Annotated in this window: 38 protein-coding genes; 26 read left to right on the top strand and 12 right to left on the bottom strand. The window is 66.6% G+C overall.

What is annotated here, in order from left to right:
- Positions 1 to 22: 22 nt before the first annotated feature.
- A complete protein-coding gene (locus tag CKO31_RS15270) occupies positions 23 to 1,135 on the bottom strand; it encodes an ISAs1 family transposase (protein ID WP_322789154.1) in 1,113 nt (370 codons plus the stop codon).
- Between the two features lie 229 nt (positions 1,136 to 1,364).
- On the opposite strand from CKO31_RS15270, the gene CKO31_RS15265 reads away from it, so the two are divergent.
- Positions 1,365 to 5,360, top strand: a complete 3,996-nt coding sequence (locus CKO31_RS15265; protein WP_200239165.1) for an efflux RND transporter permease subunit — start codon at positions 1,365 to 1,367, stop codon at positions 5,358 to 5,360.
- A 195-nt stretch (positions 5,361 to 5,555) separates the two neighbouring features.
- Here CKO31_RS15265 and CKO31_RS15260 read toward each other — a convergent pair whose 3' ends face one another.
- From CKO31_RS15260 to CKO31_RS15240, 5 genes are all read right to left on the bottom strand, one after another.
- On the bottom strand, positions 5,556 to 7,004 hold the full coding sequence (locus tag CKO31_RS15260; protein WP_200239162.1) for a hypothetical protein: 1,449 nt from the start codon (positions 7,002 to 7,004) through the stop codon (positions 5,556 to 5,558).
- Complete coding sequence (locus CKO31_RS15255; RefSeq protein ID WP_200239160.1) at positions 6,994 to 7,680, bottom strand: PspA/IM30 family protein; 687 nt, start codon at positions 7,678 to 7,680, stop codon at positions 6,994 to 6,996. Before CKO31_RS15255 ends, CKO31_RS15260 begins: the two co-directional genes overlap by 11 nt.
- A gap of 367 nt (positions 7,681 to 8,047) precedes the next feature.
- The gene (locus CKO31_RS15250) at positions 8,048 to 9,865 is read right to left on the bottom strand and encodes an ABC transporter transmembrane domain-containing protein (protein WP_200239157.1); all 1,818 of its coding nucleotides are present in this window, start codon (positions 9,863 to 9,865) and stop codon (positions 8,048 to 8,050) included.
- Between the two features lie 477 nt (positions 9,866 to 10,342).
- Positions 10,343 to 10,579 carry an HP1242/YdcH family protein gene (locus tag CKO31_RS15245; protein WP_200239155.1) on the bottom strand — a complete coding sequence of 79 codons (237 nt, stop codon included), beginning with the start codon at positions 10,577 to 10,579 and terminating at the stop codon, positions 10,343 to 10,345.
- A 331-nt stretch (positions 10,580 to 10,910) separates the two neighbouring features.
- A complete protein-coding gene (locus CKO31_RS15240) occupies positions 10,911 to 11,453 on the bottom strand; it encodes an OmpH/Skp family outer membrane protein (RefSeq protein ID WP_200239153.1) in 543 nt (180 codons plus the stop codon).
- A gap of 251 nt (positions 11,454 to 11,704) precedes the next feature.
- Here CKO31_RS15240 and CKO31_RS15235 point away from each other — a divergent pair, with 251 nt between their 5' ends.
- Positions 11,705 to 12,238: a DUF2058 domain-containing protein gene (locus CKO31_RS15235; RefSeq protein ID WP_200239151.1), complete on the top strand. Its 534-nt coding sequence runs from the start codon at positions 11,705 to 11,707 to the stop codon at positions 12,236 to 12,238.
- 62 nt (positions 12,239 to 12,300) lie between these two features.
- Positions 12,301 to 14,538: a response regulator gene (locus tag CKO31_RS15230; protein WP_322789153.1), complete on the top strand. Its 2,238-nt coding sequence runs from the start codon at positions 12,301 to 12,303 to the stop codon at positions 14,536 to 14,538.
- Between the two features lie 31 nt (positions 14,539 to 14,569).
- Here the strand turns inward: CKO31_RS15230 and CKO31_RS15225 are convergent, their stop codons facing one another.
- Positions 14,570 to 15,988 carry a dihydrolipoyl dehydrogenase gene (locus tag CKO31_RS15225; RefSeq protein ID WP_200239150.1) on the bottom strand — a complete coding sequence of 473 codons (1,419 nt, stop codon included), beginning with the start codon at positions 15,986 to 15,988 and terminating at the stop codon, positions 14,570 to 14,572.
- A 456-nt stretch (positions 15,989 to 16,444) separates the two neighbouring features.
- Between CKO31_RS15225 and aroA the strand changes: the two genes are divergently transcribed.
- The 4 genes from aroA to ihfB all read left to right on the top strand — a co-directional run bounded on the left by aroA (position 16,445) and on the right by ihfB (position 20,953).
- On the top strand, positions 16,445 to 17,761 hold the full coding sequence (gene aroA / locus CKO31_RS15220; RefSeq protein ID WP_200239172.1) for a 3-phosphoshikimate 1-carboxyvinyltransferase: 1,317 nt from the start codon (positions 16,445 to 16,447) through the stop codon (positions 17,759 to 17,761).
- Entirely contained in the window at positions 17,758 to 18,465 is a 708-nt protein-coding gene (cmk, locus tag CKO31_RS15215) for a (d)CMP kinase (protein ID WP_242475398.1), read from the top strand. The genes aroA and cmk overlap by 4 nt, the downstream gene beginning before the upstream one ends.
- Before the next feature lie 329 nt (positions 18,466 to 18,794).
- The gene (rpsA, locus tag CKO31_RS15210; protein WP_200239148.1) at positions 18,795 to 20,480 is read left to right on the top strand and encodes a 30S ribosomal protein S1; all 1,686 of its coding nucleotides are present in this window, start codon (positions 18,795 to 18,797) and stop codon (positions 20,478 to 20,480) included.
- Positions 20,481 to 20,605: 125 nt separating this feature from the next.
- On the top strand, positions 20,606 to 20,953 hold the full coding sequence (ihfB, locus tag CKO31_RS15205) for an integration host factor subunit beta (RefSeq protein WP_200239146.1): 348 nt from the start codon (positions 20,606 to 20,608) through the stop codon (positions 20,951 to 20,953).
- A gap of 273 nt (positions 20,954 to 21,226) precedes the next feature.
- On the opposite strand, the gene CKO31_RS15200 is transcribed toward ihfB, so the two are convergent.
- Together CKO31_RS15200 and CKO31_RS15195 are read right to left on the bottom strand one after the other, a co-directional pair.
- On the bottom strand, positions 21,227 to 22,039 hold the full coding sequence (locus tag CKO31_RS15200) for a lysophospholipid acyltransferase family protein (protein WP_200239144.1): 813 nt from the start codon (positions 22,037 to 22,039) through the stop codon (positions 21,227 to 21,229).
- A 314-nt stretch (positions 22,040 to 22,353) separates the two neighbouring features.
- Positions 22,354 to 23,520 (bottom strand): succinylglutamate desuccinylase/aspartoacylase family protein, encoded by a 1,167-nt coding sequence (locus CKO31_RS15195; protein WP_200239142.1) that lies wholly within the window; start codon positions 23,518 to 23,520, stop codon positions 22,354 to 22,356.
- A gap of 435 nt (positions 23,521 to 23,955) precedes the next feature.
- Between CKO31_RS15195 and CKO31_RS15190 the strand changes: the two genes are divergently transcribed.
- Positions 23,956 to 24,849, top strand: a complete 894-nt coding sequence (locus CKO31_RS15190; protein ID WP_200239139.1) for a Uma2 family endonuclease — start codon at positions 23,956 to 23,958, stop codon at positions 24,847 to 24,849.
- Positions 24,850 to 24,967: 118 nt separating this feature from the next.
- On the opposite strand, the gene CKO31_RS15185 is transcribed toward CKO31_RS15190, so the two are convergent.
- Positions 24,968 to 25,621: a cytochrome b/b6 domain-containing protein gene (locus CKO31_RS15185; protein ID WP_200239137.1), complete on the bottom strand. Its 654-nt coding sequence runs from the start codon at positions 25,619 to 25,621 to the stop codon at positions 24,968 to 24,970.
- On the bottom strand, positions 25,621 to 27,213 hold the full coding sequence (locus CKO31_RS15180) for a tetrathionate reductase family octaheme c-type cytochrome (protein ID WP_200239169.1): 1,593 nt from the start codon (positions 27,211 to 27,213) through the stop codon (positions 25,621 to 25,623). Before CKO31_RS15180 ends, CKO31_RS15185 begins: the two co-directional genes overlap by 1 nt.
- A gap of 500 nt (positions 27,214 to 27,713) precedes the next feature.
- Between CKO31_RS15180 and CKO31_RS15175 the strand changes: the two genes are divergently transcribed.
- From CKO31_RS15175 to brxL, 18 genes are all read left to right on the top strand, one after another.
- The gene (locus CKO31_RS15175) at positions 27,714 to 28,085 is read left to right on the top strand and encodes a CU044_2847 family protein (protein WP_200239135.1); all 372 of its coding nucleotides are present in this window, start codon (positions 27,714 to 27,716) and stop codon (positions 28,083 to 28,085) included.
- 170 nt (positions 28,086 to 28,255) lie between these two features.
- Complete coding sequence (locus CKO31_RS15170) at positions 28,256 to 30,313, top strand: thioredoxin domain-containing protein (protein WP_200239133.1); 2,058 nt, start codon at positions 28,256 to 28,258, stop codon at positions 30,311 to 30,313.
- 377 nt (positions 30,314 to 30,690) lie between these two features.
- Positions 30,691 to 31,668 carry a prolyl aminopeptidase gene (pip, locus tag CKO31_RS15165; RefSeq protein ID WP_200239131.1) on the top strand — a complete coding sequence of 326 codons (978 nt, stop codon included), beginning with the start codon at positions 30,691 to 30,693 and terminating at the stop codon, positions 31,666 to 31,668.
- On the top strand, positions 31,665 to 32,102 hold the full coding sequence (gene dtd, locus CKO31_RS15160) for a D-aminoacyl-tRNA deacylase (protein ID WP_200239128.1): 438 nt from the start codon (positions 31,665 to 31,667) through the stop codon (positions 32,100 to 32,102). The genes pip and dtd overlap by 4 nt, the downstream gene beginning before the upstream one ends.
- A gap of 751 nt (positions 32,103 to 32,853) precedes the next feature.
- Entirely contained in the window at positions 32,854 to 33,471 is a 618-nt protein-coding gene (locus CKO31_RS15155; protein WP_200239126.1) for a DUF1819 family protein, read from the top strand.
- Positions 33,468 to 34,049, top strand: coding sequence for a DUF1788 domain-containing protein (locus tag CKO31_RS15150; protein WP_200239124.1), 582 nt, complete (start codon positions 33,468 to 33,470; stop codon positions 34,047 to 34,049). The genes CKO31_RS15155 and CKO31_RS15150 overlap by 4 nt, the downstream gene beginning before the upstream one ends.
- 143 nt (positions 34,050 to 34,192) lie before the next feature.
- Positions 34,193 to 37,786, top strand: a complete 3,594-nt coding sequence (gene brxC, locus CKO31_RS15145) for a BREX system P-loop protein BrxC (protein ID WP_200239121.1) — start codon at positions 34,193 to 34,195, stop codon at positions 37,784 to 37,786.
- Positions 37,787 to 37,864: 78 nt separating this feature from the next.
- Positions 37,865 to 38,095 carry an AbrB/MazE/SpoVT family DNA-binding domain-containing protein gene (locus tag CKO31_RS15140; protein WP_200239119.1) on the top strand — a complete coding sequence of 77 codons (231 nt, stop codon included), beginning with the start codon at positions 37,865 to 37,867 and terminating at the stop codon, positions 38,093 to 38,095.
- The gene (locus CKO31_RS15135; protein WP_200239116.1) at positions 38,092 to 38,493 is read left to right on the top strand and encodes a type II toxin-antitoxin system VapC family toxin; all 402 of its coding nucleotides are present in this window, start codon (positions 38,092 to 38,094) and stop codon (positions 38,491 to 38,493) included. The genes CKO31_RS15140 and CKO31_RS15135 overlap by 4 nt, the downstream gene beginning before the upstream one ends.
- A gap of 124 nt (positions 38,494 to 38,617) precedes the next feature.
- Positions 38,618 to 38,839 (top strand): AbrB/MazE/SpoVT family DNA-binding domain-containing protein, encoded by a 222-nt coding sequence (locus CKO31_RS15130; RefSeq protein ID WP_200239113.1) that lies wholly within the window; start codon positions 38,618 to 38,620, stop codon positions 38,837 to 38,839.
- Between the two features lie 74 nt (positions 38,840 to 38,913).
- On the top strand, positions 38,914 to 39,123 hold the full coding sequence (locus CKO31_RS15125; RefSeq protein WP_200239111.1) for a type II toxin-antitoxin system HicB family antitoxin: 210 nt from the start codon (positions 38,914 to 38,916) through the stop codon (positions 39,121 to 39,123).
- Positions 39,124 to 39,125: 2 nt separating this feature from the next.
- Positions 39,126 to 39,347 (top strand): type II toxin-antitoxin system HicA family toxin, encoded by a 222-nt coding sequence (locus CKO31_RS15120; protein WP_200239108.1) that lies wholly within the window; start codon positions 39,126 to 39,128, stop codon positions 39,345 to 39,347.
- 61 nt (positions 39,348 to 39,408) lie between these two features.
- Positions 39,409 to 43,203 carry a BREX-1 system adenine-specific DNA-methyltransferase PglX gene (gene pglX, locus CKO31_RS15115; RefSeq protein ID WP_200239105.1) on the top strand — a complete coding sequence of 1,265 codons (3,795 nt, stop codon included), beginning with the start codon at positions 39,409 to 39,411 and terminating at the stop codon, positions 43,201 to 43,203.
- A 20-nt stretch (positions 43,204 to 43,223) separates the two neighbouring features.
- Positions 43,224 to 43,463, top strand: a complete 240-nt coding sequence (locus CKO31_RS15110; RefSeq protein WP_200239103.1) for a type II toxin-antitoxin system Phd/YefM family antitoxin — start codon at positions 43,224 to 43,226, stop codon at positions 43,461 to 43,463.
- Positions 43,460 to 43,846, top strand: a complete 387-nt coding sequence (locus CKO31_RS15105) for a type II toxin-antitoxin system VapC family toxin (RefSeq protein WP_200239100.1) — start codon at positions 43,460 to 43,462, stop codon at positions 43,844 to 43,846. Before CKO31_RS15110 ends, CKO31_RS15105 begins: the two co-directional genes overlap by 4 nt.
- Positions 43,847 to 43,854: 8 nt before the next feature.
- Positions 43,855 to 46,461 (top strand): BREX-1 system phosphatase PglZ type A, encoded by a 2,607-nt coding sequence (pglZ, locus tag CKO31_RS15100; RefSeq protein WP_200239097.1) that lies wholly within the window; start codon positions 43,855 to 43,857, stop codon positions 46,459 to 46,461.
- A 56-nt stretch (positions 46,462 to 46,517) separates the two neighbouring features.
- Positions 46,518 to 46,874: a four helix bundle protein gene (locus tag CKO31_RS15095; RefSeq protein ID WP_322789152.1), complete on the top strand. Its 357-nt coding sequence runs from the start codon at positions 46,518 to 46,520 to the stop codon at positions 46,872 to 46,874.
- A 49-nt stretch (positions 46,875 to 46,923) separates the two neighbouring features.
- The gene (brxL, locus tag CKO31_RS15090) at positions 46,924 to 48,942 is read left to right on the top strand and encodes a protease Lon-related BREX system protein BrxL (protein WP_200239094.1); all 2,019 of its coding nucleotides are present in this window, start codon (positions 46,924 to 46,926) and stop codon (positions 48,940 to 48,942) included.
- 706 nt (positions 48,943 to 49,648) lie between these two features.
- On the opposite strand, the gene CKO31_RS15085 is transcribed toward brxL, so the two are convergent.
- The coding region (locus CKO31_RS15085) for a hypothetical protein (RefSeq protein WP_200239092.1) at positions 49,649 to 51,228 on the bottom strand (1,580 nt) is incomplete at its 5' end.

Raw genomic sequence — 51,228 nt, 5'->3', positions numbered from 1 at the left:
CAGGGTCAGCGCATAAAAACCATCAGCCGAAGAGCACCTTGGCGCGGTAGCCGTCGTTCCAAGCGGCCTCGCGGCGTTTCTGCGAGAGCCGCCGCTTCGAGGGCTCCTGCTCGAACAGGTTCATGCACAGATGGCGGATTGCGGTCATGATCGCCGGTGCGTTGCCTCTGCGGATGCGGCTCGCATCTTCGTTGAAGATGACGTCCAGGCGCCAGTGCAGCCGGTTCTCGACGCCCCAGTGGCCGCGCACGGCGTGGGCGAAGCGCTTGGCGTCGGCGCGGATGGAGTTGATGAACAGGCGCTGCTCGATTGAATACTCATCGCCGCTCCAACACTCGCGCTCGACGAGGCCGATGCTGCGCAGTGCACGCCAACGCGACGCTTCGGACAACGTGCCGAGTTCCTCGGTGATCCAGTACCGGCGCACTTCCAAACGCCCGTGATCTTTGTCGGTTTCCTCGATGTAATCATGGGCGACACCAGCGAAGTCGCCGGCCCGCGCCGTGGCGAAGAAGTCCTCCACCTCGTCATGCAGGGTGCCCTGGTTGCCTTTGAGCCCGAGCACGTAGTCGGCACCTTGGTCGTCGATTTGTTCGGCAATTTTGGTCTGGCAGCCCATGGCGTCGATGCTCACGATGCAGCCTTTGAGTTCCAGCAACTCCAGCAGTTTGGGAATGGCCGTGATCTCGTTGGACTTCTCCGCCGTCGCCTCTTGCCCCAGCACCAACCGGTTGTGGCAGCCCCAAGCACTGACCATGTGCAGCGCGGACTTGCCGCGGCGCCGATCGCGCGAGCCACGCGCCGTCTTGCCGTCGACCGCGATCAGCTCGCCGCCGGTCGCCTCCGACACAGCCCGCGTCCAGCTCACGAAGCACTCCTGAAACGCCTTCGGGGACAGGCCCGAGATCACGTAGGCAATGCAATCATGCGATGGAATCCCAGCGCTGAAGGGCGCGAACCTGCGCAACCAGTCGAGCTTGGACTGGCCGAACTGCTCAATCGCCTCCCAGCCGTCGGCGCCGCTGAGCACCCCGCTGACGACCAATAGGAGGATTTCCGGCAGCGGATAGAGCTTGTTGCGCTCAATGCGGAAGTCCGGAACCGGCGCGAAATGCTCAAGGATGCTGGCAGACACGAGAAACTCCTAACACAGTTTCTCGAAGGATGCCTCAGATACATGTTTCAGCGCTAGTTTATATGCGCTCGCCCTGCACCCGGGTGCCGCAGCGGAGCATTGGTCTCCCTGCCCTTTGTAATACTCAGGTTTAATGGTCTAAATTGACGGCTGGCGTCCAACGCGCGAGGCAGCATCAGGGCGTTGGCTTCTGGCAGAACCCTTTGCGCAGAGAGTCATAAACCAGCCCATGGCCGGCGACAGTACTAGACCCCCGATCGACGACGACACCGATCTCCCGGAACAAGGATCGCGAGCCAAGCCGCTAGGGCTCTCCGGGCGTATTGCCCGGGCCTTCATCAACACCCCGGTCACGCCCATGCTGCTGCTGGGGTGTCTGTGCATTGGTCTGATCGGCCTGTTCTTCACGCCGCGGCAGGAAGATCCACAGATCTCCGTGCCGATGATCGACCTCTTCGTGCAGTATCCGGGGGCCTCCGCCCAGCAGGTGGAGAGCATGGTCACCGAGCCCCTGGAGCGGATCATGATGGAGATCCCCGGGGTGCGGCACGTCTACTCCGCCAGCCAGCGGGGCTCCGCCGTGGTCACCGTGCGCTTCTACGTCGGCGAGGACATGGGCGAGTCCATCGTCAAGGTCCACGACAAGCTCCAGTCCAACCTGGACAAGATGCCGCCGGACGTGCAGATGCCGCTGGTGAAGCCGGTGAGCGTCGACGACGTGCCGGTGGTGACGGCCACCCTGTGGTCGGAAGACGTGGGCGACGCCCAGCTGCGCACCCTGGCGCTGGACGTGCTGCAGGAGCTCGGCGCCGTCAAGGACACCGGCAAGGGCTTCGTGGTCGGCGGGCGCGAAGAGCAGATCCGCGTCGAGGTGCTGATGGAGCGCCTCGCCGGCTACGGCGTCACGCTCGATCAGATCGCCGGCACCATCCAGAGCGCCAATGCCGAGCGGGCGACGGGACAGAGCGAGTCCAGGGGCTCCGCCTTCAAGGTCTACTCCGGCGCCTTCCTGCGCACGGCAGACGATGTCTCCCGCCTGGTGGTGGGCACCCGCGGCGGGCGGCCCATCTATGTGCGCGACGTCGCCATGGTCGGGCACATGCCGGAGGATGCCGAAGAGATCGTCACCCACTCCACCGGGCCCGCTTATCAGGGCGACGCACCCGCCGACGGCGCCCAGGCGGTGACCCTGGCCATCGCCAAGAAGGAGAAGACCAACGGTGTCGTCGTCGCCGATGCGGTGCTCGACAAGCTGGAGAGCCTGAAGGGGACGCTGATCCCCACCAATGTCCAGGTCGAGATCACCCGCAACTACGGCAAGACCGCCAACGACAAGGTCAACGAGCTGCTGAAGGCCATGTTCGAGGCGGCGGTGATCGTCTCCATCCTGTGCCTCATCGGCCTCGGCGCGCGGGCGGCCTTCGTGGTCATCACCGTGATCCCGGTGGTCATCCTGCTCACCATCTGGTGGGCCATGGTGGTGGACTACACCATCGACCGGGTGAGCCTGTTCGCACTGATCTTCGCCATCGGCATCCTGGTGGACGACGCCACCGTGGTGGTGGAGAACATCTTCCGGCACTGGCTGGAGGTGGGCAAGACGTCCATCGCCGAGGCCGTGCATGCGGTGGACGAGGTGGGCAATCCAACCATCCTCGCCACCTTCACCATCATCGCCGCATTGCTGCCCATGGGCTGGGTCAGCGGCCTGATGGGCCCCTACATGCGCCCGATTCCGGTGCTGGGCTCCTCGGCGATGTTCTTCTCGTTGATCGCGGCCTTCGTGTTCACGCCCTGGTTTGCGCTGCGGGTACGCCCGCGGATGGCGGCGCTGCGCAAGGCGGAGCGGCGCGAGGAGGTCACCCGCCGGGTCATCGGGCGCTTCTACCGCCCGCTGGTGATGCCGCTCATCGAGAGCCGCAGTCTGGGCCGGATCTTTCTGGTCGGCATCATCGCCATCACCGCCGGCGTCTGTCTGCTCTTCTACACCAAGACGGTGCCGGTGAAGATGCTGCCCTTCGACAACAAGCCGGAGTTCAGTGTCGTCGTCAACATGCCGGAGGGCACCGCGCTGCCGGAGACCGCCAATGCCGTCCAGGAGCTGGCCAAGAAGGTCCGCGAGATCCCGGAGGTGGAGGCGGTGCAGACCTACGCCGGCACGGCCCAGCCGTTCAACTTCAACGGCATGGTCCGCCACTACTACCTGCGCGCCAACCCTTGGGAGGGGGACCTGCTGGTCATGCTCAAGGACAAGCAGGCGCGCAAGCGCGGCAGCCACGAGATCGCCGTCGCCGCGCGCGAGCTGCTGACGCCCTTGGCGGAGCATCTGGGCGCGCGCATCGCGGTGGTGGAGATGCCCCCCGGCCCGCCGGTGCTGCAGACCGTGGTGGCCGAGATCTACGGCCCGAGCGCCGAGGTGCGCCGCCAAGTCGCGCAGGACATGACGCAGATGTTCGAGGAGGTCGACAGCATCGTCGACGTGGACAATTACCTCGCCGAGCCCTACGACTACTGGCGCTTCGAGGTGGACACCGAGAAGGCGGTGCGCCGGGGCATCTCCGTGGATGCCATCAATCAGGCCCTGGCCATGGCCATGGGCGGCTACACCATCGGCGACGTCAAGCGCGGCACCGTGCAGGAGCCAACCTACATCGTGCTCCAGGTGCCCCTCGCCAATCGCGCGGAGCTGAACACCCTGGGGAGCCTGCCCATCAGCGCGCCGGGCGGGGAGACGGTGCCCCTGTCGGAGCTCGGGCGCTTCGTCAAGCGCAGCGAAGACCCGATCATCTACCACAAGGATCTGCGGCCCATGGAATACGTGGTGGGCGAGATGGAGGGGCGCCTGGGCGCGCCCATCTACGGCATGCTCGGCGTCGAAGACCTGCTCGCGGACTACACCACGCCGGACGGCATCACAATGACCGGCATGCCCGGGGGCCTGATCGGGCCGCCCGCCGACGACTCGGAGTCGGGCTTCGAGTGGAGCGGCGAGTGGACGGTCACCTACGAGACCTTCCGCGACATGGGGCTCGCCTTCATCGCCGCGCTGCTGCTGATCTACGGGCTCATCGTCTGGGAGTTCCGCGATTTCGCCCTGGCGGGGCTCATCATGTCGCCCATCCCGCTGACGCTCATCGGCATCGTGCCCGGGCACCTCGTCATGGGGGCCGAGTTCACCGCCACCTCCATGATCGGGCTCATCGCCCTGGGCGGCATCATCGTGCGTCAGTCCATCCTCATCGTGGAGTTCGTGAAGATGGAGGTGGCCAAGGGCAAGAGCGTGCGCGAGGCGGCGGTGGACGGCGCGGAGATCCGCATGCGCCCCATCCTGATCACGTCGCTGACGCTCATGGCCGGCGCCTGGGCCATCATCCAGGACCCGATCTTCCAGGGCATGGCGGTGAGCCTCTTCTTCGGCGCGGGCGTGGCGACGCTGATGGCGGTGATCGTCATCCCCCTCGGCTGCATCAGCCTGCGCAAGCACTTCTACCTCCAAGAGGCGGAGAGCGGCGAGATCGAGCTCTCCGGGCGCTATGCCGAGATCGAGGGTACCCCCGGCGGCGCGTCCCGGCCGCGGCGCACCGGCACCCCGCTATGGCTGCACCTGTGGAGCGCGCTGATCACCGCCGTCATCTGGCTGGCTGGCGCGCTGGGCAGTTTGATGTCAGCCCTCGCGCGGCTGATACGAGGCCGCTTGCGCGGCGGGCAGCGTTCCGGCCCGTCCAGTCCCGAGTCCGGGCCGCCACGCGGCGGTGGGACGCCCTCCAGTGGCGGACCCGGCTCAGCCGGCGGCCTCGACGGTGCTGCACAGGCCGCGCCCGGTTCGGCCGGACCGGTTGCAGCTCGGCGTTGGGAGCAGAGTGCGGCCGCACAGCAGTCCTCGACGGTGGCCCCCGCCGGCTCCGCGGCGGTGCAGCCCGATGCGGCGCCCGCGGCGAAGCGGCAGAGCACGCAGAAGGCCGCCGCCCAAAAAGCGACGACCAAGAAAGCGACGACCAAGAAGACGCCTGCCAAGAAGCGGGTGGCGGCCAAGAAGACCACGGCTGCCCGGAAGGCTGCTGCCCCGAAAACTGCTGCCCCGAAAACTTCTGCCCCGAAAACTTCTGCCAAGAAGACAGCTGCTGCCAAGAAGACCGCCGCGCCAAAGCAAGCCGCAGCCGACAAGTCCGCGGACACCAAGCAGCGTACCGCGAGCCGGACGCTGCCGAATGGGGACGGGTCTTGAGGCAGTGCTTGCGGCCCTTGTTCGGACCGCTGGGCCATCGGCTCCGGTACACAGGCGCCGGAGTCCGGAGGCCGTTGGCAATGGTGTTGAGCAATCGGGGTCGGTTTCGGAAGCGGTTTCGAGCTGCCACAGCCTTGCATGAGCTCCATTTGCCGGCGGCGGGCCGGTCCCTGCCCGCCGCGGCCTGCTGCCGGCTCAGGCGCCGGCTTTGAAGTGCTGTCTGCCGCGCGCCAGCAAGGCCCGGAGGGCAGCGCCATGACGCTCCACCACGGAGCCCGCGACGATGCTCGCGCTGCCCAGCAGCACCAGCAGGGTCCAGGTGCCGACGGTGAAGCGCGCCAGCATCGCCTCGCCGGCGTAGCCGAGACCGAGCAGGGCGACGGCAATGCCCAGCAGGAAGAGCGCCCGGTGGCGCAGGCCGTAGCCCGCAGCCAGTGCGCCGATGCCGGCGGCGACGGCGCCTGCCGCCGGGCCGAGGCCGCCGTGGGCCAGCAGGTTCAGCGCCATCACGCTCGCGATCAGGGCCGCGGCCGCGCTGCGATGGGCGGGTCGGGCATGGATGGGCCGGTTGCCGAGGTCCAGCAGCAGCCCGGCGAGCACCAGGGCCGCCAGCGGCAGCTTGGCGGCGTCGGCGACGCCGGTCAGCGGCACCAGCACCAGCAGCACACTGCCCGCGGCGGCGCAGGCCATGGCGGCTGCGGCGGTTTCCAGGAGCTGCGGCCAACGGGCGCCGGCGTCGATGGCCTGTCGCAGTACCCCGTACCCCAGCAGCGCCAGCACGGCGAAGAACAGGGCGTCCGGGGCATAGAGCCAGAGACTGCGACCGGCGATGAGCAGCACCGGCAGCGCCAGCGCCAAGCGTGCGAAGCGGCCCTCTGCCGTCGCCAGCGAGGCGTCGTTCCGGCGGACCTGCACGGCCGCCGCGGCGAGCAGCGCCCCGAGCCCGAGCAGCAGCACCGGCACCGCGGGCCCCTCGCGCACCGGCACCAGCAGGGCCAGATTGCCCAGGGCGTAGAGGGCCGTCAGCGCCCGCGCGGAGCGCCGCGCCAGCACCCGGAAGCCGATGCCGATGGCCAGTGTCAGCACCGCCGTCGCGGCGAGCGTCAGCAGCAGCACCGGACCCAAGCCCAGGGCGCCGCCCGGGCTCGACTGCCAGAAGCCGGCGGCGGCCGGGCTCGGCTGGGCCCCGCCGATGTGGCCATAGAGCAGCCCGCCGAGGAAGGCGAAGCTCACCGGCATCGCCGCCAGCGCCAGCGCGATGAACAGCCGGGCGCCGCGGGGCTCCCGCAGCCAATGGCCGAGGCCGAAGCCCGCCGCCGTCAGGGCGACGGTGTGGCCGAGCAGCAGCAGGGCGCGCGTCAGGTCGTCGCCGCCGCGCCAGCCCTGGAACAGGTACAGTACGAAGGCGGCGGTGACCACCGCGGCGCCGAGCCCGCGCAGCAGCGCCGACAGGGGCAGACCGGTCTCCGCCAAGGCGGGCTCTGCGGCGGGCTCCTTGGCGGGCACCGCCGGCTGTGCTTTCGCCTCGGCGCGGGTGCGCTCGGCGTTGCCGGGCGCAGGGGCGCGTCGGTACTCGGGCCCTGCGGAACCGGGTGCCGCCGGCCAGTCCAGCGTCAGGTCGTCGGTGGCGGGATCAGCGCGCATGGTCGTCCTCCTCCCGGGGCGCGCCGGCGGCGTTGCCTGCGGCGCCCTTCAGCGCGGCGAGCTCGGCCCTGAGCGCCGCATCCTCCTCGTGCGCCTCGAAGGCGGCGGCGAAGCCGTCGTCATCGCCGACGGCGACGGCCTCGGCGCGCAGCTCGTTTGCGGTGATCCGGATCTCCCAGCGCTCGAAGCTGTCGTCCAGGTCGACGCCCGGCGCCGCGGCCAGGTCGGCGGCCTTGGCAGCGGCGTCGGCAGTGGCGGCGCGGCTGCGCATGAGCCGGCGGCGGTGCTCCAGGGCTTCCACGCGGCGGCGCAGGCCGTCCACCTCGGCGGCGAGCCGCCCGGCGGTCGCGTCGTGCTGGGACAGGGTGCGCGTCAGTGCATCGGCCTCCGCGGCGGCACGCTTGGCCCGGCGCAGGCATTCGAGCCCGCGGGCCTCCTCGTCGCAGCCGGCGGCGCGGCGGCGCCAGTGCTCGGCATCCGCACGCAGGCCGGCGAGGCGCTCGCGTAGGCGCTCGCCGTCTTGGCGCAAACGCTCGGCCCGGACCTTGGCGGTGGCATAGGCACGCCGGGCGTCGTCGATGCCGGCGGCGACCACCGCGTCATGATTCTCCATCTCGCCCACCAGCTGGTCCACCCGGGCGGACAGCGTGGCGGAGAGGCGTTTGAAGACAGACATTGGTTGCTCCTGTGTTGAGGGTAAGGCAGCCGTTGTCAATCAAGGTGCGTGCCGATTTGGGCGAGACCTCGAAAAACCAATTGGAACAGAATCGTGCGTTGGTCTCCGCAGGCTCGGGCAGCTGACTAGTCGTGCGTGCGGCATGCAGTCAATGCATGCCGCCATGCACTGAATGTACAGACTGCTCCAGGGCGGGTCGCGGCAAGGATGCCGCTCCCACGACCGAAGCCGCTGTGGGAGCGGCCTCTGGCCGCGACGGCGGGTCGCGCAGTGGGGATCGTGGCAAGGATGCCGCTCCCACGTTTGGAGGGCGCGGCGCCGGCGCCGAAGCCCTGCCGTCGCTGCGCAGCTCAGCCCATCGGGTCGCTCAACCCACAGCCGCGGCGGGCAGGTCTTGGAACTGCAGCGCCGCGAGCCGGGCGTAGAGCCCGCCCTGGGCCAGCAGCTGGGCGTGGCGCCCCTGGGCGACGATGCGCCCATGATCGAGCACCAGGATGCGATCGGCCTCGCGCACGGTGGCGAGCCGGTGGGCAATGACCACGCTGGTGCGTCCGATCATCAGGTGGGAGAGGGCGTCCTGCACCAGGCGCTCGCTCTCGGCGTCGAGGGCGCTGGTGGCCTCGTCCAGCAGCAGCAGCGCCGGGTCGCGCAGGATGGCCCGGGCGATGGCGATGCGTTGGCGCTCGCCGCCGGAGAGGCGCACCCCGCGCTCGCCAAGGAAGGTGTCGTAGCCCTGCGGCAGGCGCTGGATGAACACGTCCGCATGGGCCGCAGCGGCCGCCGCATGCACCTGGGCGTCGCCGGCGCTCTCCGTGCCATAGCGGATGTTTTCGGCGGCGGAGGCGCCGAAGATGACCGGGTCCTGGGGGACCACGGCGATGTGCCGGCGCAGCGCCGACGGGTCCAGTGTGCGCAGATCCACGCCGTCGAAGGTGAGTCGGCCCTGCTGCGGATCATAGAAGCGCAGCAGCAGGTGGAAGAGCGTGGATTTGCCGGCGCCCGACGGGCCCACCAGGGCCACGCGCTCGCCCGGGGCGATATCCAGCTCCACGTTCGCCAATGCCGGTGTCTCCGGGCGCGCCGGGTAACGGAAGGTCAGGCGCTCGGCGCGAATGCTGCCGGCGACGCGCCGGGGCAGTGCGCTCGGCCGCGGCGGTGGCTGGATGGCGGGCGCGGTCTCCAGCAGCTCCATGAGCCGCTCCGCCGCCCCGGCGCCGCGCAGCAACTGCCCGACGATTTCGCTGAGGGACCCGACGGACCCGGCCATCAGCACCGCATAGAACAGAAAGGCGGACAGCTCCCCGCCGCTGATCTCGCCGGCCAGCACCGCATGGCCGCCGATCCAGAGCACTGTGCCGATTGCGCCGAAGGCGAGCAGACTGGCCACGCCGGCCAACAGCGCCGAGGCGACCGAGCGCTGCATGGCGGTGGTGAATGCTTCCTCCACGCGGGCGCCGTAACGTTCCGCATCCAGGGGCTCGTGGCAGCTCGCCTGAACGGTGCGGATGGCGTGCAGGGTCTCGTCCACATAGGCGCCGATGTCCCCGATGCGGTCCTGGCTCTGGCGCGAGAGGCGCCTGACCCGGTGCCCGATGAGCCAGGTGGGCAGGATGACCAGGGGGATCCCGAGCAGCACTAGCGCCGTGAGCTTGGGGCTGGTGACCGCGAGCATCACCAGGCCGCCGAGGGCGAGGATGGCGCTGCGCAGCCCCATGGCCAGCGTCGAGCCCACCACCACCTGAAGCAGTGCCGTGTCGCTGGTGAGCCGCGCGATGAGCTCGCCGGTGCGGGTGGTTTCGTAGAAGCCCACGTCCAGCGCCAGCGCGTGGGTGTACACGGCCCGACGGATATCGGCGACCACCCGCTCGCCGATCCAATTGAGCAGGTAGCTGCGCATGGCCACCGACGCCGCGAACACCAGGACGACGCCGAGAAACAGACCCAACGCCAGGTTCAGCGCCTGGGGCGAGTCGGCGGCGAGGCCGCGGTCGACGACGGCCCGGATCACCTGGCCGAAGGCCAGCAGGGCCACCGCAGCCAGTACCAGTGCGATCAGCGCCAGCAGCAGCCGGCCGCGGTAGGGCCAGGTGAAGCGCAGTAGGCGCAACAGCGGGCTCAAGTGGCGGGAGCGGGCGCGCTCGGGGCTGTCGTTGACAGTGTCGGCGGCGGGGCCTTGTCGGGGCATGAAGACGAGCTCTGGGCTGGCGGCGGGGTGGGCCTGGCGTGCGGGCGGCCCGCGACTGCCGGTCAGATGGACGCGTGGCGACGAGGATCAAGCGCTTGGCGCGGTGGCGGCGGGCGTGGCCTGCACGCCGGGCTTGGCCCGGCAGGCGGCGTGAGCGGGCTTTTGGGGCCTGCCGGTCGGGCTGGGCTCAGGTCCGCCGGGGCGGGCTCCCGCTAGGTCACGATGGCTGCCGGGAGCGCCGAGCTGTGGACGGGCCGACGGTCGGGCGGTGCCGAAACGAGCCGTCGCATCCGAGTCCACAAAGGCTTTGCCAAATTGCCGGTCGCCTGCGCTGCGCGGCCATGGGCGACAGCGCCGGCGGCTGGGAGCGGCGCTCGATCCATGATCAGGACCCGAGTCCAGAATCTGCGGCCTGGGTCGTCCTGTCGTGGTTTGTCCGGGCTCGATCGGGCCGCCGCGATGTGCCCGGAGTGGGCTTCAGGGGCGCAGCAGCTCGTAGAGCTTGTCCTTGAGCAGCAGGCGCTCTTTTTTCAGATCTTCGATGGTCTCATCCGCCACCGGTGTGCCGAGCTCCTCGAGCTTGCGCACGCGGGCGTCCAGATCGTCATACTGATCCATCAGCTCTGCGAATGCCGTGTTGGATTCGCGCAAGGTTTCGATCTGGCCTTCCAGCTCAGGGAACTCGTGGAAAAGGTCATGTGTTTCGCCGAGCATCGGGTCATCGTCCTCCGCAGCAGCGCGCCGGGGTTGGCGCTTGTGGTTGCCCCGGGAGCGGGCTCAGGTCCCTTGCGCGCACACCGTTGCCGGGTCAGTGTGCGCATGGGCATAGGTGCGCAGGCTTCGTCACGGCGCCCGATGCGCCGATGCAACGAGCCTGCCACTCCATTGTAAACCACCGCTCATGTCACCAAGGCCACGCAGCAGGGCGCGGGGATGACCTGGGTTATGGAAGTGTTCGTTCTGCACCACAGGCGACCCCGGGCAGGCCGCTGACGAGGCGTCAGGCCGGGGGCTTCGCGAGCAGCGACGGCTGCCGTAGCCGGCGTCAATCCGCGTTCAAGGCGTCGATGACGGCCTGGGTGAGGTCGACTTCGGCGCCTTCCTCGAAATAGAGCATGCCGGCGCGGTTCGGATCGAAGGTGCCAACCTCGAAGACCGCCGAAATATCGCGCTCTTCGGCGACGGCAGCGATGGCGTCCTGCGCCGGCTCCATGAGCTTCTGTCCTTCTTCCTGCTGGATCTTGGCAACCTGCTCCTGCACGGCGGCGAAGTCCTCCTCGAACGCCTCGATCAGGGTCTTGATCTCGGTCTCTTTCTTCTCTAGCTGCGCCTTGCTCATCAGCGGCTTGTCGCGCTCGAGCCGGGCCTGCATCTGGCGAATCTCCTGCTCGCGCCGGGCGAACGCCTGCTGCTCATCCCCGAACTCTTCGTTGAGGCGTTGCTGCACGGCCTGGCCCTGGGGACTCTGCGCGAAGACCCGCTCCATGTCGACGAAGCCGACGCCACCGGCCGCCGCCGGTGCTGCCCCGAGCGCGGGGAACAGGCCGATGAGGCCGGTGGCGAGCAGACGGACTGGAAGGGGCTGCATAGTCGCTGGTCTCCGTGGGTGTAGCAGTCTGTAAGGCATCTCGGCTCGAGAGGTGCCAATGGCCGTTATGCCATGGGCAATGCGCCGCGAGCTTGCCCGGCAGGCCGTGATTCTACTGCCGGTGCGGCTCGCACAACAGCATGGAGTCCACAAGCCGCGGCAGTGCTGAGCTACAATCGGCGAAACTTTCTTCGGCGGGACGGGCATGTCACCGACCTCCGCCGTCGGCCGTGGTTTTGGAGGCAGACGACATGGCCAACTCGCTGCAGGACCAGCTGCTCAAGTCGGGGCTCGTCGACGAGCAACAGCTGAAGCAGGCGAAGAGCAAGAAGCGCAAGCAAAAGCGCGCCGGCGGGGGGCGTGCGCCCGCCGATGCCGAGCGCCGCGCGGCTGCCGAGCAGGCGGCGGCCGAGAAGCGCCGCCGTGACCAGGAGCTGAACCGCGAGCGCGAGGCCGATCGCCAGCGCAAGGCGGAGCTCGTCGCCCTGTGGCACCTGGTCCGCGACAACCGCTTGTCGCGTGACGGCGGCGATGTCGCCTACAACTTCACTGACGGCTCGGCCCTGAAGCGCCTCTATGTAACCGCCGACCAGCAAAAGGCCATCGCCGGCGGAGAGCTCGCCATCGTCCGCCACGACGACTTCTACGAGATCGTGCCGGCCATGGTGGCGGAGCGGACCGAGCAGACCGACCCGGCGATCCTGGTGGTCTGGAACAAGCCGGGCGAGGCCGACCCGGATGATCCCTACGCCGGTTTCGAGGTCCCGGATGACCTGATGTGGTGACCTCGCGCGCAGTCCCGCAATCCCGGTCGGTGGCGTCGACGGTTGCGGAGTCGCATGGGCGGGTGCAGGCCGACCTGGTGCGCCTGCTCTACAGTCAGGCGCCCACCGGGCTCGTGGTCTCTGCCGTCAACGGCGGCATCGTCGCCACCGCCGTGGCTTATTTCTACCCGTCACCGCTGGTTTTGCCCTGGCTCGGCGCCCTGCTCGCGGTCCTGCTCCTGCGCGCACTGCTGGTGCTTTGGCACCGGCGCCGCCGGCTGGCGCTGACCACCGGCGCCTGGTCCGCGCTCTTCACGGCCGGTGCCGCCGCCACCGGCCTGGCGTGGGGGCTGTCGGCCTATGTGCTGCCCTGGCCCGGGTTCACGGACGAGGTCTTCCTGTCCTTCGTCATCGCCGGCATGGCGGCGGGCGCCATTCCGAGCCTCTCGCCCTGTCTTTCCAGCTATACCCTGTACCTCATCGGTGCGCTGTTGCCGCTGGGGCTGCGCATGGCGCTCATCGGCGGGGAGCTCGCGCTCACCTTTGGCGTGCTCGTGGCGATCTTCGGGGTGTTCATGCTGCTGACGGCCCGCGCGCACCACCGTACCGTGCGGCGGGCACTGGAGCTGCGCTATGCCAACGCCGATCTGGTGGCGGATCTCACCGAAGAGTCCGAGCAGGTTCGGGCCCTGAACGCCCGGCTGAGGGAGGAAGTGGAAGAGCGCCGGCGCATCGCCGAGGAGCTGGCCGCAGCCAAGGAGCAGGCGGAGAGCGCGAGCGTCGCCAAGAGCGAGTTCGTCGCGAACATGAGCCACGAGATCCGTACGCCCATGAACGGCGTGCTGGGCATGATCGAGCTGCTCGGGCAGTCCGATCTGGATGGCCGCCAGCGCGGCTTTGTCGAGGTGGCGCGCACCTCCAGCGAGAGTCTGCTCACTGTCATCAACGCCATCCTCGACTTCTCCAAGATCGAGGCGGGGAAGCTGGATCTGGAGTCGGTGCCCTTCGATGTCCGCGCCCTCGCGGAGGACGTCACCGCACTGTTCACCGCCAATGTGCAGCATGCCGAATTCGAGCTTACCTGCTTCGTACCGCCGGAGCTGCCGACCCGGGTCTTCGGCGATCAGACGCGGTTGCGGCAGATCCTCTCGAACCTCATGGGCAATGCCGTCAAGTTTACCGAGCGCGGCGAGGTGGCCCTCAGAGTGCGTGAGATCGAGCAAGCGGAGGGCTGGGTGCGGTTGGAGCTCGAGGTTCGCGACAGCGGCATCGGCATGACCGCCGAGCAGCAGGCGCGGCTGTTCGAGCCCTTTCGCCAGGCCGACGGCTCCATGACCCGGCGCTTCGGGGGCAGCGGGCTCGGGCTGGCGATCACCAAGCGCCTGACCCGGCTCATGGGCGGCGACATCGAGGTGGAGAGTGCTCTGGGCCAGGGGACGGTGTTTAGGGTGCGCTTGCCTTTCGAGCTCCAGCCGGTGGGCGCAGAAGGGCCCGGCGGCGCCGGCCTGGATGGACGCCGTGCTCTGGTGGTGGACGACAACGACACTAACCGCAAGATCCTGAAGCACTATCTGCACGGCTGGGGCATGGACTGCGTGCTCGCCAGCGACGCCGACACGGCGCTGGCCGCGCTGCGCGCCGCCGCCGAAGCCGGTGACCACTTCGACTTGGCGCTGCTGGATCTGGCCATGCCGGGACTCGACGGCGATGCGCTGGCACGGGCCATCCATGCCGAATCCAGCTGGCGCGAGCTGCCCCTGTTGCTGTTGAGCTCGGCGGCGGTTGCGGAGCCACAGGCAGGCGCCGACCCCTGTGCGATGCGCGTCGCCAAGCCCATTCGCTACGGCGTGCTGCGCGATGCCCTCTACCAAGTGCTCTATGGCGCTACGCCCGCCTACGCCAAGGCGCCGCCGGTGGCGACGTCGCGCCCGCCGCTTACCGGACGGGTGCTGCTGGTAGAGGACAACCCGGTGAACCAGCAGGTGGCGCTATCCATGCTCGGCAAGGCAGGCCTGAGCGCCGACCTCGCCGACAACGGCGAGGCGGCGCTCGCGCGGCTCGCCAAGGGCGGCTGGGACCTGGTGCTAATGGACGTGCAGATGCCCGTGCTCGACGGCCTGTCCGCCACCCGCGCGCTGCGCGAGCGCGAGCAGGCGCAGGGCGGCCCGCGTGTGCCCGTCATTGCCATGACCGCCAACGCCATGGAGCGCGACCGTGAGACCTGCCTGGAGGCCGGCATGGACGACTACATCGCCAAGCCCTTCAAGAGTGACGTCCTCTACAACACCCTGGCGCGCTGGCTGCCCGCCGCCGACGGCTAGATATGGATCGGTTGAGCGCCGGACCGGCGCGCTACGGCAGCGGCGCCAGCTCCGTCAGCCCTTCGTTTTTGGCGTCCACCTTGGCGTAGGCGTCATAGAGGGCCGCCTGCAGGGCCTCCTCGATCACCGGGTGATAGAAGGGCAGGCGCAGCAGCTCGCCGACGGTGAGGCCCTGCTGGATGCACCAGCACACCAGGTGCGCCAGGTGCTCGCCCTTGGGGCCGATCATCTCCATACCGCGCAGGCGCCCATCGGCCTTGTCGGCGTAGACGCGCAGCACGCCGCGGTTCTTGCCCATGATGAGCGCACGGCCGACGGGGGCGAATTTGATCTCGCCGACGGCGGTGGTCGCCGGGTCCAGCGCGTCGAAGCGCTCGCCGACGGCGCAGATGTTCGGATCGCAGAAGTTGATGTGCAGCGGCGTCTTGCGTCGGAAGGCGCGGCGCTCGCCGCGGGCCGCGTTGAAGCCGGCGATTTTGCCCTCGTCGCCGGCCTCGTGAAGGATCTGGCGCTGGCCGGTGACATCGCCGGCGATGAACACGGGCAGGTCCGCCACCTGCATGGTGTTGGCATCGAAGGGGGGCAGGCCGCGCGCGTCCAAGGGGACGCCGAGGCTCTCCAGCGCCAGATGGCCGATGTTCGGCACTCGGCCGATGCTGCAGAGCACCCGCTCCACGCTCACCGCGTGCTCGCCGGCGCGCACACGCAGCCCGTCGCCGTCGGCCTCGATGTCGGCGGCGACCCCGAGGTGCAGCGGGAATTCCTTCTGCATCAGCGCAATGGCGGCGTCGCTGACGACGGGATCGCGCAGGCCGGCGATGCGCGCCTGCTGATCGAAGCCCGTCACTTTGACCCCCAGTCGGTGCAGGCTCTGCCCGAGCTCCAGGCCGATGGTGCCGAGGCCGACCACGGCCACGGACGCGGGCAGGTCTTCGAGCTCGAACAGGGTATCGGTGGTGAGGATCTTGTCGCCGAAGCTTCGCCAGGCGGCCGGCACCAGCGGGGTGGAGCCGGTGGCGATGACCACGGCGCCGGCGCGGATGCGCCGCTCGTCCTCACCGCTGCCCACGGCGAGCAGGGTGGGCTCGAGGAACCGGGCATAGTCCTGGATGAACAGGTCTTCCGGCATGTCGTCGGTGCTGTTGGTGAGCACCCGGTCCACGAAGGTGTCGCGCAGGTCCTGGACGTGCTCCATGGCCTCGGTGATGTCCAGGGTCATGGCCTCGTGGCCGTCGATGCCGTATTTCCCGAGGTGGGTGCGCCGATGGTAGTCCTCGGCCACCTGGATCATGGCCTTGGACGGCATGCAGCCCACCCGCGCGCAGGTGGTCCCCGGCTCGCCGCCATTGATGAGCACGAAGGACTTGCCGGCCTTGCGCGCCTGGGCCATGGCGCTGAGGCCGGCGGTGCCGGAGCCGATGATGGCGACGTCGACGGTTCGTTCTTGCACTGAGAGGGTCTCCTTCAAGCTGCTCCGAAGGGCCGAGGGCGCTGCCGGCGCCTGCCGCTTGCGATATGCGGCGCTCGCGCACCTGCCCCTCGGAGGATTTACAGGGGGCTGAGCCTGCGCTATTTTGCAGCGCTTTTGCCGCCTTCATGCAAGCCGTTTGGTCGTGACCGGCCGATCGCGCCCGGTTGGTCGCGTCCGGCCGGTCGCTTCCGGTCGGTCGCGCCCAGTCGGTTGAGCCAGGTAATCCGCGCCGGGCTCGGCGCGGCCGCGCCGACACCTGATCCGAGCGTCGGTGCGCTTCCCGCGGCCTGCATCCAGCCGGCGCATTCGAAGCGACCCAGTGCGTCACGCCATTGCCATGACTCCCGGAGCCCTTGAGCGTTGAGCAGAGATCCAGCGCCTGAGCCAGCAGCGAGCGGACAGCCGCCCGGCACCATCGCGGCCGGCCTGCCGCCCCTGCGCGCCTATCGCATCGCGCCCGGCGGCACCCTGCGGGGTGAGGTCCGCGTGCCCGGGGACAAGTCCATCTCGCATCGGGCCATCATGCTCGGCGCCCTGGCGGACGGCGACACCACCGTCACGGGCTTTCTGGAGGGCGCCGACAGCCTCGCCACCCTCGCGGCATTCCGCAGCATGGGGGTGGCCATCGAGGGCCCTGAAGCCGGGCGGTTGCGCATTCGCGGCGTCGGTCGGGACGGGCTCCGGGCGCCGTCGGCGCCGCTGGACGTGGGCAATGCGGGCACCGCCATGCGTCTGCTCTGCGGGCTGCTCGCCGGCCAGCCCTTCGCCAGCAAGCTGGTGGGGGATGCATCACTGTCCCGGCGGCCCATGCGCCGCGTCACCGAGCCGCTGGCGCGCATGGGCGCCGATATCGAGACGGCCGAAGCGGGGACGGCGCCGCTGACCATCCGGCCGGTATCGCAGCTCGAGAGCATCGATTACGCCATGCCCGTCGCGAGCGCTCAGGTGAAGTCCTGTCTGCTGCTTGCCGGCCTCTATGCCGACGGCGACACCTGCGTCAGCGAGCCCGCCGTCACTCGTGACCACACCGAGCGCATGCTCGCCACCTTCGGCTGCCGCGTGCGGCGCGAGAGGCAGCGGGTCTGCGTTCCCGGCGGCGCCCGGCTCACCGCCGCCCCGGTCGAGGTGCCGGCGGACATCTCCTCCGCGGCCTTCTTTCTCGTCGGTGCCAGCATCGCCGACGGCGCCGACCTGACCCTGCCGGCGGTGGGCATCAATCCGACGCGGGTCGGCGTGCTGCATATTCTCAAGGCCATGGGTGCCGACATCGCCGTGGCCAATCGGCGCCAGTGCGGTGCCGAGCCGGTGGCGGACCTGCGCGTGCGCAGCGCCCGCTTGCAGGGGATCGAGATCCCGGCGGCGCAGGTGCCGCTCGCCATCGACGAGTTCCCGGCGCTGTTCGTCGCCGCCGCCTGCGCCGACGGCGAGACCCTGCTGACGGGCGCCGAGGAGCTGCGCGTCAAGGAGAGCGACCGCATCGCCGTCATGGCGGCGGGCCTGGCGCAGCTCGGTGTCGCCGCCGAGGTCCTGCGGGACGGTATTCGCATTCAGGGGCGGGGCGCGGCGCCCCTCGGCGGCGGCAGCGTCGACAGCCATGGCGATCACCGCATCGCCATGGCATTCGCGATGGCCGCGCTGCGGGCCAGTGCGCCAATCTTGGTGCGCGACTGCGCCAATGTGGATACCTCCTTTCCCGGCTTCGCGGCGCTGGCCGTCGGCGCCGGGCTCGGCATTGACGAGGCCGTCGCATGAGCATGGGATCGGATGCATTGCCGGCGCCGGTGATCACCGTCGACGGGCCCTCCGGCACCGGCAAGGGGACCATCGCCGGGCGGCTTGCCGCGCTGCTCGGCTGGCATGTGCTGGATACCGGCGCGCTCTATCGCTGCGTCGGCCTCGCCGCCGTGCAGCGCGGCGTGGCTCTCGACGACGATGCGGCGCTGGGCAACCTGGCACAGGCGCTGAGTATCCGCTTCGACGGCGAGCGGGTGCTGCTGGAGGGGGTGGATGTCAGCACCGAGATCCGCACCGCCAGCGCCGGAGAATATGCCTCCCGCGTCGCGGCCCAGCCGGCCGTGCGGCGGTCGTTATGGCGGCTACAGCGCGACGCGGTGCGCCCGCCCGGGCTCGTTGCCGACGGCCGGGACATGGGCACCGTCGTCTTCCCGGAAGCCCCGCTCAAGCTCTACCTGGACGCAAGTCCACAAGTGCGCGCGGATCGGCGCTATAAGCAGTTGAAAGACAAAGGCATGGATGCTAACTTGAGCGATCTTGCGCGGGACCTGGCCGAGCGCGACCGGCGCGACCGGGAGCGCGCGGCGAGTCCGCTCAGGCCGGCGGACGACGCGGTGGTCATCGATACGTCCGGACTTGGCATCAATGCGGTGCTAGCGCGCGTCACCGATGCCGTGCGGGATCGATTGCCGGACGTATGGGCCGACAGCGCGCGCGCTTGAGCAGGCCGGCTCGAGGACAGGCGATCAGACAGGCGTGACTAGCCATGCGACCCGGCCAGCCACGCGATCCGGATCATTGCCGACAGAGCGTGTGATCCGTCGGCGTTAGCCGACACCCAGGCGGTGCTTTGCGCCGCAACGAGCTGCAGGCGGCGTATGCCGCCGGCGTATCATTCACCAATGCATTTGCACAGGAAGAGGCCGGGCAACGTGCTCGGTGACGTACCGCCCCGGCCGCAGCGCCGGCGGCCGAGTCGTCACAGCGTTGCCCCCGCAGCGCGTCCCACAGCGGATCCAGGCGCCCGCCCGGCCCGGAAAAACCCAACCCTATGACCGAAAGCTTTGCCGAGCTCTTCGAAGAGAGCCTCACCAACACCCAGCTCCAGCCGGGCACCGTCATCACCGGAGAGGTGGTGGAAATCACGCCGGACGTGGTCATCGTCAACGCCGGTCTGAAGACCGAGGGGATCATCCCTCGTAACCAGTTCATTTCCCCGGAGGGCGAGCTGGAGGTCGCCGTCGGCGACGACGTGGAGGTGGCCCTGGACGCCGTCGAGGACGGCTTCGGTACCACCCGGCTCTCGCGCGAGAAGGCGAAGCGCTTCGCGGCTTGGGACAAGCTGGAGCAGGCCTTCGAAGACGGCGACACCGTCAAGGGCATGATCAACGGCAAGGTGAAGGGCGGCTTCACCGTCGAGCTCGGCAATGTCCGCGCCTTCCTGCCTGGCTCACTGGTAGACGTGCGCCCGGTGCGCGACACCACCTACCTCGAAGGCAAGGAGCTGGAGTTCAAGGTCATCAAGCTGGACCGCCGGCGCAACAACGTCGTCGTCTCCCGCCGCGCCGTGGTGGAAGAGGAATACAGCGCCGAGCGCGAGGCCCTGCTGGAGAAGCTCGAAGAAGGCCTGGAGCTCAAGGGCGTGGTGAAGAACCTCACCGACTACGGCGCCTTCCTGGACCTGGGCGGCATCGACGGCTTGCTGCATATCACCGACATGGCCTGGCGCCGGGTCAAGCACCCCTCCGAGGTGGTGGAGATCGGCCAGGAGATCATGGTCAAGGTGCTCAAGTTCGACCGCGAGCGCCAGCGTGTCTCCCTGGGCCTGAAGCAGATGGGCGAGGACCCCTGGGTCAATATCTCCCGGCGCTACCCGGAAGGCACCCGCGTCTTCGGCAAGGTCACCAATATCGCCGACTACGGCTGCTTCGTGGAGATCGAAGAAGGCGTCGAGGGCCTGGTCCACGTCTCCGAGATGGACTGGACCAACAAGAACGTCCATCCCACCAAGGTGGTCGCCTTGGGGGACGAGGTGGAGGTGATGATCCTCGACATCGACGAGGAGCGCCGGCGCATCTCGCTCGGCATCAAGCAGTGCCAGTCGAACCCCTGGGACGAGTTCTCGGCCACCTACAAGAAGGGCGACCGGGTCAGCGGCCAGATCAAGTCCATCACGGACTTCGGCATCTTCATCGGCCTGGAAGGCGGCATCGACGGCCTGGTGCACCTCTCCGACATCTCTTGGGATGAGTCCGGCGAGGAGGCCCTGCGCCGCTTCAAGAAGGGCGACGAAGTGGAGACGGTGGTGCTGTCGGTGGACCCGGAGCGCGAGCGCATCTCCCTCGGCGTCAAGCAGTTGGACAAGGATCCCTTCTCCAGCTTCGTCGCGCTGAACGAGAAGGGCAGCATCGTCAAGGGCACCATCACCGACGTGGACGCCAAGGGTGCCACCGTCGACCTCGGCGAGGGTGTCGAGGGCTATCTGCGCGCCTCGGAGATCTCCCGCGACCGCGTCGAAGACGCCCGGCAGGTGCTCAAGCCCGGCGAGGAGCTGGAGGCCAAGTTCATGGGCGTGGACCGTAAGAACCGCACCATCTCCCTATCCGTCAAGGCGAAGGACATGGCCGACGAGCAGGCCGCCATCAAGGGCTATGCCCGCGAGGCCCAGGCCGGCACCGCCACCCTCGGCGACATCCTCAAGCAGCAGATGGAGGAGGCCGCGAAGGAGGAGGACTGAGCCGCTGCCGGCGCGTTGCTCAAGGGCACGTGCCGGCCTGCCTCCCGCGCGCACAGCCCTGCCGCCGGCTCGCTTCAGGCCGGCGGCAGGGTCGAACCTGCCCAGCTATTTCGGGGTGATCCACCATGATGAAATCCGAGCTCATCGAGATCCTGGCCGAACAGCAAAGCCATCTCGCCTGTAAGGACGTCGAGCTCGCCGTGCGCTGCATCCTGGAGCAGATGAGCGCCGCCCTCGCCGCCGGCGAGCGCATCGAGATCCGCGGCTTCGGCAGCTTCTCGCTCCACTACCGCCCGCCGCGCATCGGCCGCAACCCCAAGACGGGCGATTCCGTTGCCCTCGCCGGCAAGTACGTGCCGCACTTCAAGCCCGGCAAGGAGCTGCGCGACCGCGTCAATGCCGCCTACCAGGCCGAGCTGGAAGCGCAGGCCCAGGACGAGGATGAGGCTCGGCTAAAGACGGCCGCCGGCTGACGAGATCGGTCATCACGTGTAAAGCCTGGCCGCCACCCTCGACGAGGTCCAGCGAGCACGGCAGCGCCTGCGCGGGGATGCGCAAAAGAAGCCGCCTGTACCTTAGGGGCCGCTCGCAGCAGCCGGTCGGATGGCTCGCCCGAGGCGTCGAGAAAGGCATCTTGACTGCTTGCGATGCGCTCCGCATGGATACCCGGCCCACCGCCCACCGCTGACTGACATCGACCGCGCGCCGGGGATCATCGGTGCCTGGGGCTCAACCAACCGATAGGCTCAGCCGATGGGCGCCGCCAGCTCCCCCGGGTAATGGGCATGGATCCATTGCTCCACCTCGGCGTTGAGGGCCTTGGTGGACTTGCCATTGGACGGGATCGGCTCGCCGATCACCATCCGGATGGTGCCTGGGTAGCGCATGATGGAGCGCCCCGGCCAGCAGTCGCCGCTGTTGTGCGCCACCGGCAGCACCTCGGCCCCGGCGCGGGTGGCGAGCATCGCGCCGCCGGAATTGAAGTGCCCGATGGTGCCCGGCGGCTGGCGGGTGCCCTCCGGGAAAATCATCACACTGATGCCGTCTGCGAGCCGCGCCGCGCCCTCGCGCAGGATGGTCTTCAGTGCCTGGGAGCCCATTGACCGATTGATGGCGATGGGCTTCAGCAGGGCCAGGCCCCAGCCGAAGAACGGAATCCAGAGCAGCTCTTTCTTGAGAATGGTCGCCTGCGGCGAGACGAGAATCTGCAGGTAAAAGGTCTCCCAAGGGCTTTGGTGATTGGCCATCACGACCACGCCACGGTCCTCGGGGATGTGCTCCCGGCCCTCCACCTGGATGCGCACGCCGTTCAAGTGGCGCAGCAGCCACATGATCACGACGCTCCAGATGTTCACGAAGCGGTAGCGCTGCTCGAAGCTCAGGAAGGGCGCGACCAGGAACACCAGCGGCGCGTGCACCACGGCGAGCAGACTGGACAGAATCACAAAAGCGATGCTGCGCAGGCGCACCGCGAGGCTGGCGGCCTGCGTGCTGCCTGGTGCCTTGGCGGCTGTCGGGGATGATGCGGAGTCGGCTTTGGCGGCCGTCGGTTGCTGCATGGAATGGCTCTCTCGCTGCGGGCGGTTGGCGTACCTGCGTATTGTCCCTGTGCACTCGGATGAGCGGAAGCCGTAACCCGGATTGCGCATCGGCTGTTTGTCGGGTGACGTGATCGCTCACCCGACCTGCGAGCCGCCGTTGCGGAGCGGGATTCGAATGTTTGCCCATTCTGCGGGCCTCAGAGCCAGACAGTGTTGGCGCCGGACAAGCGGCGATCCGCGGGCTGCCTGAGGCGCATGTCGGGTTGCGCTGCCCCTGGACTCCTTGGCCCCCTGGATTCCTTGGACGCTGTCCCTGGAACAGGGCGGGCTCGTTACTCCGAGGTATCCGAGAATTCGTTGTCCGGCATCGGCGGGGCCAGCCGGTCATCCGGGCCCTGCCCCTGCCGCCCCAGGTGGTAGGCGGCGAAGCCCGGCATCAGGACCTGATTGCGGGCCATGCCGATGACGCGACCGTCGCTGGGGGCCCGGATGGGGGTCGTTTTGTTGGTGATGGGGTCGATGAGGCGGCCGAGGAGGTCGCCCTGCCGGACCTCGCTGCCGAGGTCCACTGCGGTCATCAGGATGCCGCCGCGGTCGGCGCGGACCCAGGATGAGTCGACATAGGTCGCTTCGTGGTCCCTCCAGGGCCGTGTCTGCGCGACCATGCCGAGGGTATCCAGCAGGGCGCGGATGCCGCGCACGCCGTGCGTGATCTGCTCGGGCTCCAGCTGCGCCGGCCCGCCGGCCTCGAAGGTGACGGTGGGGATGCCCGCGCCGGTCGCGGCCGCGCGCAACGTGCCCTCCCGCGGCTGGCTGTTGACGATCACGGTGGCGCCGAAGCCTCTGGCGAGCGCGGTGACGCCCGCGTGGCTCAGCTCGGCCCGCAGCTGCGGTAGATTGATGCGCTCGAAGGAGCCCGTGTGCAGATCGACCAGCGCATCGCAGTGCCGGACCACCCGGGTGAACAACGAATGCGCGATGCGCGAGGCCGCCGAGCCGCCGGGGGAGCCCGGGAAATGGCGGTTGAGGTCGCGGCGGTCCGGCAGGTAGCGGCTGCCGTCGCGGAAGGCCTGGATGTTGACGATGGGCACGCCGATGACGGTGCCGGCGAGCGCCCCGGGCTCCAGCTGACCGAGCACGCGGCGCACGATCTCGATGCCGTTCAGCTCGTCGCCGTGCACCGCGCCGGTGAGGCAGAGGACCGGACCCGGGTCGGCACCGTGGGCGACCAGCACGGGCGTGTCGATGCCGACGCCCTCGAACTGCTCGGTGCCCGCCCAGGCGAGCCTGCGGGTGCTGCCGGGCGGGATGGTCTCACCGAGCAGCGCGACGGGCTCGGCGGACGGGCGCCCCGGCTTGCCGGAGACGGACGCGCTTGCGACCATCTGCTGGACGCTGGCCACTCTGGACAGGGCCGCGCCGCCGGATGTTTCCTGCCCGCCGGGCGGCGTGGCGCCGGCGATGCCGGCCGTCAGGGCGATCAGCAGCAATCTGCGCATGGCTCGGTCACCTCGTGGGGTGGCGGCGAGGCTCTCACGGGTGCGGGGTCCAATCGGTCCCCCCGGCTGCTCGCCGCCAGCGGGTTGAACTGTGGTGCCGTCCTTGGGGCGGGGCATGCTGTCGTGCACTCGATTGGCTGCTTTATAACGGCTTAGGCAGAATTTTTAAACCGATTTATGAGGTGGTTGGCTGCCGCATCCGGCGCCCGCGCGCTAGTTTGTGCCCGCCTCGCTCCCGCGCGCTAGCGCGGGGTGTCCGCATAGCGTTCCAGCGGTGCATGTCTCGAGGCTTTGCGGCGCCGATTGCGCGACGCCGGAGCGTCGGGCCCGGCTTCCACGCCGGAGCAGGGCAGCGGGACAAGCCCTTTGGATCGGTTGCGGTGCGTGCTAGGTTTGGTCTACACGCGACAACCCCCTTCAGACCGGAGCCTCGCCATGACCCAGCCCGTCAGCGCCGAGTCGGCGCCGCTGCGGCAGACCGACGCACCGGCCGCCGAGCCCGCGGGGCCGATAGAGCCCCGCTCCGAGGCCGGCAAACGCGTCTCGGAGGAGACCTATTGGACCCGGTACTACCTGGAAGCCGATATCCAGTACGAATGGAATGACGGCGTGCTGGAGGAGAAGCCGGTGTCGGACTTCGAGACCTACTGCATCTATGTCTGGCTGCTGCGGCTGCTCGACACCTTCCTGCAGGCCAAACCGCTCGGCAAGCTGGTGGGCTTGGAGATGGGCTTTCGGCTGTCCCTGCCGAACAAGGTGGTGATCCGCAAGCCCGACCTGGCCGTGGTGCGCAACGACAATCCGGGCGTACTGCTGCCGGTGGACGTCGCCTATCACGGCGTCTATGACCTCTGCATCGAGGCCCTTTCCACCACCAAGCCGGCGCACATCCACCGCGACAGGGTGCAAAAGCACGGCGAATATGCCGCAGGCGGTGTGCCCGAGTATTACATCCTGCACGCCGACCCCGAGCGCCGGGCCTTCTACAGCCGCAATGACAGTGGCCTGTACGAGCCGATCCCGCCGCAGGACGGCATCATCCATTCCCGCGTGCTGCCCGGCTTTCGCTTCCGGCTCGCCGACCTCCTCGCCCAACCCGCCGACGAGGCCCTGCGCGATGATCCGGTCTACGCCGACTTCGTGCTGGCCGGCTGGCGCGCCGACCGTGAGCGCGCCGAGAGCGAGCGGCTGCGCGCGGAGACCGAGCGGGTCCGCGCTCAGGCCGCCGAGCGCGAGGCCGAGCAGCAACGCCGCCGCGCCGAGGAGCTTGCGGCGAGGCTGCGGACGCTCGGACAGGACCCGGACGAGCAGGCGCCGCCGGACAGCTGATGCCGACACAGGGCAGCGCCGGGTGGTGCAGGCGCTGCGCTGATCCACCCTGGGCGCCGTATCAGCCGGCGGCCGTTGTCTTTGTTGCGCGCGTTGTCCAGGTGCCGAAGGCGAGGGTCTAGCGAATATCCTCAGGCTGGTCCTTGCGCAGATAGGCCTCTTCCTCCGGCGTCAGCTCCACCTCATCGAAGCCGGTGATCATGGGCATCACATGCTCGCGGAAGGAATGGCCCGTGGTGAGCATGTAGACGTGGATGAAGACGAAGGCGAGGATGGCGAAGGCGGCGGCGGTGTGGATCAGTGCGACACCGGTGAGGTAGGCGGTGGCATCGGGCAGGTCGCGCCAGGCGAAGTAGAAGAGATAGATCAGCCCGGTGATCCAGATGGCCGGGAAGAGCACCAGCTTCAGCATGGTGTAGGCCAGCGCCTGCAAGGGGTTGTGCTTGCGCCAGTAGGCCTTGCGGTAGGGATGGCGCTCGCCCTTGAAGATGCCGAAGCTGTAGTAGCGCAGCACGCCCCACATGCCGTGGGCCGTCGGGATGAAGTGCCGCCAGCTGCGGGTGGTGAACAGCCAAAAGGTGCCGAAGGCCCAGAGCACCAGCAGGGTCAGCGCGGCCCCGGTGTGCAGGGTCACGGCGTCCTCGAAGCTGAACAGCTCATGGAAGCCGTGCAGGCCGAAGCCGGTGACGAGCAGCAGCACGATGAGCAGCATCTGCGACCAGTGCCAGAAGCGCTCGAACAGGCTGAAGATCTTGACGCGGTACAGGGCCATCAGTGCTGCGCCTCCTTGGGCTTGGAGAAGATGCGGACCAGGGCGTGGATCAGGATGCCGACGAGGGTGCCGAACACCAGGATGGTGCCGATGCCGTCCAGCCAGGGGTTGCGATCACGCCCCGGCAGGTAAATGCCCTCCACCGACGCCAGCCGGCTGTTGCCGGGCGTGTGGCAATCGCCGCAGCCGAGCGCCTGCTCCTTGGGCGCCACCATGTGGGTGATGGGCCACCAGGACAGGGTCTCGATGAAACCGTAGTCGCCGGAGTAGTCCAGCCCGAAGTCCGCCATGCCCTTCTCGATGGCAGCGGCCATGTCGTAGTTGCCCCAGTAGGCGGCGTCGTCCTCGCCCCAGAGGTGCGTATACACCAGGGTGCCGTGGCCCTTGTCATAGGGCTGCCAGGTGTGCATGCGCTTGAAGGGCCAGATGCGCGATGCGCCATCCTCCCGCGAGCCGCTGAAGCCGTTGATCTCGATGATCTCGGCCTCCGGGTCGAATTCGGTGTCGATGGTGGTGTAGACCATCTGGCCGTCGAACCAGGCGTACTCGGGGACGACGTCCTCGTCGTAGGTGAAATCGCCTTTGATGGACTTGTAGGTGTAGCGGTGCTCGCCGTTGCCCTGGATGTAGCCTTCGTCATGATAGCCCTCGCCGTCGCGGGTCTTGCCGGCGGTGCGCCAGTCCCAGTCGACGATGGTGGCCACGCCACCGCGGGCGAATTCCGGGATGTGACAGGTCTGGCAGGCGACGCTCTGGACATGGTCGTTGAGCTTGAAGCCGGCGAGGGAGTCCACCGGATGCGGCGCCAGGCCATGGCAGGACTCGCAGGTGGCGACATCGGTGCGCTGCCCCGGCAGCCCGGTGCCCTCGGTGTCCTTTGCGACGACGTTGTAGCGGCTGCCGGCCCAGATGTGCTTGTTGGTCACATGGCAGGCGGTGCAGGCGAAGTTGAGCCCGTCGACGCCCATGTGCACATCCAGCGTGCGCGGCGGCTCCTTCAGCGCCGAGGACAGATCCCCGTGCTTGACGTTGTCGCCGCCCCCGCCCATGAAGTGGCAGGCGCCGCAGTTGGCCCGCTGCGGCAGGTCCACGCTCTGCGCCGCGGCGGCCAGATCGATGGGCGGCTTGCCCTCGAACATCACGCTGCACGCCGGGCTGCCCTGGGAGTTGGGCGTCTTGTAGTAGGTGCCCGTGGTCTCGTGGCAGACCAGACAGTCGATCTTGGATTCATCCGTGAAGTCGAAGGACTCGTCCTTCCACCCGTAGCCCGCGTGGCACTGGGCGCACATGCCTTCGTTGCCGCGGGCATTGGTGCAGAAGTTGTTGATCAGGTACTTCTTGCCCAGCTGCTGGCCGGTGTTCGGGTTCGTATAGGACCAGGTCCAGTGGATGTTCTGCATGAAGTGCTCGCCGGTCTCGGTGTGGCAGCCGAGACAGGCTTGTGTAACTTCCGAGCCGTTGGCGAAGGGCCCTTGCAGCTCCTCGAACTTGATGTGGTCCGCGGTGCCGCCCGACAGTGGACCCGAGACCTGCGGCCTGGGTGCGTCGCTTGCCGGCGGCGTCGGCCAGCTGCCGGCATCGGCCCCGGCCATCGGCGTGAGCAGCAAGACGCCGAGCGGCGCCAACACCAACACCAGCACCAACGCCAGGCCGGTGCGCAGAGACTCGGCGCGCCGCCGCCAGCCGCTGCCTTGGGCGATGGCGATCCAGGCGCCGGCATGGGGCGGCGCATGCGTTCGGCGAGGCGCTGCGGCGGTGGTGGTCGGCGCGTGATGCGCCCGCGGCGTCTGATGGCTGGCTGTCATACTTTTGGCTCCCCGGCGGACCCACGCGGAGTCTGCATGGGCCGGATGTCTACCCGATTAGCATCGGACGCTGCGCCGGGAAGTGCGCTGATATGGAGCAACCGCCGCCAACGAGTCGCCTTAGAGTTGCGCCCGGTCAACAAAACCCGGCAGCGGTTCGGCGCAGCCGCCGTCACCTGCGCTCTCGACAAGACTGGGCGCGGCGGCAGCGGTGCGGCCCCCGCCCCGCGAGGGCGCTTCAGTTACACTGCCGCGCATCGGGTACGCGAGCATCACGGCTTTTGAATATGGCAAAACTGATCGAACTGGAGCTGGACCAAGGTCGCACCGTCCTGGTGGAGACGGACGAGGAAATATCGGTGCCGCGCTCGGCGGTTGGCGCCATGGGCTATCAGCGCACCGGCCGTGATGGCGCCTGGCGCGCCGACCTCGGCCGCGTCCAGGAGACGCTGCGCGGCTTCGTGGAAGGGTCTGTTGGGGCGCTGCGAGACGTGGACGCCGAGCTCGAGCGGGTCACCCTGGAGTTCGGCGTCAGTCTCGGTGGCGACGCCGGCGTGCCCTATGTCACCAAGGGCGGTACCGCAGGCACCCTGAAGGTGACGGTGCAGTGCAACCTGGCCCGCCGTAACCAGCGCTTGGCGTTGGATCCCGAAACCTGACGCGGGCGGGTAGCGGCCATGACCCCGCCGCCGGCCGCCGTCTGGAGCCGACGACGGTCAGGCTTCGAATCAGTGATCGGACCAGGCGGCGGAGCACGTATCCGATTGGAAAAGCGGCGGCCTTGCCGTCATGGTCCGGGCTCACACTCGCAAGTGCACGGCTCTCCATCATGACCGACGCCACCGCCAGCAACCGCCTCGCCGAGACCACCAGCCCCTATCTGCAGCAGCACGCGACCAACCCAGTGGACTGGTGGCCCTGGTGCGAGGAGGCGCTGGATCTCGCCCGGGAGCAGGACAAGCCCATTCTGCTGTCCATCGGTTATTCCGCCTGCCACTGGTGCCATGTAATGGCGCACGAGTCCTTCGAGGACCCGGATACCGCAGCGGTCATGAACCGGCTCTTCGTCAACATCAAGGTGGACCGCGAAGAGCGCCCGGACCTGGACCGCATCTACCAGACCGCCCACCAGCTGCTGGCGCGCCGCCCCGGCGGCTGGCCGCTGACGGTGTTCCTGACCCCGGAGGACCAGAAGCCGTTCTTCGCCGGCACCTATTTCCCCAAGGCGCAGCGCCATGGGCTGCCCGCCTTCACCCAGCTGTTGGCGAGCATCGAGCGGGCCTACCGCGAGCAGGGCGATGCCATCCGCCAACAGAACGACTCGCTCATGGAAGCGCTCGCGTCGCTGGAGCCGGAGGCCGACGCCGCGGTGCCGGATACCGGGCCCCTGGAGGGCGCCCGCCGCCAGCTGGCCGCCGGCTTCGATGCCGAGCGCGGAGGCTTCGGCTCGGCGCCCAAGTTTCCGCATCCCACCAACCTGGAGCTGCTGCTGCGGCACTGGGCGGCGACGGCCGCCGACGGGAATCCGGACGAGCAGGCGCTGCACATGGCCCGCTTCACGCTGGAGCGCATGGTGCGCGGCGGCATGAACGATCAGCTCGCCGGCGGCTTCTGCCGCTACAGCGTCGACGATCACTGGATGATCCCGCACTTCGAAAAGATGCTCTACGACAACGGCCCGCTGCTGGCGCTGTGCTGCGATGCCTGGCAAATCACCGGCGAGCGCGTCTTTCGCGATGCCGCCGCCGCGACCGCCGATTGGGCCATGGCCGAGATGCAGAGTCCCGAGGGCGGCTACTACAGCAGCCTGGACGCCGACAGCGAAGGCGAAGAGGGGCGTTTCTACGTCTGGGACAAGGATGAGATCGCCGCGCTCTTGGAGCCGGACGAGCTGGCTTTCATGACGCCGGTATTCGGCCTGGACCGCCCGCCGAACTTCGAAGGCCGCTGGCACCTGCACCAGTACTGCACGCCGGAGGAAGTCGCGGCGGCGCAGGGGCTGGATGCGGCCGGGGCGGGTGCCCTGTTGGCATCGGCCAAGGCCAAGCTGCTGGCCGCGCGCGCCAAACGCGTGCGCCCGGACCGCGATGACAAGGTCCTCACCAGCTGGAATGCCCTGATGATCAAGGGCATGGCGCGCGCCGCCCGCACCCTGGACCGCCCCGATCTGCTGGACTCCGCCGACCGCGCCTTGGACTTCATCCATACCAGGCTCTGGCACGAGGGGCGGTTGCTCGCCACTTACAAAGACGGCAAGGCGCATCTCAACGCCTACCTGGACGACCATGCGCTGCTGCTGGATGCGCTGCTGGAGCTGCTGCAAGTACGCTGGCGCCGCACGGATCTGGATTGGGCCGTGGCCCTGGCCGAGGTGCTGCTTGCGCAGTTCTTCGATGCCGAGCAAGGCGCCTTCTTCTTCACCGCCGCCGACCACGAGGCGCTTATCAGCCGCCCCAAGCCGCTGGGGGACGAGTCCATTCCCTCCGGCAACGGCGTCGCGGCCCATGCCCTGCAGCGCCTGGGGCATCTGCTCGGCGAGCCGCGCTATCTGGAGGCGGCGGCGGCGACCCTGCGCTTTGCCGCGGAGCCCATGCGCCGGGTGCCCTATGCCCATGCCACGCTGTTGGCGGCGCTCGACGAGTATCACACTCCGCCGGAGACCATCGTCATCCGCGCCGAGCCGCCGGCGCTCGGCTCCTGGCAGGCCGCAGCCCAGCAGGGCTACCAGCCCCGGCGGTTGGTGCTGGCGATCCCGAGCACGGCGCCGAGCCTCCCGGGCAACCTCGGCGCCATGGCACCGGGCGAGACCGGTGGGCTGGCCTACCGCTGCCGCGGCACCCATTGCGAGCCGCCGGTGACCAGCCTGGCGGCGCTCACCGGCGCTTGAGGTCGGACACCGCACCGGCTGCATGCACAAAAAAAAGGCCCCCGGTGCATCCCTGCCGGGGGCCGACGTCGCCGATGGTTGAGTGGGTCTAAGGGCTGTGTATCCGTGCGGCGGCTCCGTCCGACGGGTGCCGTGTCGGATCATCCTTGCGGTTGCATCCCTGCCTGTGCTTCCGTGCCGCCGCGTCCGTGCCCTTGCTTCCGTGCTGGCGACGGTTATAGTTTGGCGCAATTGCCAGCGGCTTTTTGTGGTTTATTACCATTAATCCATGTAGGAATTGGATTACACTGCGCCGAAGGGTCGTACACGCTGCTGCCGGGTCCGTTGCAGCTCCCGCTCCAGCTCCCCTAGATCCCCGCCGAGCCCTAGGTCCCAGCATGCAAGACGCCTCCCGCTCCGACCCCCTGTTCCCGCCCGTCGAGCCCTACGCCCAGCATCGCCTGGAGGTGGGCGCGGGTCATGAGATTTATGTGGAAGAGTGCGGCAGCCCCGACGGGCTGCCGGCGGTGTTTCTCCACGGCGGCCCCGGCGCCGGCTGTGGGCCGACCCATAGGCGCTTCTTCGATCCCTCGCGCTGGCGCCTGGTGCTCTTCGATCAGCGCGGCAGCGGGCGCTCCACGCCGCACGCCGGCCTCGAGCACAACACCACCTGGGACCTGGTGGCGGACATGGAGCGTATCCGCACGCAGCTTGGCATCGAGCGCTGGCTGGTGTTCGGCGGCTCCTGGGGCTCGACCCTGGCGCTGGCCTATGCCGAGGCGCACCCGCAGCGGGTCACGGCCCTGGTGCTGCGCGGCATCTTCCTGTGCCGGCCCTGGGAGATCCAGTGGTTCTACCAGCATGGCGCGAGCCTGCTGTTCCCGGACTACTGGCAGGATTTCCTGGCCCCCATCCCGGAGGCCGAGCGCAGCGACCTGGTGCACGCCTATCACCGCCGCCTCACCGGCGACGACGACGCCATCATGCGCCGCGCCGCCCACGCCTGGTCCGTGTGGGAGGGGCGCTGCGCGACCCTGCTGCCGGACGCCGGCGTGCGCAGCGCCTTCGCCGACGAGCGCCTGGCGCTCAGCCTGGCGCGCATCGAGTCGCATTACTTCGTCAACGACGCCTTCCTGGCGCCGGAGCAGCTGCTGCGGGACGCCCAGCGGCTCGCCGACATCCCGGGCGTCATCGTGCACGGGCGCTACGATGCCATCTGCCCGGTCCGCTCCGCCTGGGAGCTGCACCAGGCGTGGCCGAAGGCGGATTTCCGCATCATCGCCGATGCCGGCCATGCCGCCTTCGAGCCCGGCATCGCCGCGGCCCTGGTGGAGGCCACCCAGCACTTCGCTCAACGCCTTGCGGGTCAGGGATGATCGGCCTGCTACAGCGGGTGAGCCAGGCCAGCGTGGCGGTTGACAACGCCGTCGTCGGCGCCATCGACCGCGGCCTGCTGGTACTGGTGGGCGTGCAGAAGCACGACGACGAAGCCCGCGCCCAGCGCCTGCTGGAGCGCCTGCTGGGCTACCGGGTCTTCCCCGACGATGCCGGCCGGATGAATCTCAGCGTCAGGGACACCGGCGGCGGCCTGCTGCTGGTGCCGCAGTTCACGCTGGCCGCGGACACCAAAAAGGGCACCCGCGCCAGCTTCACGTCCGCCGCGGCGCCCGCGGACGGGGAGCGGCTGTTCGATCACCTTGCGGCCCGTGCCCGAGCGGCGCACGAGCCCGTGGCCACCGGGCGCTTCGGCGCCGACATGCAGGTGCGCCTCACCAATGACGGCCCGGTGACCTTCTGGCTGGAGAGCTGACGGCATGAGCGATAAGCCGCGGCACGATATGGCCAGAGTGCAAGCCCAGGCAAGTGGACCCTGACGACCCCGCCCCCGGCGCCGCAGCGCGATTGCCGGACCAGTCGGCGTCGAGCCGGCGACCTTCCAACTGCACCGGCGTCGGGACGCACGTCTCGACCCGGAGACAACCGGTGCGACTGACCCGCAATCAAGGGCGGCACCAGGCAATCCGTGTTGGGTCAGCTCGGCGTTGTCCGTGATGCCGGCCGGGTCGGCCACGGATAGTCGAACGTTCGAGCTCGAGCGTTTGGATCGTTATCTAGCGTTTCCCGCACACCGTTGGGTCTCCGTTTCCGAGGCGCCAGTCCAAGTCCCGCCGCATATCAACGCTCCCACACCTCACCGGTCACGTCCGCCAGCTCAGTGTCCTCAATGTGCGCTTCTAGTCGGCGCCGGCGCTCTAAAGTGACTCGTTGCCCGGCGGTCAGGGGTTCCCGCGAAGAGCGCCCGCTTGCGTTGATCACGATGCTCTTCTGTTTTGGAGCTGACGGAGCAGCAGGATGAACCGAAAGACGCACCGGAGGACTAGGAGCCGTCGAAGAAAGCCAAGGGCGGCTGGATCTGGTTCTGGCTGGGCGCGCGGCTGGGTCTGGCGCGGGCGGCTGACCCCGCGAACCGACGCCCAGCAGCGATGGGCCCTTTGTTCCGCGTATCATCCGCGCTCAACAAAGCCGTGATCCGTCTCTGACCCGTGAACCTCTCTTGAGCGATGCTTGACGCAGGACGCTACAAGGCCAACTTCACGCGTGGTGGGCTGATGGTGCCGGAGAGCCGCATCGTCGCCGATCTTCTGCTGGCGGGTGCGGATGCCAACGGCTGGCGGCAGGCGATCGAGGTCGACAACGTCCTCGCCAAGCGCTCGGTGAGCACGGCCGCCACCAAAGCAACGCTGATCCGCGGCCGCCTCAAGACGCTGCCTCCGGCGCTCTGGGGGGTCATCCGCGACGGCTCCAGGCCCGCGGCGACCCATGCCGTGCTGGCCGGTGTGATCAACTACTCCCCGCTGTTCGGCGACTTCCTCGACCTAGTGGTCCGCGACCTGTATCGGAGGTTCGAGCCTGTGCTCAAGCCGCAGCACTGGGATGCCTACGTCGAGGACTGCCAGGGCCGCGATGCGGCGATACCGACGTGGGCGCCGGCGACTGAGCTTTCGCTGCGCCGGCGCGTGTTCAGCATGATGGCAGAAGCGGGCTATCTGAACGGTGGCCGCCGCCACGAGCTCACCTCGCTGCAGATCTCCCCCGAGGTCATCAGTGCCCTGAAGGACGCCGGCCAGCACTACGCCCTGCGCTGCATCCAGGTCGGCAGCCCGGAGGAGACACGATGAGCACGGACTTTGAGCAGCGGCTGGACAAGATTCTCGACCGGCTCACGTCCGACGACTTCCTGCGCGGCCGCGGTCTCGGCAACGAGATCCCGTTCTACGCCTTCGACTATCCGCCCGAGCGCGAGCTTGCCGTGCGCGAGCACATCGGCTTCCTGCTGGAGCAGCTCCCCAAGCGCAGACCCGGCCTGCGCGTCGTGCACGTCAACCTGTTCTCGCTGATGGTCGAGCACCTCAAGGCGCGGGGGTTCTACGACAAGGCCCTGCAGAAGCAGCGGCAGGCGGGCGACGAGGCCCTGCGCAAGGCCCTGGCCGCACCGCTCGATGCCGCCAAGCTGGCCGCGGTGCTCGCCGACCAGGTCGACCCCGCCAACCGGGATCTAGTGCTCGTCTCCGGCGTCGGCAGCGCCTACCCGCTGCTGCGCACCCACAACCTGCTCAACAACCTGCACCATCGCATGGGCAGCACACCGCTGGTACTCTTCTATCCTGGCGTGTACGACGGCCAGTCGCTGCGCCTGTTCGGCCTGCTGCCGGACAAACCCTACTACCGCGCGTTTAGATTAGTGGATAGTTGGTAGTGGATAGTTGTTAGTGAATAGTGAATAGTGAATAGTGAATAGAGAATAGAGAAGAAGACGATCCCGGCGGTCCATTTGCGAGTCTCAACTAACCACTATCCACTATCCACTTCCCGCTTCCCACTATCCACTTCTCCAAGCCAATGCTCATCAAGGACCTCTTCACCAAGCCGGTCGACCGCCCCATCAACGGCGTCATCAAGGCCGATCAGGACGACGCCGCCTCGGTCTGGCAGGAGCTGGACGAATACGTCGTCACCAAGGAGCTGGACGACCACTTCCGCCGCTTCTTCGGCGCCTTTCTCGACGCCCTGGACAACGCCGGCGACCCGCACATCCTCGGCCTCATCGGGGTGTGGATCTCCGGCTTCTTCGGCTCCGGCAAGTCGCACTTCCTGAAGATCCTCTCCTATCTGCTTGAGAACCGCGAGATCAGCTACCAGGGCCAGACACGCCGGGCCATCGACTTCTTCGACGGCAAGATCCAGGACGCCATGCTCGCCGGCGATATCAAGCGGGCCGTCGGCACCGGCGCCGACGTGATCCTGTTCAACATCGACAGCAAGGCCGACAGCAGCAGCGGGCGCGACGCCATCCTGCGCGTGTTCCTCAAGGTCTTCAACGAGAAGCTCGGCTACAGCGGCGATTATCCCCACGTCGCCGACATGGAGCGCCGGCTTGACGGCCTCGGCAAGCTCGCGGACTTCAAGGCCGCCTTCCACGCCGTGGCCGGTGTCGCCTGGGAGCAGGAGCGCGACGGCTACGGCTTCTACCTCGACGAGATCGTGCAGGCCCTCGCCGACGCCCTCGGCAAGAGCCCGGAGGGTGCCCGCGCCTGGCTCGACAGCGCCGAAGAGGACTTCAACTCGCTGCTCACCGTCGAGAACTTTGCCGGCTGGGTACGGGACTACCTCGACAGCCGCGGCCCCGAGCAGCGCATCGTCTTCCTGGTGGACGAGGTCGGCCAGTTCATCGGCCAGGACACCCACCTGATGCTGAGCCTGCAGACCATCGCCGAGAACCTCGGCACCGCCTGCGGCGGCCGCGCCTGGGTGGTGGTCACCTCCCAAGAGGACATCGACGCCATCATCGGCGAGGTCCGCGCCTCCCGCGCCAATGACTTCTCCAAGATCCAGGGCCGCTTCAAGACCCGGCTGTCGCTGTCCAGCGGCAACGTCGACGAGGTCATCCAAAAGCGCCTGCTGGCCAAGACCGAGGCCGCCCACGCCGAGCTGGCGGACCTCTACGGCGCCAGTGCGGACATCCTCAAGAACCAGCTCAGCTTCAGCAACGTCGGCATGACCTTCAAGCCCTATGCCGACGCCCAGGACTTCGCCAACGTCTACCCGTTTGCGCCCTACCAGTTTCAACTGGTGCAGAAGGTCTTCGAGGCCATCCGCCGCCACGGCGTCACCGGCCTGCACCTGGCCCGCGGTGAGCGCTCCATGCTGGATGCCTTCCAGGCCGCCGCCGTCCAGCTCGCCGACAGCGACACCGGCGTGCTGGTGCCGCTGCATCGCTTCTACCCGGCCATCGAGAGCTTCCTCGAAGGCATCGTCAAGTCCACCATCGACAACGCCGAAGGCAACGACAAGCTCGACCCCTTCGACGTGCTGGTGCTGAAGACCCTGTTCCTGATCCGCTATGTCGACGAGATCCGCGGCAACGTCGACAATCTGGTGACGCTGTTCGTGGACCGCATCGACGCCGACCGCCTGGCGCTGCGCCGGCAGATCGAGACGAGCCTGCAGCGGCTGGAGAAGGAGACCCTGGTCGGGCGCAACGGCGAGGACTTCTTCTTTCTGACCAACGAGGAGCGCGACGTCAGCCGCGAGATCAAGGACGTGGACCTGAGCCCCGCCGAGGAGATCAAGTTCCTGGCCGAGCTGCTCTTCGAGGACGTGCTGAAGGGCCTGCGCAAGCACCGCTTCCCGGACAACAACAAGGACTTCGGCCTGACCCGCCTGTGCGACCTGCACCCCCACGGCACTCGCACCGACGGCGACCTGGTGCTGTCCGTGATCACGCCGCTGGCCGACGACTACGCCCTCTACGACGAGGCCAGGTGCATTCTGAACAGCTCCGCCGACGGCGGCGCGCTGATCATCCGGCTCGACGACGACAAGACCCTGGCGCGGGAGGTCCGCACCCACATCCAGACCGACAAGTACGTTGGGCGCAAGAACGACGGCACGGCGTCGCACACCACGCAGCGCATCCTGCGCGAGCGCTACGAGGAGAACCGCGAGCGCCGCCAGCGCCTGGTGCGCCAACTGGAGCAGCTCTGCAAGGAGGCGGCCTGCTGTGCCGCCGGGCAGCCCCTGCAGACCAAGGCCGGCACCGCGGCCAACGCCGTCGCCGACGGGCTCAATTATCTGGTCCGCAACAGCTTCAATAAGCTCGGCTACCTGAGCCACCTCTCCGCCAACCCCCAGGCCGAGATCAAGGCCGTGCTCAGCGCCACCGACGTGGACGACCTCGGCTTCTCGCTGGAGGCCGGCCAGGGCAACCTGCAGGCCATCGACGAGGTGGCGCAATACATCGAGCTGGCCGCCAGCGCCAACCGCCAGATCCTGCTCGAAGACCTGGTGCAGGAGCGCTTCGGCCGCCGCCCCTACGGCTGGCCGGAATGGGAGGTGGTGCTGCTGGTGGCGCGCCTGGTGCGCCGCGGCGACATCAGCCTGGTCATGGACGGCGGCGTGCTCGCCCTCGACAAGGCCTTCGAGGCCATCACCTCGCCGAGCAAGTGGCGGCGCATCACCGTCGTCAAGCGCAAGACCGTCGACAGCGGCAAGCTGCAGGAGGCCCGCAACCTGGCCAAGGACGTCTTCGGCAGCATCGCCCCGGACGGCGAGGACGCCCTGGATGCGCATCTGCGCGAGCAATTGGGCCGCTGGCGCGGCGATCTGACCAGCTACAAGACCCTGGCCGACACCGGCAACTACCCCGGCAGCCAGCCCATCGCCGACGCCCTCGGCGTCATCAACAAGTTGCTGGCCGAGACCGAGAGCTTTGGCCTGATCGGCAACTTCCTGGAGCGAAGAGCCGACCTGCTGGACCTCTCCGACGATGTCCACGAGCTGCGCAACTTTTTTGAGCATCAACGCCAGACCTGGGACAAGCTGCGCCAGGCCGAGGCCCGCTTCCAACCGAACCGGAGTTGGCTGGATCAGGACGACACCGCGTCGAGGGCGCTGACCCGCATCCAGGAGATCCTCACCGCGCCGGCCCCCTACGGCCTGGTGAAGGAGGCTGAGGGCCTGATCCAGACCATCGAGCAGGTCAACGACGCCTTGGTCGCAAAACACCGCGACCAGGTGCGCCCGGCCATCGACGCCCAGCTCGCCAAGGTCCAGGTGGAGCTGGACGACGCCAAGGCCGGCGGCGATCTGCGCAACCAGTGCCTGTATCCGCTGCAACAGCTCAAGGCGCGTATCGAGACCCAGACCAGCATCGCCCACATCGCCCAGGCTGCGGCAAGCGCCGTGGACCTGGCCGACGCGGCATTCGCCAGAATCGAGGCCTGGGCGAAGGCGCAGCAGAAACAGGCCACCGGCGGCGACGTCAACGACAAGCCATCCAAGCCCTACGTCAAGCCGCGGCGCGTCATCCAGGCGGCGGCACTCACACCCAAGCCCTACCTGGAGAGCCAGGGCGACGTCGACGCCTACCTCGACAAGCTGCGCACCGCGCTGGAGAAGGCCATCGCCGACGGTGATCGCATCGAGGTCCGGTAATGGCATGGAGCCGCTTGTTGCAAGCGCCTGCTGAGGTAATACACTAAGCCCCAGGTATTACTTGCCGGGAGTAGGCCCATGCAAACCTCCACGCTGACCAGCAAAGGCCAGGTCACCATTCCCGCCGACGTGCGCAAGCGGCTCGGCCTGCACCCCGGCGACCGGGTCGCCTTCGTCGTCGAGGGCGACGAGGTGCGGCTGGTGCGCAAGGAAAACCGGGTCGAGGCCGCCTTCGGGATCTGCAAGCCCGACCGCTCGCTCACCACGGATCAGATGGACCAGGTCATCCGGGACCGGGCGGGCCGTTGATCGCCGTCGATACCAACGTCCTCGTGCGCATCCTGGCGGATGACCCCGAGCAGCCCGGCCAGGTGGCCGCGGCGCGGTCGCTGGCAAGCGAGGCCCGCCAGGTGTTCGTGCCCACCGTCGTCCAGGTGGAGACAGTCTGGGTGCTGGAGAGCGGCTACCGGCTGTCCAAGCAGACCATCGTCGAGGCGCTGGATCACCTGGCGCTGAATCAGGCCTTTGTCCAGGAAGACGCCGACGGCTGCCAGCGCGCCCTGGACCTGTTCCGCGGCGCCAATGCCGACTATGCCGACTGCCTGATCCTGGCCGGCTGCCGCGCCCGCGATGTCCCGCTGCACACCTTCGACAAGCGCCTGAGCAAGCTTCGCGGCGCCGCGCTGGTGACGCCGGACGTTGCCTAGACCGACCTCAGCACGCTGCGTGAGGCCTTGGAGCAGATCATCGCCGCCGGCGATCGCATCGACGTTCGGTGAGTGCTAGATTTTACTAATCACCGATCGATCTTCCGCCCCACTGGACAACGCCATGACCTCCGTCACCCTTTCCAGCAAGTTTCAGCTCTCGATCCCCAAGGCCGTGCGCGAGGAGCTGCACCTCCAGACTGGCCAGAAGTTTGCCGTCATCACCAAGGGCGACATCATTTCACTGGTGCCCATCCCGGATCTGGCACAGATGCGGGGAATCGCCAAAGGCGCCGATACCAGCAACTACCGAGACCGGACCGATCGACTGGAACGGTACGAATAGATGACTTTCGAAGGCCACACAGGCGTCACCTATCTCCCGAAGGAAGCGCCAAAAACGAATGAGATAGCATCCTGATGCAAAACTACACCGCGATCGTCGAAAAGTGCCCCGACACCGGTCTGTATGTCGGGTATATCCCCGGCTTCCCGGGTGCCCACTCCCAAGCGGAAACGCTCGATGCACTCGCCGAAAATCTCAAGGAGGTAGTCTCTCTGTTGTCGGAAGACGGCCCTCCATTATTGGACTCGGAGTTCGTCGGTACCCAGACCATCGTTGTCGCGTAGCGATGGGCAGGCTGCCAGTCCTCAAGCCCCGAGAAGTCGTTGCGTTGCTTGAGGCATTAGGCTTCGAAGAGGCTCGCCAAAAGGGCTCGCACAAACAGTTCCGTCATCCCGACGGACGCTGTACGACCGTGCCCTTCCACCCGGGCCGCGATGTGTCGCCAATCCTTCTGCGGCAAATCGCCAAAGACATCGGCCTCTCCGTGGATGACCTGCTGAAGCCCTAACGATCAACCCACTAACCACTAACCACTAACCACTAACCACTAACCACTAACCACTTCTTCAGTGCAAACCACCAAGCTCAACACCTACGCCCCCAAGGCCCGCCGCGACTTCATCGCCGCCGTCACCCGCCGCGCCGCTGCTTTCGGGCTGACCGCCAAGGAGATCAAGCCCAACCGGGAAGAGGGCGAGCTTGTATTTATCGACGGGCAGGCGTACCCGAAGACCGTCGGCCGCCAACGGCAGCGCCTCGTCGAGCGGATTCGACAGCACGGCTTCGAGCAGGTCATGGAGGCCGCCGCTTACACCTGGTTCAACCGCTTTGCCGCGATCCGCTTCATGGAGCTGCACGGCTACCTGGACCACAGCTTCCGGGTGCTGAGCCATCCCTCTGGCGGCGCGTTGCCGGAGATCCTGGAGCAGGCCCAGCACGTCGAGCTGCCAGGCCTGGACCGCGAGCGCGTCATCGCGCTGAAGATGGACGGTACCCAGGACGAAGCCCTGTACCGGGACCTGCTGCTGGCCCAGTGCCGCGCCCTGCACCAGGCCATGCCCTTCCTGTTCGAGCCGGTGGACGACGAGACCGAGCTGCTGCTGCCGGACCGCCTGCTCCAGACCGACTCCCTGATCCGCGAGCTGGTCACCGCCATCCCGGAGGAAGACTGGCAGCAGATCGAGATCATCGGCTGGCTCTACCAGTTCTACATCTCGGAGAAGAAGGACCAAGTCATCGGCAAGGTGGTGAAGAGCGAGGACATCCCCGCCGCCACCCAGCTCTTCACGCCCAACTGGATCGTCAAGTACATGGTCCAGAACTCGCTGGGGGCGCAGTGGCTCGCCACCTATCCGGACTCCCCGCTCAAAGGGCAAATGGACTACTACATCGAGCCTGCCGAGCAGACCCCCGAGGTCCAGGCCCAGCTCGACGCCATCACGCCGAAGAGCCTCAACCCCGAAGAGCTGACGCTGATGGACCCGGCCTGCGGGTCCGGGCACATCCTGGTCGAGGCCTACGAGCTGTTCAAGGCGATCTACCTGGAGCGCGGGTATCGGCCGCGGGACATTCCCAGCTTGATCCTGGAGAAGAACTTGTACGGGCTGGATATCGACCCGCGCGCGGCGCAGCTCGCGGGGTTCGCGTTGATGATGAAGGCGAGGGAGGATGATCGACGGCTCTTCGAGCGGGAGCTGACGCTCAATGTGATGGCGCTGGTCGATAGCGCGGGGTTCGATGCGGAGCAGTTGGCGGAGAGTGTAGATCTGGCCGGATGCGGGCTGAGGCCAGTAGACCTCACGGATCTAAAGCGATTGTTCGAGCACGCGACGACCTTTGGGTCTTTGATTCAAGTGTCGGAGGCGTTGGGCACCAAGCTGCCGGCGTTGAAGAGGCTGAGCGAGGCGACCAACCAGGATCTGTTTGTGTTGGAAGACCTCGAAAGATTGGGGCTGCTGGTACAGCAGGCCGAGTTACTGATGGCACAGTACGGCGCCGTCGTGGCGAACCCGCCCTATATTGGGAGCAAGTTCCACGTACCTGTCCTCAAGAAGTTTTTGAAAGATCACTACGACAGATACGAAAAGGATGTTTTCTCTGCATTCATCGACCGTGACCTTGCGTTTAGCAAACCGCATGGCCGCCTGGGTTTCATGTCACCGTTCGTCTGGATGTTCGTCTCAAGCCATGAACATCTCCGGTCGCGGCTCATCAACGATGAGACCATAACTTCCCTTGTGCAGCTTGAGTACTCGGGATTCGAAGGCGCGACCGTTCCCATCTGTACCTTCACCCTGCAAGAGGGGCATGTGACAGGGCAAAAGGGATGCTTCATTCGGCTCTCTGATTTTCGTGGATCAGAGAGCCAAGGTTCTAAAACGCTTGAAGCCATTCGGCGCCGTGATTGTGGGTGGTTTTTTGAGACGTCCCAAGACGATTTCACGAAGATCCCCGGCAATCCAGTAGCGTATTGGGCAACTCCCAGGATGCTGGACGCGTTCCTGAACTATCCCACATTGTCAGGGGTCGGGAACACCCGGCTTCCTATGACTACCGGAGACAATGCTCGCTTCATGCGTCACTGGTTTGAAGTAGGTATCGATCGAATAGGTTTTAGATGTGCCTCCAGAAGCGAGTCCTTAGCGTCCCGAAAGAGATGGTTTCCGTGTAACAAAGGCGGGTCTTTTCGGCGGTGGTGGGGCAACAACGATTTTGTGGTTGATTGGGAGAACGACGGAAAAAGGATTCTTTCTCTGAATACTGAGCTATATGGTTCCCCTAGCCGCAATATCCGGAGCATGGACTGTTATTTCCGCGAATCGGTCACTTGGTCGAGTGTTAGCAGTGCAGCATTTAGTGCGCGGTACGCACCGGAGGGATTTCTTTTTGCTACCGGCGGCTCATCCGCTTTTCCCGAGGCGGAGCATCGGAACCTTGTTCTAGCTGCGCTGCTATCAAACGTATCCCTGCTTTTCCTTCAGTTTCTGAGCCCAACCCTCAACTTCGAAGTAGGAACCATTGGCTCTCTACCATTGGCAGCTCCAAGCAACAGGACATCTCTATCTTCTATAGTATCTTCAACGATAAGCCTCGCGCAGGCCGATTGGGACGGTTACGAGCGCTCCTGGGATTTCCAATCCCTCCCACTCTTAGGGGCATCGCTAGAACCAATCCCGAACCTCGAATGCAGCTATTGTAATTGGATCACCGAGAGCCGCGAGACCATCGCCGAGATGAAGCGCCTCGAAGAGGAGAACAACCGCCTCTTCATCGATGCCTACGGCCTGCAAGACGAGCTGACGCCAGATGTCCCGATCGAGCAGATCACGCTCACGGTCAACCCCGCCTATCGCTATGGGAAGAAAGTGGATAGTGCAAAATGGATAGTGGATAGAGACTTCGGTGAAGAGCTTGAGAGCCGCTTCCGTGAGGATACCATGAAGGAGCTGGTCTCCTACGCCATCGGCTGCGCGATGGGGCGGTATCGGCTGGACCGGCCGGGGCTGATCTACGCGCATTCGGGGAACGAACGCTTTTGGGAAATCTGGAATGGGGAAGACGTGGATAATGAAAAGTGGATAGCGGATAAAGAGCTTGCCGCGAGCGCCGGCGGCGGAGGTCTATCCACTAACTACTATCCACTATCCACTAAAAAATTCCGTCCCGACGAAGACGGCATCATCCCGATCACCGACACCGACTGGTTCGACGACGACGCCACCCACCGCGTCGTCGAGTTCATCTCGGTGGCTTTTGGAGAAGTGGATAGTGAAAAGTGGATAGTGGATAGTGAAGAAGGGGCGACCAGCAAGCCCCCTCTATCCACTAACCACTATCCACTATCCACTAAAAACCTGGAAGAAAACCTCAACTTCCTCGCCGCCAACCTCTCCCCCAAGAAGAGCGAGTCCAGCCGCGACACCCTCCGCCGCTACCTCGCGGACAAGTTCTTCAAGGACCACCTGCAGACCTACAAGAAGCGGCCCATCTACTGGTGCTTCTCCAGCGGCAAGCAGAAGGCCTTCCAGTGCCTCGTGTACCTCCACCGCTATAACGAGGGCACGCTCGCCCGCATGCGCATGGAGTACGTCGTGCCGCTGCAAAGCAAGATCGCCGCCCGCATCGACGCCCTGGCCGACGACATCGAGGCCGCCAGCAGCGGTGCCCAGGCCAAGCGCCTACAGAAGGAACGCGACAAGCTCGGCAAACAGCTCGACGAGCTGCGCCACTTCGACGAGCAACTCCGCCACTACGCCGACCAGCGCATCGCGCTCGACCTGGACGACGGCGTCAAGGTCAACTACGGCAAGTTCGGCAACCTGCTCGCCGAGGTGAAGGCCGTGACGGGCAAGAGCGCGGAATAGCTCGCTAGAGGAACATCAGCATGTCGACACCCATCCAGATCAGCCTCGATGAGGTCCAGGCCAAGCTCCCCGAGATCGTGCATGGCCTCGGAGAAGGCGACGAGGTCGTCATCGTCGAGGGCAAGCGCCCCGTCGCTCGATTGCTTGGGCCGGTGCCAACGAAGCGCGGCTCTCGCACGCCGGGCAGTGCCCGCGGACGGCTGACCGTGCTCGTCGAAGACGATGCGCACCTGCAGGACTTCGGGGGCTACATGCCGTGAGGCTGCTGCTGGATACCCATGCCTTTCTTTGGTTCATCCTTGACGATCCGAAGCTGTCGGAGCGGGCTAAGGCGCTGATCGCGGATGGGGACAATGCGGTTGAGATTAGTCCGGCGTCCTACTGGGAGATTGCTATCAAGATCAGCCTGGGCAAGTACGCACTGCCTGAGTCCTACGCGGACTTTATGGCGCGACAACTGGCCGGCAATGACTTCCGTATCTTGCCCATCGAGCCGCAGCATACCGCCGCCCTGATCGATCTGCCGTTTCACCACCGGGACCCGTTCGACCGGCTCCTCGTGGCCCAGGCGATTTCCGAAGAGATCCCGCTGGTCAGTGCTGATCCGGCGCTCGACGCTTACCCCGTGACCCGCCTCTGGTAGGACGTTCGGTGGATACCAAACGCATACGAGACGCACTCGGCGAACAGTTCGAGCACCAACACCGCCGCCTCGTCTTCTGGCATGACCCGGACCGCGAGTTCGAGGAGGTCGTCGGCGAGCTTGCCCTCGATGGCGTCTCGCTGCTGCGCCTCGACGAGCAACCAGCGCTTGAGGTGAAAGTCCGCCTGGAGCAAGAGGACCCGCGCGGCCGCTACCTGCTCTACGCCCCCTTCGAGCCCCCGGCGCCCCACCAGGACTGGCTGCTCGACATCCGCCTGTATAGCGCGAGCTTCAGCGCCGACCGGGCCTCGATGCTGCTCGCCGAGCTGGGGCTCACCCAGCAGGCGCTGCGCCGGCACCTTGCCGACCGGGCCAAGTTCTTCGCCAGCCGGGAGCGGCTGGAACGGCTGAAGAAGCTCATCAGCCCCGCGGACACCGGGATCGACATCGACCGCAAGATCATCGCGGTGCTCGCCAGGGCGGATCAGCCGGAGCTCTTCAATATCCTGATTTCTCTGTTCGACGCTGTCCCCGACGGCAATCTCGACGCGCCGCCCCCCGCCTGGGCGGAGTTGGAGAAGTATGGCGTGCAGCCGGCCTTATGGACCCTGGTCGCAAGCCACTTTGGCTATCGGGACGAGACGCCGAGCCTCAAGAACCTGCTGATCCGGCTGCTGGTCTCCGACTTCGACAATGCCTGCCATGCGCCGCTGCCGGAGGGCCTGAGGCATCTCACGCTCTCGCGTCAGGGCACCGCCAACGCCGTGAACTGCCTGGCACAGTGGCGCGACAGCAGCACGCGCGGGGCCTCCTACGAGGCGCTCTCGGCCGCGGTGGCCGACGCCATCAAGCTGGAGCAGCACCTCGGCCCATTGGCGATGGCCGACCTGGTCGACGTGAAGACCTTCCTGGTGGTGGAGCAGGCCGTCGCCAGGCGCTTGCGTGACCGGGTGCTGGAGACGGCGGCGACCATCAAGCCCGAGGTCGTCCGCGACATCGCCTCGCGCCGGCAGAACGGTTATTGGGCCACGCCGGGGCTGGCGGATACCCGCACCGCACCCCGCCGGGCGCTCCATGCCGTCTACCAGGCCCTGCAGGCCGCAGCCGAGCTGTTTGCGCTGCGCAACGAGCACGCCGGCACCCAGACGCCACCGGACGCCAGCGCCTTGTTCAGCGCCTACACCGGCAGCCTGTATCGGTTCGATCAACACTACCGCCATTTCTGCGAGGCCGCGGACGACGCAGAGTCCCGCGACTGGGACATCCTGAAGGCATTGAGGGAGCAGATCGAGCAGACTTACGGCAACGGCTTCTTGGCCGACCTGGCCCTGGCCTGGAACAGGCACCTAGAGAACGGCCTGCTCAAGCTGTGGCGGCTGGACAGCGTGCCCAACCAGCAGGCGTTCTACGAGCGTGAAGTGGCACCGGTGCTGGCCAAGGCACCGGACCGCCGGGTCTTCGTCATCATCAGCGACGCCTTTCGCTACGAGGCCGCGCAGGAGCTGGCGGCACTGCTCAACGGCAAGTATCGGTTCACGGCGGAGCTGTCGGCACAGCTCGGGGTGCTGCCGTCCTACACCGCACTGGGCATGGCCGCGCTGCTGTCGCACAGGGTCCTCGCCTACGACGAGGGCGGCACGATCCGGCTCGACGGCCTGCCGTGCGCCTCACTGGAGCAGCGATCCAAGGTGCTGGAGGCCGTTCAGGGGGTAGCGGTCAAGGCCGAGGACCTCATGGCCATGAAGAAGGATGAGGGCCGTGCCTTCGTCAAGCCCTTCCGGGTGGTCTACATCTATCACAACCAGGTGGATGCGGTAGGCGACAGTGCAGCCACGGAAGACCACACGTTCGCCGCCGTGCGCAAGGCCATCGACGAGCTGTGCGACCTGGTGGGCAAGGTCGTCGACAGCCTGAACGGCAACCACGTCCTCATCACCGCAGACCACGGCTTCCTGTTCCAGGAGACACCGCTTGGGCAAGTCGACAAGAGCAGCCTAGGGAACAAGCCCCCTGGCACGGTGCTGGCGAAAAAGCGCTATCTGCTCGGGCGGAACCTACCGGAGGACGACAAGGCCTATCATGGCAGCACTGCCACGACGGCCGGTGCCGAGGGCGACATGGAGTTTTGGGTGCCCAAGGGCGCCAACCGCTTCCACTTCGTCGGCGGCTCGCGCTTCGTCCACGGCGGGGCCATGCCGCAGGAGATCGCCGTGCCGGTCATCCGTGTGCAGCATGTGAAGGACGGCGGCAAGGCGGAGAAGACCAAGAGCCGCACCGTCGGCGTCAGCGTGCTCGGCAGCAACTTCAAGGTCACCACCAACCGGCACCGCTTCCAGCTCATCCAGACCGAGGCCGTCGGCGGGCGGGTCAAGCCGCTGACCCTGAAGGCCGCCATCTACGACGGCGACAACCCCGTCACCAACGTCGAGACCCTGACCTTCGACAGCACCTCCGAGGACATGAACCAGTGGAAGAAGACCCTGAGTCTGACCCTGGAGGGACGACACTTCGACAGCAAGCGCGTCTACCAGTTGATCCTGCGTGATGCCGAGACGAGGGTGGAGGAGGCGCGCTTTGACGTGACCATCGACCTGGCGTTCAGTAATGATTTTTGAAGAAGTGGTTAGTGGTTAGTGGTTAGTGGTTAGTGGATAGGTTGAGAGTGGTGTCGGTGGGCATTCAAGATTACCGCGAGTTGATCGTTTGGCAGAAGGCGATGGACCTTGTGATCGAGGTCTATCGTTTAACGCGCGCCTTTCCACGGGACGAGCTGTACGGTCTGACGAACCAGATTCGTCGGGCTGCGGTATCGATTCCGTCGAATATCGCAGAAGGTCAAGCGCGGCAGTCGAAAGCGGATTTCCGGAACTTCCTGTCGATCGCGAAGGGATCAAGAGCGGAGGTCGAAACCCAGCTCACGATTGCTGTAAGGCTTCAATATGCAACGGCGGTAGAAACGAAAGTCGCGTTTTCGCTGCTCACAGAGATCCAAAAGATGCTCGCTGTCCTGCTCAAGCGTCTCCAGTGAAACGCTCCGCGCTACTACCCACTATCCACTATCCACTACCCACTAAAAAATGCTCGACGAGCTCCTCAACCGCCACTTCGCCGGCAAGGTGGTCCGCAAGGACCTGACCAAGCTGATCAAGGAAGGCGCGAACGTGCCGGTGTACGTGCTGGAGTACCTGCTCGGCATGTACTGCGCCTCCAATGACGAGGAGATCATCCGCGACGGCCTGCAGACGGTGAAGACGATCCTGGCCGACAACTATGTGCGCCCGGACGAGGCGGAGAAGGTCAAGTCCAAGATCAAGGAGCGGGGCAGCTACAAGGTCATCGACAAGGTGACGGTGCGCCTGAACGAGAAGCGTGACGTCTACGAGGCCCTGCTCTCGAACCTCGGGGTCAAGGACGCGGAGATCTCCGGCAGCTACGTCAAGCAGTTCGAGAAGCTGCTGGTGGGCGGCATCTGGTGCATCGTCACCGTGCACTACTTCTACGAGGAAGGGAGCAAGGGCTCCCCCTTCAGCATCGGCGACCTGAAGCCGATCCAGATGCCGAACATGGACCTGGAGGGCTTATTCGAAGGCCGCCGAGGCTTCACCGAAGACCAATGGCTCGACGTGCTGTGCCGCTCCACCGGCATGGAGCCCGCCAACCTGGACGAGCGGGTCAAGTGGCACCTGCTGGCGCGGATGGTCCCCTTCGTCGAGAACAACTACAACTGCTGCGAGCTGGGGCCGCGGGGCACCGGCAAGAGCCACATCTACAAGGAGATCAGCCCGAACAGCATCCTGATCTCCGGCGGTCAGACCACGGTAGCCAACCTGTTCTACAACATGGCCCGGCGCACCGTCGGGCTGGTGGGCCTGTGGGACCTGGTGGCCTTCGACGAGGTGGCCGGGATCTCGTTCAAGGACAACGACGGGGTGCAGATCATGAAGGACTTCATGGCCTCCGGCTCCTTCGCCCGCGGCCGCGATGCCATCCAGGCCTCGGCCAGCATGGTCTTCGTCGGCAACATCAACCAGCCGGTGGACACGCTTGTGAAGACCAGCCACCTACTAGCGCCGTTTCCCGAGTCGATGATCGACTCCGCCTTCTTCGACCGCTTCCATGCCTACATCCCAGGCTGGGAGGTGCCGAAGATGCGCCCGGAGCTCTTCACCAACCAGTTCGGTCTGATCACGGACTATCTGGCCGAGCTCATGCGCGAGATGCGCAAGCGCAACTTCTCCGACGCCGTCGACCGCTGGTTCAAGCTGGGCAACAACCTGAACCAACGCGACAGCATCGCCGTGCGCCGCACCGTGTCAGGGATGCTGAAGCTGCTGTATCCCGCCGGCGACTACGACAAGGAGGCGGTTCGCCGCTGCCTCGAGTACGCACTGGAGGGCCGCCGCCGGGTCAAGGAGCAGCTCAAGAAGATCGGCGGCATGGAATTCTACGACGTGCATTTCTCCTATATCGACCAGGAGACGCTGGAGGAGACCTTCGTCAGTGTCCCCGAGCAGGGGGGCGACAAGCTGATCCCGGACGGCCCGCTGAACCCCGGCGTGCTGCACACCATCGCCACCGGCAGCGGCGGGCACCTGGGCCTATACCGGCTGGAGACCCAGACCACGGCCGGCAACGGCAAGTTCAATGCGTCGGGCTTGGGATCAAGCAGCGCGGCCAAGGAGGCGGTGAAGGTCGCCTATGACTACTTCAAGGCCAACCTGAGCCGTGTCAGTAGCATGACCAAGGCCGGCGACCACGACTACCACCTGCACACCGTCGAGCTGCACAACACCGGCCCCACCAAGGCCATGACGCTGCCGAGCTTCGTCGCCCTGTGCTCGGGTGTACTGTCGAAACCAGTGCAGGCCCAGCTGGTCGTGCTCGGCGACATGAGCCTCGGCGGCAGCGTGGTTCCGGTCGAGAACCTGGCCGAGTGCCTGCAGGTGGCCTTCGACTCCGGCGCCAAGCGCATCCTGCTGCCAATGGCCAGCGTCGGCGATATCCCCAGCATCCCCGGCGAGCTGTTCGCGAAGTTCCAGACCTCGTTCTATGCCGACCCGTTGGATGCGGTGTTCAAGGCCGTCGGCGTGGAGTAACGCTTAGGGCTCAGCGACCTGCATGCGCCCGAACGAGTTTATCTCCCATTTCGCAGCGTCCCCTGGCCAAAGCGTGACTCCTCCGCTGACCTTTCCATCGCAGGCCGGCGGCATGTCAGCTATCTGGTCTACTGCGGAAGCTCACGCGCTTCGGCGCGACGGCAGTTGTCGGCCACTATGTGTAGTTGCCAACTATGTGAAGTTCGCATGCCGACTCCAGAGCTGGCCTACGTTGGGGCCAGACGGTCCTTCACATAGTTTCAAGCCGTCGCTGAACGCGGGCACCGCGGCCCACGGGTCGAAAGTGCGAGGTCGTTGGGTCGGCGCACAGTTGGGCCAGCGGCCGTCCGTGCGGGCACTGGAATCCTTGCCTTTGTTTGAGTCGGGGTGTTGGCCGGCAGGCTTCATCGCGGTTTCCTGCCGTGGCAGCCAACTTCGAGAAAGTTGAAGAACTATGTGAAGCTTCAACTCCATTCGGCTCGCGCCAAGCGAGTAAAAACAGTGACTTGCGATGCCAGTGGCCGGGAACTTCACATAGTTGCGAACTACACATAGTGGCCGCTATGTGAAGCTTCACATAGCGGCCAAAAGCCGACCTGTAGGACCAAAGCAGTTGCTTGGCAGCGAGCTTTCGAAGCAGAAGCTCCGAATGAAACAACGCGTGCCAGATACTCTGAACGGCCTCCGAAACTCCATCAGCGGACGATTATGGATGCGTTAGAAATTCCTTGAGCTGTTCGCGACTCGGTTCTGCTCGGTCGAAGTTGAGACTCCCCACAATGGAACCTCCGTTGAAGCGATACGAACCCCGATACCTGAGTTCACCGCCCCATCCCCTTCCATGTGGTCGCCCGCCGTGCGCGCTCTTCTCCCCAGTGAAAAACCAGACTATCTCAAGCCCTTCGGCGTCGAGGAAGGCGCGCATCGCATCACGGTCGACGACGGCCGCGCTGAACCCTGGTTCGATCTCTGACGGATCTTTGAAGAGAACTCTGCCGTCAAGGGTTGCGTAACTGAGGGAGCGCCCTTCCGCGAGGCGGAGCCGGAGACCCCACATCACCGCAGGCGCGGGAATCATGAGATTGAAGCTGTCTTCAATCGAATAGTTGTGGCCTGAACGCTCCACGAACCAGTCGGCGACGGTCGCCTGAATCGGGACCGAGTCGTTGTCGCCGATTGCCCATTCTCTGTCGATGTCGTTGAATGCCGGATGCCAAGGGTACTCGCCCAGATAGCCATCCCCGCGCACCTCAGTTCTGGGGTCGAACATGTGATCGTTCCGTGCGTTCCGAAAGTTCGTCTCCAGACGACTGACGTCGTCGCGAGAGACCAAAGCCGATCTGATTTTGTGCCACGTCATACGATGAATCGTGCGTTCCCCGTCGACCATCACCCACTGATTGCGACCGACATTGATGTCCAGCACCAGCCACCGCTTGCCGTGCGGGTCCGTGACATCGAGTTGCGCGATGGGATCGGGCACATCCCACGACTGATCTTGCATCCAAGCAATGCGTGCCTCTGGCGGATCGTCTCGCCAGCGTGAGGTATGGGGTGACCACCAAGTCGCGCCCGTTCGGTCCGAGTACCACTTTTCTTGTGTCGTGCGGGTCACAAGGATGGTCGGATCCATCTCTCGAGTATCGACCTGCCACGGTCCCTGATAGACCTCCGGCTCTTCCCGGAAGCTCCTGTCCACGAGTGCGATGTCAGATAAACGTCCCATCAATTCGTGAAACGCAATCCATTGATATTTCTTGCCGATCCGTTCGAGCCTGTGCTCCATTCGGCCGGGACTCGTCGCTCGCCGATCAAAATCAGCAAAGCGTTCCTGTGTCCAACCAAGCTCATGGGCACGCCAAGCGATCCAATGGCGTGATCGCTCTCCCGCGTAGGTTGGATGCCACGCTGGCGCCCGGTCGTCCCACATCTGACCGCGGATGAAGCCAGCGGCGCGGACACGGAAGTCCTGGATCTCCGACTCGTTCAGCAAACCTTCGAAGGCCCCGATTGCCTCGTCGCGCTCACCTTCACTGACGCAGCGGTCTTCATCCAAGTCTTCCACGCTATCCGCAAAGCGAATCATCACGAAATTAGACGCAATCGAACCTGGGTAGGCAAGGCACGCAAGCTCGATGACGCGTTGGAGTGCTGCTACCCGTTCGGGGTGTGGAGCGACTGCCTGGGCATACCACGATTCGTAGATCTCTCGCATCGATTGACCGTGCGCATCGAGCGGGAGCAGCAGAAAGCGGCCCGCGCGGGAATCAATCTCGTAGCGCGCAA

Origin of the sequence: Thiohalocapsa halophila (genome assembly GCF_016583825.1) — a bacterium.
Classification (GTDB): domain Bacteria; phylum Pseudomonadota; class Gammaproteobacteria; order Chromatiales; family Chromatiaceae; genus Thiohalocapsa; species Thiohalocapsa halophila.
Note: the sequence above shows the minus strand (reverse complement) of the source record. Positions and strands in the feature narration are given on the sequence as shown.

What these genes read in the sequence shown, in the direction of transcription:
- CKO31_RS15265 (WP_200239165.1), top strand. Translation starts at nt 1,365, where the DNA reads ATGGCCGGCGACAGTACTAGACCCCCGATCGACGACGACACCGATCTC.
- CKO31_RS15260 (WP_200239162.1), bottom strand. Translation starts at nt 7,004, where the DNA reads ATGCGCGCTGATCCCGCCACCGACGACCTGACGCTGGACTGGCCGGCG.
- CKO31_RS15255 (WP_200239160.1), bottom strand. Translation starts at nt 7,680, where the DNA reads ATGTCTGTCTTCAAACGCCTCTCCGCCACGCTGTCCGCCCGGGTGGAC.
- CKO31_RS15250 (WP_200239157.1), bottom strand. Translation starts at nt 9,865, where the DNA reads ATGCCCCGACAAGGCCCCGCCGCCGACACTGTCAACGACAGCCCCGAG.
- CKO31_RS15245 (WP_200239155.1), bottom strand. Translation starts at nt 10,579, where the DNA reads ATGCTCGGCGAAACACATGACCTTTTCCACGAGTTCCCTGAGCTGGAA.
- CKO31_RS15240 (WP_200239153.1), bottom strand. Translation starts at nt 11,453, where the DNA reads ATGCAGCCCCTTCCAGTCCGTCTGCTCGCCACCGGCCTCATCGGCCTG.
- CKO31_RS15235 (WP_200239151.1), top strand. Translation starts at nt 11,705, where the DNA reads ATGGCCAACTCGCTGCAGGACCAGCTGCTCAAGTCGGGGCTCGTCGAC.
- cmk (WP_242475398.1), top strand. Translation starts at nt 17,758, where the DNA reads ATGAGCATGGGATCGGATGCATTGCCGGCGCCGGTGATCACCGTCGAC.
- rpsA (WP_200239148.1), top strand. Translation starts at nt 18,795, where the DNA reads ATGACCGAAAGCTTTGCCGAGCTCTTCGAAGAGAGCCTCACCAACACC.
- ihfB (WP_200239146.1), top strand. Translation starts at nt 20,606, where the DNA reads ATGATGAAATCCGAGCTCATCGAGATCCTGGCCGAACAGCAAAGCCAT.
- CKO31_RS15200 (WP_200239144.1), bottom strand. Translation starts at nt 22,039, where the DNA reads ATGCAGCAACCGACGGCCGCCAAAGCCGACTCCGCATCATCCCCGACA.
- CKO31_RS15195 (WP_200239142.1), bottom strand. Translation starts at nt 23,520, where the DNA reads ATGCGCAGATTGCTGCTGATCGCCCTGACGGCCGGCATCGCCGGCGCC.
- CKO31_RS15190 (WP_200239139.1), top strand. Translation starts at nt 23,956, where the DNA reads ATGACCCAGCCCGTCAGCGCCGAGTCGGCGCCGCTGCGGCAGACCGAC.
- CKO31_RS15185 (WP_200239137.1), bottom strand. Translation starts at nt 25,621, where the DNA reads ATGGCCCTGTACCGCGTCAAGATCTTCAGCCTGTTCGAGCGCTTCTGG.
- CKO31_RS15180 (WP_200239169.1), bottom strand. Translation starts at nt 27,213, where the DNA reads ATGGCCGGGGCCGATGCCGGCAGCTGGCCGACGCCGCCGGCAAGCGAC.
- CKO31_RS15175 (WP_200239135.1), top strand. Translation starts at nt 27,714, where the DNA reads ATGGCAAAACTGATCGAACTGGAGCTGGACCAAGGTCGCACCGTCCTG.
- CKO31_RS15170 (WP_200239133.1), top strand. Translation starts at nt 28,256, where the DNA reads ATGACCGACGCCACCGCCAGCAACCGCCTCGCCGAGACCACCAGCCCC.
- pip (WP_200239131.1), top strand. Translation starts at nt 30,691, where the DNA reads ATGCAAGACGCCTCCCGCTCCGACCCCCTGTTCCCGCCCGTCGAGCCC.
- dtd (WP_200239128.1), top strand. Translation starts at nt 31,665, where the DNA reads ATGATCGGCCTGCTACAGCGGGTGAGCCAGGCCAGCGTGGCGGTTGAC.
- CKO31_RS15155 (WP_200239126.1), top strand. Translation starts at nt 32,854, where the DNA reads ATGCTTGACGCAGGACGCTACAAGGCCAACTTCACGCGTGGTGGGCTG.
- CKO31_RS15150 (WP_200239124.1), top strand. Translation starts at nt 33,468, where the DNA reads ATGAGCACGGACTTTGAGCAGCGGCTGGACAAGATTCTCGACCGGCTC.
- brxC (WP_200239121.1), top strand. Translation starts at nt 34,193, where the DNA reads ATGCTCATCAAGGACCTCTTCACCAAGCCGGTCGACCGCCCCATCAAC.
- CKO31_RS15140 (WP_200239119.1), top strand. Translation starts at nt 37,865, where the DNA reads ATGCAAACCTCCACGCTGACCAGCAAAGGCCAGGTCACCATTCCCGCC.
- CKO31_RS15130 (WP_200239113.1), top strand. Translation starts at nt 38,618, where the DNA reads ATGACCTCCGTCACCCTTTCCAGCAAGTTTCAGCTCTCGATCCCCAAG.
- CKO31_RS15125 (WP_200239111.1), top strand. Translation starts at nt 38,914, where the DNA reads ATGCAAAACTACACCGCGATCGTCGAAAAGTGCCCCGACACCGGTCTG.
- CKO31_RS15120 (WP_200239108.1), top strand. Translation starts at nt 39,126, where the DNA reads ATGGGCAGGCTGCCAGTCCTCAAGCCCCGAGAAGTCGTTGCGTTGCTT.
- CKO31_RS15110 (WP_200239103.1), top strand. Translation starts at nt 43,224, where the DNA reads ATGTCGACACCCATCCAGATCAGCCTCGATGAGGTCCAGGCCAAGCTC.
- brxL (WP_200239094.1), top strand. Translation starts at nt 46,924, where the DNA reads ATGCTCGACGAGCTCCTCAACCGCCACTTCGCCGGCAAGGTGGTCCGC.